At 40.7% G+C, this 57,671-nt stretch carries 52 protein-coding genes, 2 tRNA genes and 1 pseudogene (2 of these 55 running past the window's edge); 28 read left to right on the top strand and 27 right to left on the bottom strand.

What is annotated here, in order from left to right:
- A protein-coding gene (locus U3A58_RS00740; RefSeq protein ID WP_323821455.1) for a DUF4382 domain-containing protein crosses the window boundary here: on the bottom strand, positions 1-396 show its 5' portion. It extends 429 nt beyond the left edge of the window; only the first 396 of its 825 coding nucleotides appear in the window; its start codon is at positions 394-396; its stop codon lies beyond the left edge, outside the window.
- A gap of 112 nt (positions 397-508) precedes the next feature.
- Between U3A58_RS00740 and dgt the strand changes: the two genes are divergently transcribed.
- On the top strand, positions 509-1,855 hold the full coding sequence (gene dgt, locus U3A58_RS00735) for a dGTP triphosphohydrolase (RefSeq protein ID WP_323821638.1): 1,347 nt from the start codon (positions 509-511) through the stop codon (positions 1,853-1,855).
- On the opposite strand, the gene U3A58_RS00730 is transcribed toward dgt, so the two are convergent.
- Positions 1,852-2,052, bottom strand: coding sequence for a hypothetical protein (locus tag U3A58_RS00730; protein WP_323821454.1), 201 nt, complete (start codon positions 2,050-2,052; stop codon positions 1,852-1,854). The genes dgt and U3A58_RS00730 overlap by 4 nt on opposite strands.
- Before the next feature lie 529 nt (positions 2,053-2,581).
- Here U3A58_RS00730 and U3A58_RS00725 point away from each other — a divergent pair.
- Positions 2,582-5,602 carry an AsmA-like C-terminal region-containing protein gene (locus U3A58_RS00725; protein ID WP_323821453.1) on the top strand — a complete coding sequence of 1,007 codons (3,021 nt, stop codon included), beginning with the start codon at positions 2,582-2,584 and terminating at the stop codon, positions 5,600-5,602.
- A gap of 369 nt (positions 5,603-5,971) precedes the next feature.
- Here U3A58_RS00725 and U3A58_RS00720 read toward each other — a convergent pair whose 3' ends face one another.
- From U3A58_RS00720 to U3A58_RS00640, 17 genes are all read right to left on the bottom strand, one after another.
- Complete coding sequence (locus U3A58_RS00720) at positions 5,972-6,427, bottom strand: GyrI-like domain-containing protein (RefSeq protein WP_323821452.1); 456 nt, start codon at positions 6,425-6,427, stop codon at positions 5,972-5,974.
- Between the two features lie 288 nt (positions 6,428-6,715).
- On the bottom strand, positions 6,716-8,509 hold the full coding sequence (locus U3A58_RS00715) for an acyl-CoA dehydrogenase family protein (RefSeq protein WP_323821451.1): 1,794 nt from the start codon (positions 8,507-8,509) through the stop codon (positions 6,716-6,718).
- 52 nt (positions 8,510-8,561) lie between these two features.
- Positions 8,562-8,699 carry a four helix bundle protein gene (locus tag U3A58_RS00710; protein WP_323821637.1) on the bottom strand — a complete coding sequence of 46 codons (138 nt, stop codon included), beginning with the start codon at positions 8,697-8,699 and terminating at the stop codon, positions 8,562-8,564.
- A 20-nt stretch (positions 8,700-8,719) separates the two neighbouring features.
- Positions 8,720-8,923 carry a four helix bundle protein gene (locus U3A58_RS00705; RefSeq protein ID WP_323821450.1) on the bottom strand — a complete coding sequence of 68 codons (204 nt, stop codon included), beginning with the start codon at positions 8,921-8,923 and terminating at the stop codon, positions 8,720-8,722.
- A gap of 86 nt (positions 8,924-9,009) precedes the next feature.
- Positions 9,010-10,185: a thiolase family protein gene (locus U3A58_RS00700; protein WP_323821449.1), complete on the bottom strand. Its 1,176-nt coding sequence runs from the start codon at positions 10,183-10,185 to the stop codon at positions 9,010-9,012.
- 61 nt (positions 10,186-10,246) lie between these two features.
- Positions 10,247-10,606 (bottom strand): four helix bundle protein, encoded by a 360-nt coding sequence (locus tag U3A58_RS00695; RefSeq protein ID WP_323821448.1) that lies wholly within the window; start codon positions 10,604-10,606, stop codon positions 10,247-10,249.
- Between the two features lie 108 nt (positions 10,607-10,714).
- Positions 10,715-13,120: a 3-hydroxyacyl-CoA dehydrogenase/enoyl-CoA hydratase family protein gene (locus U3A58_RS00690; RefSeq protein ID WP_323821447.1), complete on the bottom strand. Its 2,406-nt coding sequence runs from the start codon at positions 13,118-13,120 to the stop codon at positions 10,715-10,717.
- Positions 13,121-13,165: 45 nt separating this feature from the next.
- A complete protein-coding gene (locus tag U3A58_RS00685) occupies positions 13,166-13,636 on the bottom strand; it encodes a MarR family winged helix-turn-helix transcriptional regulator (RefSeq protein WP_323821446.1) in 471 nt (156 codons plus the stop codon).
- A gap of 245 nt (positions 13,637-13,881) precedes the next feature.
- Positions 13,882-15,630 (bottom strand): AMP-dependent synthetase/ligase, encoded by a 1,749-nt coding sequence (locus tag U3A58_RS00680; protein ID WP_323821445.1) that lies wholly within the window; start codon positions 15,628-15,630, stop codon positions 13,882-13,884.
- A 461-nt stretch (positions 15,631-16,091) separates the two neighbouring features.
- Positions 16,092-17,690, bottom strand: a complete 1,599-nt coding sequence (locus tag U3A58_RS00675) for an Ig-like domain-containing domain (RefSeq protein ID WP_323821444.1) — start codon at positions 17,688-17,690, stop codon at positions 16,092-16,094.
- A gap of 71 nt (positions 17,691-17,761) precedes the next feature.
- Entirely contained in the window at positions 17,762-18,673 is a 912-nt protein-coding gene (locus tag U3A58_RS00670) for a class I SAM-dependent methyltransferase (RefSeq protein ID WP_323821443.1), read from the bottom strand.
- Positions 18,663-20,528, bottom strand: a complete 1,866-nt coding sequence (gene mnmG / locus U3A58_RS00665; RefSeq protein WP_323821442.1) for a tRNA uridine-5-carboxymethylaminomethyl(34) synthesis enzyme MnmG — start codon at positions 20,526-20,528, stop codon at positions 18,663-18,665. Before mnmG ends, U3A58_RS00670 begins: the two co-directional genes overlap by 11 nt.
- A gap of 75 nt (positions 20,529-20,603) precedes the next feature.
- On the bottom strand, positions 20,604-21,029 hold the full coding sequence (gene ybeY / locus U3A58_RS00660) for an rRNA maturation RNase YbeY (protein WP_323821441.1): 426 nt from the start codon (positions 21,027-21,029) through the stop codon (positions 20,604-20,606).
- Positions 21,030-21,032: 3 nt separating this feature from the next.
- Positions 21,033-21,434, bottom strand: coding sequence for an ATP-binding protein (locus U3A58_RS00655; protein ID WP_323821636.1), 402 nt, complete (start codon positions 21,432-21,434; stop codon positions 21,033-21,035).
- A gap of 34 nt (positions 21,435-21,468) precedes the next feature.
- A complete protein-coding gene (locus tag U3A58_RS00650; protein ID WP_323821440.1) occupies positions 21,469-22,230 on the bottom strand; it encodes an exodeoxyribonuclease III in 762 nt (253 codons plus the stop codon).
- 3 nt (positions 22,231-22,233) lie between these two features.
- The gene (locus tag U3A58_RS00645) at positions 22,234-22,596 is read right to left on the bottom strand and encodes a hypothetical protein (RefSeq protein WP_323821439.1); all 363 of its coding nucleotides are present in this window, start codon (positions 22,594-22,596) and stop codon (positions 22,234-22,236) included.
- 6 nt (positions 22,597-22,602) lie between these two features.
- Entirely contained in the window at positions 22,603-22,944 is a 342-nt protein-coding gene (locus U3A58_RS00640; protein ID WP_323821438.1) for a carboxymuconolactone decarboxylase family protein, read from the bottom strand.
- Between the two features lie 81 nt (positions 22,945-23,025).
- Here U3A58_RS00640 and U3A58_RS00635 point away from each other — a divergent pair, with 81 nt between their 5' ends.
- The 6 genes from U3A58_RS00635 (at position 23,026) to U3A58_RS00610 (ending at position 26,597) form a co-directional block, all read left to right on the top strand.
- A complete protein-coding gene (locus U3A58_RS00635; protein ID WP_323821437.1) occupies positions 23,026-23,718 on the top strand; it encodes a ComF family protein in 693 nt (230 codons plus the stop codon).
- 5 nt (positions 23,719-23,723) lie between these two features.
- On the top strand, positions 23,724-24,257 hold the full coding sequence (locus U3A58_RS00630) for a YfiT family bacillithiol transferase (RefSeq protein ID WP_323821436.1): 534 nt from the start codon (positions 23,724-23,726) through the stop codon (positions 24,255-24,257).
- 63 nt (positions 24,258-24,320) lie between these two features.
- A complete protein-coding gene (locus U3A58_RS00625) occupies positions 24,321-25,079 on the top strand; it encodes an SDR family NAD(P)-dependent oxidoreductase (RefSeq protein WP_323821435.1) in 759 nt (252 codons plus the stop codon).
- Positions 25,080-25,108: 29 nt separating this feature from the next.
- Positions 25,109-25,702 carry a hypothetical protein gene (locus U3A58_RS00620; protein WP_323821434.1) on the top strand — a complete coding sequence of 198 codons (594 nt, stop codon included), beginning with the start codon at positions 25,109-25,111 and terminating at the stop codon, positions 25,700-25,702.
- Positions 25,689-26,162, top strand: coding sequence for a PaaI family thioesterase (locus U3A58_RS00615; RefSeq protein WP_323821433.1), 474 nt, complete (start codon positions 25,689-25,691; stop codon positions 26,160-26,162). The genes U3A58_RS00620 and U3A58_RS00615 overlap by 14 nt, the downstream gene beginning before the upstream one ends.
- A 27-nt stretch (positions 26,163-26,189) precedes the next feature.
- Entirely contained in the window at positions 26,190-26,597 is a 408-nt protein-coding gene (locus U3A58_RS00610; RefSeq protein WP_323821432.1) for a hypothetical protein, read from the top strand.
- Here U3A58_RS00610 and U3A58_RS00605 read toward each other — a convergent pair.
- Positions 26,587-27,126, bottom strand: coding sequence for an RNA methyltransferase (locus U3A58_RS00605; protein ID WP_323821431.1), 540 nt, complete (start codon positions 27,124-27,126; stop codon positions 26,587-26,589). The two genes, U3A58_RS00610 and U3A58_RS00605, sit on opposite strands and share 11 nt — an antisense overlap.
- Positions 27,127-27,215: 89 nt before the next feature.
- On the opposite strand from U3A58_RS00605, the gene mutS reads away from it, so the two are divergent.
- The 6 genes from mutS to U3A58_RS00575 all read left to right on the top strand — a co-directional run bounded on the left by mutS (position 27,216) and on the right by U3A58_RS00575 (position 34,360).
- A complete protein-coding gene (gene mutS / locus U3A58_RS00600) occupies positions 27,216-29,822 on the top strand; it encodes a DNA mismatch repair protein MutS (protein WP_323821430.1) in 2,607 nt (868 codons plus the stop codon).
- Positions 29,823-29,873: 51 nt separating this feature from the next.
- Positions 29,874-30,671 (top strand): LuxR C-terminal-related transcriptional regulator, encoded by a 798-nt coding sequence (locus U3A58_RS00595; protein WP_323821429.1) that lies wholly within the window; start codon positions 29,874-29,876, stop codon positions 30,669-30,671.
- Between the two features lie 139 nt (positions 30,672-30,810).
- Positions 30,811-30,883 (top strand) — tRNA-Gly (locus tag U3A58_RS00590).
- A gap of 141 nt (positions 30,884-31,024) precedes the next feature.
- A tRNA-Leu gene (locus U3A58_RS00585) sits at positions 31,025-31,108 on the top strand.
- Between the two features lie 253 nt (positions 31,109-31,361).
- Positions 31,362-32,813 (top strand): betaine-aldehyde dehydrogenase, encoded by a 1,452-nt coding sequence (gene betB, locus U3A58_RS00580; protein ID WP_323821428.1) that lies wholly within the window; start codon positions 31,362-31,364, stop codon positions 32,811-32,813.
- A gap of 53 nt (positions 32,814-32,866) precedes the next feature.
- Positions 32,867-34,360, top strand: coding sequence for a GMC family oxidoreductase (locus U3A58_RS00575; RefSeq protein WP_323821427.1), 1,494 nt, complete (start codon positions 32,867-32,869; stop codon positions 34,358-34,360).
- Between the two features lie 53 nt (positions 34,361-34,413).
- Here U3A58_RS00575 and U3A58_RS00570 read toward each other — a convergent pair whose 3' ends face one another.
- On the bottom strand, positions 34,414-36,006 hold the full coding sequence (locus U3A58_RS00570) for a high affinity choline transporter 1 (RefSeq protein ID WP_323821426.1): 1,593 nt from the start codon (positions 36,004-36,006) through the stop codon (positions 34,414-34,416).
- A 259-nt stretch (positions 36,007-36,265) separates the two neighbouring features.
- Here U3A58_RS00570 and U3A58_RS00565 point away from each other — a divergent pair, with 259 nt between their 5' ends.
- Positions 36,266-37,132: a mechanosensitive ion channel family protein gene (locus U3A58_RS00565; RefSeq protein ID WP_323821425.1), complete on the top strand. Its 867-nt coding sequence runs from the start codon at positions 36,266-36,268 to the stop codon at positions 37,130-37,132.
- On the opposite strand, the gene U3A58_RS00560 is transcribed toward U3A58_RS00565, so the two are convergent.
- Both U3A58_RS00560 and U3A58_RS00555 read right to left on the bottom strand, forming a co-directional pair.
- Positions 37,127-37,594: a nucleoside triphosphate pyrophosphohydrolase family protein gene (locus tag U3A58_RS00560; RefSeq protein ID WP_323821424.1), complete on the bottom strand. Its 468-nt coding sequence runs from the start codon at positions 37,592-37,594 to the stop codon at positions 37,127-37,129. The two genes, U3A58_RS00565 and U3A58_RS00560, sit on opposite strands and share 6 nt — an antisense overlap.
- A gap of 81 nt (positions 37,595-37,675) precedes the next feature.
- On the bottom strand, positions 37,676-38,443 hold the full coding sequence (locus tag U3A58_RS00555) for a hypothetical protein (protein WP_323821423.1): 768 nt from the start codon (positions 38,441-38,443) through the stop codon (positions 37,676-37,678).
- A gap of 603 nt (positions 38,444-39,046) precedes the next feature.
- Here U3A58_RS00555 and dapF point away from each other — a divergent pair.
- The 7 genes from dapF to U3A58_RS00520 all read left to right on the top strand — a co-directional run bounded on the left by dapF (position 39,047) and on the right by U3A58_RS00520 (position 48,468).
- Entirely contained in the window at positions 39,047-39,820 is a 774-nt protein-coding gene (gene dapF / locus U3A58_RS00550; RefSeq protein ID WP_323821422.1) for a diaminopimelate epimerase, read from the top strand.
- 99 nt (positions 39,821-39,919) lie between these two features.
- Complete coding sequence (gene secA, locus U3A58_RS00545; protein WP_323821421.1) at positions 39,920-43,300, top strand: preprotein translocase subunit SecA; 3,381 nt, start codon at positions 39,920-39,922, stop codon at positions 43,298-43,300.
- A gap of 7 nt (positions 43,301-43,307) precedes the next feature.
- Positions 43,308-43,853, top strand: a complete 546-nt coding sequence (locus U3A58_RS00540; RefSeq protein WP_323821420.1) for a hypothetical protein — start codon at positions 43,308-43,310, stop codon at positions 43,851-43,853.
- A complete protein-coding gene (locus tag U3A58_RS00535) occupies positions 43,834-45,024 on the top strand; it encodes a M20 metallopeptidase family protein (protein WP_323821635.1) in 1,191 nt (396 codons plus the stop codon). Before U3A58_RS00540 ends, U3A58_RS00535 begins: the two co-directional genes overlap by 20 nt.
- Positions 45,025-45,087: 63 nt before the next feature.
- Positions 45,088-45,855, top strand: a complete 768-nt coding sequence (locus tag U3A58_RS00530; protein ID WP_323821419.1) for a S1/P1 nuclease — start codon at positions 45,088-45,090, stop codon at positions 45,853-45,855.
- A gap of 161 nt (positions 45,856-46,016) precedes the next feature.
- Complete coding sequence (locus U3A58_RS00525) at positions 46,017-47,795, top strand: tetratricopeptide repeat-containing sensor histidine kinase (protein ID WP_323821418.1); 1,779 nt, start codon at positions 46,017-46,019, stop codon at positions 47,793-47,795.
- Between the two features lie 22 nt (positions 47,796-47,817).
- Complete coding sequence (locus U3A58_RS00520) at positions 47,818-48,468, top strand: response regulator transcription factor (protein WP_323821417.1); 651 nt, start codon at positions 47,818-47,820, stop codon at positions 48,466-48,468.
- 54 nt (positions 48,469-48,522) lie between these two features.
- Here U3A58_RS00520 and U3A58_RS00515 read toward each other — a convergent pair whose 3' ends face one another.
- The 3 genes and pseudogenes from U3A58_RS00515 to ruvB form a co-directional block, all read right to left on the bottom strand.
- On the bottom strand, positions 48,523-48,813 hold the full coding sequence (locus U3A58_RS00515; protein ID WP_323821416.1) for a helix-turn-helix domain-containing protein: 291 nt from the start codon (positions 48,811-48,813) through the stop codon (positions 48,523-48,525).
- A gap of 2 nt (positions 48,814-48,815) precedes the next feature.
- Positions 48,816-49,079 (bottom strand): annotated as a pseudogene (locus U3A58_RS00510) (type II toxin-antitoxin system RelE/ParE family toxin); the annotation flags it as partial.
- Between the two features lie 120 nt (positions 49,080-49,199).
- A complete protein-coding gene (ruvB, locus tag U3A58_RS00505) occupies positions 49,200-50,234 on the bottom strand; it encodes a Holliday junction branch migration DNA helicase RuvB (protein ID WP_323821415.1) in 1,035 nt (344 codons plus the stop codon).
- A gap of 122 nt (positions 50,235-50,356) precedes the next feature.
- Here ruvB and U3A58_RS00500 point away from each other — a divergent pair, with 122 nt between their 5' ends.
- The 5 genes from U3A58_RS00500 to acs all read left to right on the top strand — a co-directional run bounded on the left by U3A58_RS00500 (position 50,357) and on the right by acs (position 56,371).
- On the top strand, positions 50,357-51,427 hold the full coding sequence (locus tag U3A58_RS00500) for an FAD:protein FMN transferase (RefSeq protein WP_323821414.1): 1,071 nt from the start codon (positions 50,357-50,359) through the stop codon (positions 51,425-51,427).
- Positions 51,428-51,517: 90 nt separating this feature from the next.
- Positions 51,518-52,273: a ZIP family metal transporter gene (locus U3A58_RS00495; RefSeq protein WP_323821413.1), complete on the top strand. Its 756-nt coding sequence runs from the start codon at positions 51,518-51,520 to the stop codon at positions 52,271-52,273.
- A 188-nt stretch (positions 52,274-52,461) separates the two neighbouring features.
- Positions 52,462-52,725 (top strand): DUF4212 domain-containing protein, encoded by a 264-nt coding sequence (locus U3A58_RS00490; RefSeq protein ID WP_323821412.1) that lies wholly within the window; start codon positions 52,462-52,464, stop codon positions 52,723-52,725.
- Positions 52,726-52,744: 19 nt separating this feature from the next.
- Positions 52,745-54,430: a sodium:solute symporter family protein gene (locus U3A58_RS00485; RefSeq protein ID WP_323821411.1), complete on the top strand. Its 1,686-nt coding sequence runs from the start codon at positions 52,745-52,747 to the stop codon at positions 54,428-54,430.
- A gap of 48 nt (positions 54,431-54,478) precedes the next feature.
- Entirely contained in the window at positions 54,479-56,371 is a 1,893-nt protein-coding gene (gene acs / locus U3A58_RS00480) for an acetate--CoA ligase (RefSeq protein WP_323821410.1), read from the top strand.
- 58 nt (positions 56,372-56,429) lie between these two features.
- Here acs and U3A58_RS00475 read toward each other — a convergent pair whose 3' ends face one another.
- Entirely contained in the window at positions 56,430-56,600 is a 171-nt protein-coding gene (locus tag U3A58_RS00475) for a hypothetical protein (protein WP_323821409.1), read from the bottom strand.
- A gap of 310 nt (positions 56,601-56,910) precedes the next feature.
- Here U3A58_RS00475 and U3A58_RS00470 point away from each other — a divergent pair, with 310 nt between their 5' ends.
- Positions 56,911-57,671, top strand: partial view of a hypothetical protein gene (locus U3A58_RS00470; RefSeq protein ID WP_323821408.1) — the 5' portion only. Its footprint extends 484 nt past the window's final position; only the first 761 of its 1,245 coding nucleotides appear in the window; its start codon is at positions 56,911-56,913; its stop codon lies off the right edge, out of view.

Here is a 57,671-nt window from a genome sequence, read left to right as displayed (position 1 = left end):
ATCAAAACGTTCACCGTTTTTGATCACATAATTATTTTCTCCAAGAATCAATCTGATCTGATCAATTTCCCCTTCAGGAAAATCCTCCGTTCCCAGAAGCTCGCTATTTCCTCCTGTCAGTGCTAATAAATTGATAGGCTGGCTTTCGTCATAAGTGATTTCTACCCAGGACGATTCATCCTCATCGTCATTCATCTGATCATCTATCCCATCTTCATCCACTTTGACCCGTACAGCCAGCACCTCAATCCAAACTTCATCATAGGATGCAGGCGCATCCACAAGATAAAAATTAACCCGCGCCGAACCGCCACTTGGATTGTCATCATCGGAGGAGCATGCCATAGCAAAGAAAGCAAGGCCTGCCGTCAGGAGGTAAGAAAATAAATTTTTCATGTTAATTAATATTGGTTTAGAATTTAGGATAGCCAATGACCATGCCAAGTCAAAAATAACAAATTATTGTAAAGTCAAGTAAAGTCTAAAGAGCTTCTTATTTTTGGGGATGATGAAATGGGAACGCCTTCTATCCCGAGGCAGATTTGGTGACAGTCCGGGATTTATACCTACACAAGTGGCTCGAAGTGAGTTTGAAGTAGATTATGATCGAATTATATTTTCCTCGCCTTTTCGAAATCTTCAAGATAAAACTCAAGTTTTTCCCCTGCCTGAACAGGCATTCGTTCATACAAGGCTGACGCACAGCTTAGAAGTGTCCAGCGTGGGTAGATCTCTAGGCAAGGCAGCTGGAGAAATGCTATTGGAAAAGTATCCACTTTTGAATAAAACAGAAATTACACCTTTTGAAATCGGTGCTATTGTGGCTGCTGCTTCTTTGACGCATGATATTGGAAATCCTCCTTTTGGTCATGCAGGGGAGGAAGCTATCTCAGATTTTTTCAAATTTCATCCGGCAGGAAAATGCTGGGAATCTCATGTCCGTACAGAGCAATTAGCTGATCTGTGCAATTTTGAGGGAAATGCTCAAGGTTTCAGAATGCTTGTTTCAAAGCAATTTGGGCTAAAACTCACGTATGCGACCTTGGCTGCATTCTCAAAATATCCCCGGCCAAGCATGATTGCACAGCGGGATATAGCTCGAAGAAGTCAGAAAAAATATGGCTTTTTCATCAATCAATTGGTTGATTTTGAGCAAATGGGAACTGTATTGGGAATGGAGAAATCTAGTTCAGAATGCTGGTATCGCCATCCATTAGCTTTTTTGGTGGAAGCTGCAGATGATATTTGCTATAGCATCATCGATCTGGAAGATGGCTGCACGCTAGGCTTGGTAAGTTTTGAAGAAACGGTGGCACTTCTTGCGCCGATTTTGAAAGATAAATTTGACCCAAACAAACTCAAGGAGCCTAGGTCTATAGCACAAAATCTTGGCGCACTGCGTGCCTTGGCAATTGGGGAGTTAATCAGCGAATGTGTAGAGGTATTTGCCAACTATGAGGAAGGTATGTGCAAGGGAAATTTTGATAAAGCATTAACTGATATCATACCTTCTGCCAAAGCACTTCAGAAAATCACAGAGGTTTCAGTTCAAAAAATCTATAGATCACAGGTAGTTTTAGAAAAAGAAGCTGCAGGATTTCAAGTTTTAGAAGGTCTGCTGGAAGTTTTTTCCAAAGCGCTTTACCATCAGTTTTATGATCCGGATAAATTCTCGGGTCAGGATAAAAGTATCCTAAGGCTACTACCAGAAGATTTCCCACTGAAAGGATGGGGAGCTGAAGTCAATCCTTATCCCTTGCTTAGATGTTTGGTCGATTTCATTTCTGGAATGACAGACAAATATGCCCTGAATCTCTACCGCAGAGTGAAGGGTATTTCTTTCCCGGGCTCTTAACGCACAGCCATGTTCTTCTCTGCCTTTCCGAGAGAATATTTGATTCTCACACTTCGTCCATGAGGTAGGCCTGAAACTTCCAAAACTATCTCAGAACCAAACTCCCATGCAAGCTCAAAAGCTGCACACGCATCGTGCACATACACCACAAGTCCAGCGTTCTTAGCTTCATTATCGGCAATGAGTTTAGTTACCAATAGGGTGGTATTTAACCCGCATTATGCATTAGCAAATCTACTACGGCTTCAAACCGCTTCAAAATCAGTCGCTATGCTTCACTTTTCGCTCTCACCGTAGCGGTGCTACGACTCGATCTCCAAAGTGACTGATTTTCTTGCAGTTTGAACCCTCGTTACGAATCCTAATGCATAGTCCGGGTTTAAGAACTTGATTTCCAAAATCATAATACTGAATTAGTGATGCTCGATTTCATCTGATTATAATTGATTTTTTATGGTCAGATAGCCTGTCCCGTCCGCCGCGGCGGATCGGGAGAATCTCGCATGGTAGATAAACATCCCAGTGTGTGACGCCTGCGACATGCTCGATTTCATTGCTGCTTTCGCTGTTATAGCAAATAATATCCCTTTTTCATATTAAAAAAATAACCCCGCGGCTCAAATCTTGTTCTTATTTGAAAGCTTAATTCAAATAAATTCGTATCTAACGCAGGCTGTAATCTATACATTTTACCAAAATCACCAATTGGCTTATTAAAACTCATATATGAAAAAGACACTCATCATCATTTTAGGTGTATTTCTGTTTTTGATAGCAGCTGCAGCTGCTGTTCCTTTTCTATTCAAAGATAAAATTGCTGCCCGGATTGACCGGGAAATTGCCCAATCTGTGAATGCTAAAGTCATTTATGACCTTGACAAAGTGAGTTTAAGCCTTTTTAGAAATTTCCCGAATGTATCTGCCAGTATCAAGGATATCAATGTGGTGGGAAATGCACCATTTCAAACCGATACCCTGATTTCTCTGCGTGAACTAGCTGTTGATTTCAATCTTAAATCTGTACTCTTTGATGATTACCCAACCTTAACTGGCGTGCATTTTAACGGAGGGAATGTTTACATCAAAGTCCTGGACGATGGTACCGCAAATTATGACATCACATTTCCATCGGAAGAAGTAAGCGAAGAACCCACAGCAAGCAATTTTCAAATCGGTATCGATAGGGTGGAAGTGAGCAATGTGAATCTAGTTTACGACGACAGACAGCTCAATTATTTTATGGCTTTGGGAGCAATAAACGCCAAAGGATCCGGTGAGTTCACTGCAAATGTCTATGATTTGCCACTCGAAATGGAAGCACTAATAGCAGACATTACTTATGAGGACATCAGCTACCTTTCCAATAAAACCTTCAAAGGGGAAACCCTACTGAATATTGATTTGGAGAATATGAAATTCACACTGGATGAAAGCAAACTTCAGTTGAATGATTTCCTTTTTGGATTGAATGGCTTTCTCGCGATGCCTGGTGATGATATTGAAGTGGATGTAGCCATTGAAGGCATCGACAATGAGTTCAAAAGTATTTTATCCCTAGTTCCAGGCATTTATTCAGATAGTTTCTCCAGTTTGACAACTTCTGGAACGATGGATTTCAACGGAAAAATCAATGGAATTTATAATGAGGAGAAATTTCCGTCTTTCGATATTTCGCTGAAAGTTGCCGACGGCATGTTTCAATATCCAGACTTGCCAAGGCCGGTGAAAAATGTGAATCTCGACCTCCAAGTCAAAAACGAAACCGACAACATCGATAATACTTCTATTTCTATTCCTGCATTCAATCTGGACTTTGGAAGTAATCCGATTTCCGGGAAATTGTATTTATCCGATTTGGTGAGCTACACCATTGATGCTGCGCTGAAAGGCAAACTTAACCTCGAAGAGCTGACTTCCATTTTCCCGATTGAAGGCATTGCTTTGAAGGGAAATCTGGATGTGGATGCTACCGCAAAAGGAAAGTATGACTCAGCGGCAGGCATTATACCTGCGATCAACGCCAAGCTGCTCTTGGCAAACGGGTATGTGAAAAGTGCGGATTATCCTGCACCGATCGAGAAACTGAACGTAAACGCATCTGTCCAAAATCCTAGTGGGAGTATGACGGATTTCCTGGTTGATCTGAGTCGATTCGGTTTTGAGCTAGAAGGTGAAGCAATCAATGGAAAGATGAAAATCCGTGATTTCGACCAGCTGATCTGGGATGGAGAGATCAAGGGAGGAGTAGATTTAAAGAAGATTTTGGCCATTTTTCCGATGGAAGATATGATTATGGAAGGCCGAATTCAGGCGGATATCAATACAAAAGGTTCTTATGCAGCCGTAAAAGCTGAAAAATACAATCAGTTGGAAACTCGTGGCTCTATGGATATCAGCAATTTCAGCTATTCATCAGTTGATGTTCCTCAGGGAGTTCAAATCGCTAAGGCAAAAGCAGAATTCACTCCAGAACGCATTAACCTGACCGAACTCGATTCTAAAATTGGTGAAAGTCCCCTTCAAGCAACAGGTTCACTTTCCAATTACATGAACTATTTCTTGGGAGAAAACGGCACGCTAAAAGGACAACTAGCTATGAACAGTAGCAGATTTAATGTGAATGAATGGATGAGTGAAGATGCCTCCACCGACACTACAAGTGCCAAACTTTCAGTCATCGAGCTACCAGCAAATATTGATTTCAACATGACTGTGACGGCTAATGAAGTACTCTATGACAACTTGAGCCTCAAAGATGTGAAAGGAAATTTATCCCTAAAGGATGGCGTTTTGACCTTCTCAGATGCTACGATGAAAACTATGGGGGGCACTATAAGTTTGGCAGGTAATTACGATCCAAGGGATCTCACCGCTCCTGCATTTAATTTCAACCTCAATATCGCAGAGCTTAGCATTGCTCAGGCATTCAAGTCCTTCAATACCATAAAGGCTTTTGCTCCAATTGCTCAAAACTTGACTGGAAAATTCAACTCAAATCTTAATTTCTCAGGAAAGCTCGGGCAGGACATGATGCCATTACTGTCTAGTCTGGATGGACAGGGATTGCTAAAAGTGGCCGAAACAGCCTTGAAAGACAGTAAAATTCTGGAAGGAATCACCAGTCTCACCAAACTTAAAGATGTCAATACCCTTCAAATGAAAAACATTGCCATTCCTATCTCTATCGAAAATGGGGTGATGGATGTGAAGCCATTTGATGTGAAACTTTGGGATTACGAAGCCAAGGTGCAGGGAACTGCTGGTTTTGATGGCTCCATTAATTATTTGATCAATCTACAAATTCCGGCAGGGAAGTTTGGTGCACAGGCAAACTCGCTACTTGCCACTATTTCTGGTACTTCGATGGATGAAAACAGCACAATTCCAGTGGCTTTGAACCTATCTGGAACCTACAATTCACCTAAAATTACCCTAGCTGGCGGAAATAGCATAGAGTCTTTGCTCGCCAATGCATTGAAAGCAAGAGTTAGCGGAGAGGCCAAAGGCTTACAAACACAGGCTACGGAACAATTCAATGCAGCTCAAGACAGCATGAAGCAAGTGCTCAAAGCGAAATCAGCAGTAGCTCAGGATAGTGCCAAAAAGGAACTTGAAAAACAAGTGGACGTAGCTAAGGACAAAGCGGTGGACGAAGCGGTGGACGAAGCGAAGAAGTTGTTGAAAGGTTTCTTCCCTAAAAGTACTCCTACTGCAAAACCTGATACGACTATAGTAAAGAAGGATTGATTTGATAGTGGTCAGTTGCCTCCAATGCCTACTGCAACTGTAAACTAAAGCCAGCTGAGGACTGTGGGTAAGTTTATGGCCACTTGGCTAGTAAGATGGTAGAGATAAATCAAAAAAAACAGGAGCTTGTGGCTCCTGCTAATTGCTTAATTGTTTTTCTTACTTTCCTTTTTCGCGGCTTTATCAGCCCGCTTTTCTTTCAGAGTTTTGGTAGCCGCAGATTTATCGTTCTTAGGTTTACCTTCTGGTTGCTTAGCCATAGTTTCAAATGTGAAATGATGTAACTGAATGCTGTTAAGTTAGGTGGAATTCTGCAACTCTCCATCTGGCTTGACTATTATTTTTACGTAGCTCACTTGGCTCTAGTTCCTATTTCAAGGCAATAAAAATATCAACCTCTGAATTTTCACCTTGCTGAGATTTGGTACCATAAACTTCAAAATCCGCTGTATATTTTCTGTCCAACTCTGCATCTTTCGCCCAGATTTCATTCCAGGTATTTACAACTGCTTCGGGCATATTTCCCTTAGCTACAAACTTGGTATGCTTGCCCCCATCAAATTCTCTTGCAACTAGGCTATCAGCTATATTTTCTAGATTATCCACCTGATAACCAATCACACAGGTGTATTCTCCTGTGTAATCAGACTCATAATCTGTGTAGATAGAATAAATATCCTCACTTACTTTTCCGGCTATTTTTGTACCTATCTGCTCTTCAAAGAATCTTCCCCAAAGATTGCCTAAATCCTCAGCTGCTTTGCCAGACACATTAGAAGTTCTTGTAGCTATTCCAACAATTTTAAACGGATCAATAATATTCATTTGGTGCTTAATTTTTGATAAAGGCTTCATGCTTTACAAATCTCAGTTTAAGGAACAAAGCCCCCTAAAAGTAATTGGAATGCTATATGGAATCAATTTTAAAACTCAATGAGTTGAACAAACGCAACTTTTTTAAGCTTTGTTTCTAGGGGACTTTCAGCTCTGTTTTGACTTAACGATTTATTAATTGTGCCCTTTGTGCAAACCTCTGTGTCCACTGGGGTTAAAACCAAAAAGCCCACGAACTCTTTCATTTCGAAGGGCTTTGGTACTTAATTTATCGCATCCTTAAAAAGGGTATTTGCCTTGATCAATCATATAATCGGCAATCTGTCTTCTCAGATCTTTCGTATTGTAAAGCTCCGATTTGGTGAATCTCTTCAATCCCATCAGTATCACTTTCTGCTCATCACCTTTGGTAAAGCTCCCAATCGCTTCTTTGGCCGCTACATAGATTTTGTCAACAGCCTCAGAAAGATAGATCTGCGCCATCGCGATTTGATTCTTGCAAGCATCTTCACCTTTCATAGAAACGAGCTTTTCCGTACGCAAAATAGCTGACTCACTCGCGTAGATTTCTATCATCACATCAGCTAGGTTCATCATGATCTCCTGCTCATCCTCGATCTTGTCTTGAAGGGTCATAGCGGCTTTTCCACCCACCATCAGGAATACTTTCTTCAGCTTTTTCAGCACTTCTTTCTCCGCTGCGAAAAGCTCAGATGTATCGATAGTATCAAAGGAAGGTACAGAAGTAAGTTCCTTGGAAACTGCCATCGCAGGGTCGAAAAAATTAATTTCCCCTTTCATTGCCCGCTTCAGAAGCATTCCCACCATCAGCATACGGTTGATTTCGTTCGTGCCTTCATAGATTCTGGATATCCTTGCATCTCGATAAGCTCGTTCCATCGGTGCATCGGCTGAGTAACCCATGCCACCGTAAATCTGAACTCCTTGATCCACCACATAATCCAGTACTTCAGAACATTGCACTTTTGCGATAGCGCACTCAATCGCAAACGCTTCCACCCCTTTCAATTTCGCCTCCGAAGGATCCATTCCCTCTGCTTCCAGTGCATTGATTTTATTCTCAATATCTTGTCCAGCTCGATAGCAAAGGGCCTCTGATACATAAGATTGGGTAGCCATCTCAGCAAGTTTAGATTTGATAGCTCCGAAAGTATTGATGCTTACACCGAATTGCTTACGCTCCGTCGAGTACTTAATGGCATTGGTGGTCACGGTCCGGACGCCTCCTAACACACCCGCGCCCAGTTTTACCCTACCGATGTTTAGGATATTCACAGCGATTTTGAAACCATTCTGACGATCAGAAAGCATATTCTCAACCGGGACCGGACAATCGTTAAAGAACACCTGACGAGTAGAAGAGCCTTTGATTCCCATCTTTTTCTCTTCCTCATTCATAGTGATTCCACCAAAAGACTTCTCAACGATGAAAGCTGTTAGGTTTTTATCATTTTCAATTTTGGCAAAAACGATGAATAGATCTGCGAAACCTGCATTTGAGATCCACATTTTCTGACCGTTTAGAAGGTAGGTTTTACCATCTTCAGAAAGAGTCGCTTTAGTTTTACCACTATTGGCATCCGATCCTGCATCTGGTTCGGTGAGGCAATAACATGCCGCCCATTCGCCCGTGGCAAGCTTTGGTAAGTATTTCTTCTTCTGTTCCTCCGTACCATAGTACAAGATCGGCAGCGTACCTATACCCGTGTGAGCCCCATATGTAGTAGAAAAGGAGCCTGCCGAGCCAATGATGTCTGCGATTAGCATGGAAGTATTGAAACTCATACCCATTCCCCCGTATTCCTCAGGAACAGTGATTCCCAAAAGGCCAAGATCTCCGGCTTTTTTGAAAATCCTAGGGACTAGATCAGGATCTTTCATACTATCAATCTCCTGCACATGTGGGGTGATCTCTGTATCGATAAAATCCTGACAGGCCTGAGCCATCATGCGTTGTTCTTCGGTAAATTCTGCTGGGATAAAGATGTCTTGCGCATCTGTTTCCTTGATGAGGAATTCTCCTCCCTGGGTTGATTTTGTTACTGTGGCCATTAATTTAGACGTAAGATTATAGACGTAAGACTTTAGACGTAAGACACTAGACTTAGCTGGATTTCGTATCGAACTTTAGTATCAAAGCATAAAGCATTTTTTGTATTTCAGTAATTTCGTGGGTGACATATTCTATTTTACCCAAATCAGTAAATTCTAATTCTACACTTACAAAGAGTTGTGTTTCCAGTTCGCAAATGGAACCATGAGCTATTCAAAGAAAATGCAGAAATTCCTTATCTGTTCATCTTCCTCCTCCCTCAGCAATATTGGAAGGACAGAGACAGAAGCTCTTCTCATTTGGGAAATCAAGCCAAACCTTTCCTCATTAGGGAAATTTGCAGAAAGCTTATAAATATGAGCACATAGTTTAATTGCTCTTTTCCAGACAAATAGTTCCTTGTAATTGTGCATGACTGATTTGGATAAAATTTAACAATCTTATTAATAGACTAATGCTAGATCTATTGTCTAAAGGCTAGCGTCTTGTGTCTAAATACTTATTTCAACAATTCATAAACCCCGGCAACACCCTGACCACCACCTACACAAGCAGTGACGAGTCCGTACTTTTTATTTTGGCGACGAAGCTCATTGAACATCTGAACGGAAAGTTTAGCACCGGTACATCCTAAAGGGTGACCTAGTGCCACTGCACCACCATTTACGTTTACGATATCTGGATTTAAATCCAATGCTTTAATTACTGTCAAACTTTGTGATGCAAAAGCCTCGTTCAGTTCTATCAAATCAATATCATTCAGACTTAAACCCGCCTGCTTCAATGCCTTTGGTACGGCTAGTTTTGGGCCTATTCCCATGATGCGTGGATCTACTCCAGCTGCAGTATAAGACATCAATCTAGCAATAGGATCAATATTCAGAGATTTCATCAAACGCTCCGACATCACCACCACGAAAGCTGCTCCATCCGAAGTTTGCGAAGAGTTTCCAGCAGTCACCTGTCCATTGTTTTTGAAAGCTGGCTTCAATCCCGCCAACACTTCCATCGTAGTCCCTGGTCTTGGCCCTTCGTCTGTATCAACTACATATTTTCGGGTTTTCTTTTTGCCTTTTTCATCCAGATAAGTCTCTTCTACTTCTACCGGAACTATCTCATCTTTGAATATTCCGGCGGCTATGGCTGCAATGGCTTTTTCATGAGATTTCACAGAAAATGCATCTGAATCTTCGCGTGTGATGCTGTATTCAGAAGCAAGTTCTTCTGCTGTCAAGCCCATGCTGATATAATAGGAAGGATGCTCGGTTGCTATTTTGTAATTCAAAACTGTTTTATAGCCCATCATAGGTACCAATGACATGGATTCTGTCCCACCGGCAATGATACAATCTGCCATTCCAGCCTTCACTTTCCCTACCGCCAAGGCAATAGCTTCAATTCCCGAACCACAATAGCGATTCACAATAAATCCTGGGTTTTCTACTCCTAAAGCAAGGAGAGAAATCATTCGTCCCATTTGCATTCCTTGTTCCGCCTCTGGGACGGCATTTCCCACGATCAGATCATCTACCATTTTGGTTTCCAATCCCGGTGTGTTTGCTACCAAGTGTTTGATCACATCTGCAGCGAGATCATCTGGACGGTAAAATCTAAATCCACCTTTTTTGGCCTTCCCGACTGCCGATCTATATCCATTTACTATATATGCTTCCATGTTATTTTCGAGTTATTTGAGTGTTTAGGTAAATGAAGTATCTAGTATCAAGTATTTAGTATCAAGACTTCGCTTCAATCGAAGTTTTAAGACCCATGATCATACGCTGGACCTCCATAAGATCCTTTTCCATATCTCTCGCTGTATTAGAATCAAGAACCCCAACACGCTCTGATATTATCATTTGAGTCTCCAGTTCGAAACTTTCACCTAGACTTATTTCTAATGAGTTTACGAACGATTTACCTGAAGTTTTTGCACAACCTTCTGCGATATTTGATGGAATAGAAACTCCAGCTCTTCTCTTTTGAGAAATCAAACCAAACTTTTCGTCATTTGGAAAGGACTTAGTGATGGAATAGATTTTCACAGCAAAATCAACTGCTTTCTGCCAAACTTTGAGTTCTTTGAAATTGTGCATAGTTCTAAAAGCTAAATCTTAATACTAACTACTGTCTGTAATTTATTTGATACTTATCTCTTGTCTCTTGATTCTAAAATCTTGCTACTTATATCTTGCTACTTGATACTAATTCCTTAATGGTTTTCCCTTGAATAAAATACTGTGAATTCTCTCCAGTGTTTTCTTCTCACCGGTTAGGCTCAAGAATGCTTCGCGCTCCAAGTCCAATAGGTATCTCTCGGAAACTTCAGTGGGCGTAGATAAATCTCCGCCAGACATCACGTAAGCTAGTTTTTTGGCAATCAAAGCATCATGTTCTGAAATGTATGCCCCGTACCTCATGCCTGTAATTCCTGCTTCAAATAGTGCCAATGATTCTTTTCCAAGAACTCGAATAGCTGTTTGCTCAATGGGCTGAGTATATCCTGCTTCATGCATAGAAAGAACCTTCATTTTGGCTTCAGCCAGCTGACGCTTTCTATTCAGCGTGATTCCATCATCTTTTCTCAAATAGCCCAAGTTTCGCGCTTCCTCAGCTGAGGTAGAAACTTTTGCCATAGCAATATTCATAAATGCATCTTGCAAACGATTCAATTCTACATCGCCGGATTGTACTGCATTTGCAAATCTCAACGTCATTTCTTTGGTGCCACCACCTGCTGGAATTAATCCTACTCCAACTTCCACCAACCCCATATATAACTCCGCATGGGCCTGAATGTGATCTGCATGAAGCGAAAGCTCACAACCACCACCCAATGCCATGTTATGCGGAGCAGAGACTACTGGAACCGACGAGTACCTCGCTCGCATCATCGTATTTTGGAATTGAGCTATCATGAGATTGATCTCGTCAAAATCCTGATCACCGGCAAACATAAACAGCATAGCCAAGTTTGCTCCTGCAGAGAAATTAGCTCCTTCGTTTCCAACGACGAGGCCTTTGTGCGACTTTTCTGCCATTCCTATTGCTGTATTGATCCCTTCGATCACTTCAGCACCCATAGAATTCATCTTCGTGTGGAATTCCAATCCTATCACATCATCACCTATGTCATATACTGAAGAACCAGCGTTATTCCAAATGACTTTTCCGGCAGATTTCAGTGTATCTAAAATGATAAAATCATCCATACCTGGCACTTCCTTGTAAGATTTGCTCGGGATATCATAATAATGCTTCTTGCCATTCTCAACTTTGTAAAAAGATTCATTTCCTGCTTCCAGCATTTCATAAACCCATGAAGCTGGCTTTTCCCCAGCAGCTTCCATTTTCTCAACGGTCTCTTTTACACCGAGTAAATCCCAGTTTTCGAATGGACCAATTTCCCATCCAAATCCAGCACAAACTGCCTGATCTATCCTGAATAACTCGTCAGCGATTTCGGGAATTCTATTAGAACAATATTTAAATAAATCGTAAAAGGTAGCCCGATAGAATTCACCGGCTTTACCATCAAAATTTACCAAATGCTTGATTCGCTTTTTCAGGTCTTCAAACTCCTTGGCTGATTCCAAAGCTTTAAATTTTGGCTTTTCAACATCTTTGTACTCGAATGTGTCGAAGTCTATTTCTTTCAGCTCTTTGGTACCATCTTCATGACGGATCATTTTGAAATAACCCTGGCCTGTCTTATCCCCGAACCATTTATTGTTATACAGAACTTCTACAATGTTCGGCAGTTTGAATTTCTCTCTTGACTCATCATGAGTAAGTGCCTTGTAGAGATTGTTGGCCACATTCACCGTAGTATCCAAGCCAACTACGTCCATTGTTCTGAAAGTGGCTGATTTTGCATGGCCGATGATTGTACCCGTTAATTTATCGACTTCAGATACACCTAGACCCATTTTTTCTATGGTATGCATGGCAGAAATAATCGCGTAAACACCTATTCTGTTGGCAATAAATGCTGGAGTATCTTTACAAAGGACGGTTTCTTTACCCAGGAATTTGTTTCCATATTCCATAAGGAAATCTATATTCTCCTGCTTGGATTTTGGCCCTGGAATGATCTCTAATAAACGTAAATACCTAGGTGGGTTGAAAAAGTGTGTTCCTGCAAAATTCTCCTGAAAGTCGTCCGATCTTCCATCGCACATCAATTTCATGGGAATTCCAGAAGTATTGGAAGTAATTAGCGTTGCTGGCTTTCTATATTTTTCTACTTTTTCAAACAGGGACTGCTTGATATCCAGTCTTTCTACGATCACTTCCATTACCCAGTCGTAATCCTTGATCTTTGGCAGATCATCATCAAAATTTCCAGTGGTAATTATGGAGGCAATAGCCTTATCATAAATTGCTGAAGGATTAGCCTTCAAGGTGCTTTGTAATGCCTCAGTAACTATTCGATTTCTGACTGTAGGATCTTCCTTGGTCAGTCCCTTTTTCTGTTCTTGCTCGGTAAGTTCAAAAGGTACTATGTCCAGTAAAAGCACCTGCACGCCAATATTGGCGAAATGACAGGCAATTCTGGATCCCATAACACCCGAACCTAAAATGGCAACTTTCTTAATGGTTCTGTTCATAATTTTGGTCTTTTGGTAGATTCTACCTTGTGGTCGTTATCCGGTTTATAGTTCAAATATTGGTTTATTGATGGCTATACCTTTTGTAGTCTGCACTTGATCGATCAACAACTGGATTTTTTCAAATACATTGAAAAATGACCGTAGCTCCTCTTCACTTACGATTTCTCGTACTTGTTCGTTAAATTCCTTAATCGTGTTGACAGATATCTCCTTTTTCCTTATTCCCTCATCTGTGAGAAAAATACGCACTAATCGCTTATCAATGAGGTCTCCCTTTTTATAAATTAATCCTTTTTCTTCCATTGTTTTCAGCATTCTGGTAAGACTTCGAGTCTCCAGACCAAGCTTAGGAGCTATTTTCGTAGCTGGGGTTCCATCTTTGGAATTGATGTTTATCAGCACAAAACCAATAGCCGTCGTAAATCCCTCTTCAACTGCTTGCTGATTGTACATTCTGGAGATCGCATGCCAGGCACTTTTTATATGGTAATCAACTGTCTCTTCTCTCTTCATCTCTATAGAATTCTTCAAATATTGAGGAAATTCAATTTACTAAAAATAATGTATGCATGCATACTAAAATTAAAAAAGTTATGCATGCATCACAAATTATTTTCGTTAGAGTTCAAATAATGCGATATAATCGTGCAATAAAAGATGAATATTTAAGTCAAAACAGCCTATTTATCACGAAAAGTAACATTTGCTAAAATGCTGTGCTAATGTTAAAAAATAGTATCATCATCAAATCTATCCCTCTATTCTTTATAAATACGCTCAATCTCATCACCGTATTTCTGCATAATCACCTTGCGCTTCAACTTCATTGTAGGAGTCAATTCTCCTGTTTCGACACCCCATGGTACTGCTAGAAGTTTGAAACGTTTGATTTGCTCCCATTTGCCAAAGTATTTGTTCAAGGGTTCTAACTCTCGATCGATCTTTTCGATAATTTCCGCTTTCTTAATCATCTCCTCATCTGTCGAGTAAGGAATCCCTTTATGCTTGCAATAGTCTTTTAAGCCATCAAAACTTGGGACTATGAGTGCACTAGGGTAATTTTTATTTTCCCCAACTACCATCAATTGATCGATCAACGTAGATTCTTTGAATTTATTCTCCATAAGCTGTGGAGCAATGTATTTTCCACCAGAAGTCTTGAACATTTCCTTTTTACGATCTGTAATCTTCAAGAATTCTCCGTCCAGTTCTCCAATGTCACCTGTATGAAACCAGCCATTTTTAAGTACCTCTGCAGTCATTTCAGGCTGTCGGTAGTATCCTTGCATGACATTGGGACCTTGGACTAGGATTTCGCCGTCTTCTGCAATTTTAACTTTCACATCTTGTACTAGTTTTCCTACCCACCCAATTCTGATCTCCTCAGGAGAACAAACAGAAGCTGAAACTACCGGTGAAGTCTCTGTCAAGCCATATCCTTCACATACTTTGATCCCTGCAGCCCAAAAAACTCTAGCCAATCTAGGCTGCAAAGCTGAGGCACCAGAATTAATCTGAAGTACCTCTCCACCCAAAGCCTCTCTCCATTTACTAAAAATAAGCTTATTGGCCATTTTCAGCTGAAAATCATACCAAGCTCCCATCTTCTGGCCAGGATCATAATCTAATCCTAGGTTTAATGCCCAGAAGAAAAGTCCTTTCTTAATTCCAGAAAGCTCATATCCCTTGGCTACAATTTTATCATAAACTTTCTCCAAAAGACGCGGAACAGTATTGAAAGCATGGGGTTTGATTTCCTTCATATTTTCGCCCAAGGTTTCTAAGCTTTCTGCATAGTAAATAGAGAAACCCAAATACATAAAACAGAATGAACCTGTGCGCTCATAAATGTGACAGAGAGGAAGAAAACTCAGCACTCTAGATGTGCCTTTTTCAGGTGTCATGATAGTAGCAATAGATATTACATTCGAAAGTACATTCGTATGTGAGAGCATGACACCTTTTGGCCTACCCGTAGTGCCAGATGTATAAATAATCGTAAACAAATCATCTGGCTTGACTTCCGCTTTTAGAAGCTCCAGCTCTGACATACTTTCATTGACGCCAATCGCCAAGAAATCCTCCCAGTAAATAGCTCCATCTATAGGTGAAAAACTGTAAATCAAGCGTTCACCGGAGACCTCTTTCGCTTTGTCAAAAATGCTCTGATCGCCTGCAAACATCATTTTGACATCTGCATGATCAAAGATGTATTCAAAATCAGATGAGGTAATGGTAGGATAGACTGGAACAGAAATAGCACCGATCTGCTGAAGCGCAAAATCAATAAAATTCCATTCTGGACAATTTTCTGAGATTATTGCAACCTTCTCTCCCTTTTTCAATCCAATCTTTAAAAAGGCTAGGCTAAGATTGTCAACTATTTCTTTGAGATCTCTTGATGAAAAAGATTTCCACTGTCCTTTTTCTTTTTTAGAAAGTGCTATTTCTTTATCATAGGTAGCAATCTGATAAGGGATCAAATCAAAAAGTCTAGAAGGCTTCATAGTTCATTAATTTTGGATCTTTATAATATTACCAAAATATACGGCGATTACAAAGAGTTATCCACGCGCTCTTTTTATAGTAGTTGTAAAATAGATTTATAAAAAATTCCTTTACTAGGGTTATTAGGTCTGTGGATTGGTGGAAAAGTATGTGGGATATGCTTCTCCACGTTTCGTATATGGTATTTTATAGCTTACCCACGTGTTATCCTCTCTTTATCCACATGTAACTCCTTGTAAATGTTTGAAGTGATGAAAAGAGATAATTAATGTGGATTGTACCCTAGTTTTCATTGTTGGAAAAGTGACTGTGGATAGAATGCATTGTTCTGGTGGATAACTGTTGGCTTTTCCCCAAAAATACAACTGGGAGGATAAGCTTGTTATGATCTGTGTATAAGTACTCGATTATACTAGGCAACCCTACTTTTATCCACAGCGGAAATAGCACTTATCCACTGTTAATTTGGGATGGTTTTTAAGCCGGTTTTTGGGGTGGCTCTGATCACAAGATCTTCTAAAGTCCATCCACCTCTGATAGATACATTCATATTTCCTGTCTCTGGGTCTATGTAGTAAAATGTGCGTTCTGCGTATCTTTTTTCTTGGAAATTTGCTGGATCCCAACGCTTGTTACCGTTAGTATCTTCAATTATTCGTATTTGATAGTTTGCTGCTTCTATTAGCTGGAAGGAAAATTTGTTTCCACTTTCGAAATACGTTTCTCTTTTTAGTTCTCCTTTGGTGTCTAGGAGCTGTACAATAAATGGGCCTGATGCTCCATCTATTGTTCCAGTGATTTCATCTGCTAGGCTTTCTCTTTTGAGCTTTTTGTAGTTTGCTGTAAGCGCAACTTCATTGTATTGATTTTCTATATCAAGAAAGGTGGAATCCGCTGCTTTAATCGAGAAAATTTCAAAGGGTAGGGAATCAGGCACACTTAGGCTAATTTTAAGTATATTTCTTTGTAGTGTATCCTTATAGCTAAGCATGTCTGGCGTGATAGGAATTACGGAGGCTGTGTCATAAGCCAGATAGAGTGAATCGTAGTTGATATTTTTAATTGGTTTATTGAAGGTTAATTCGATTGGAAGGTTTTGATAAAAGCTTTTACCTGAATTAGCAGTGATGCTTAATTTTTCAGGTTTTCTATCTGACACTTCAAATTTTGCCCAGATTAGTGAATCAACTTCATAGCCCACGGAATCTCTCAAATTGATATTGAATGCTATGCTATCAGGTATGGGTTTATCAGAGTAGAGGTTAATTCTTTTATCCCCGAGGGTATAGAATATCTCCTTGCCTAGTTTCTGGTTTTCTAGGTTAATTTCTAATGGAGTTTTATTTAAAACAAGCGTATAAAAAGAACCTGTAGGTGAAGATCTAAGTAATCTAATTGGATTTTGATCTCCTTTTGAGAGATTGAATTGTATGTCACTGATGTTTTGGTTGATGTGGATGGTGTCTTTGATGAAATCGAATGATTCTGATTTGTATTCAGCTTTTAAGCTGTTGTTATTGTCTTGCCAAGCATAGGCGAAGTACTTTCCTGCTTTGATATTGGTTATAGTGAAATTTCCAGCAGTATCGACTTGTGACAAATAGTATGGTGGAGCTATGAATACGTTTGTGGTATCATCAATAGGATATAATCCGACGATGGCATTTTCGATTTTATCAGTTCTTCCAGGGAAATAAGTATTTACTGCACCTGTGAATTTTAAACTATCAATGCTTTCACCGGTAGAAAATACAAGCTTTAGATTTTCAACCGGATTTCCTTCTGAAAGATCTGTAATTGATTTTTGGAAGTTGAAAACGTAAGTAGTGCTGTCTTCGAGGTCCTGATTTAGTTCTATTACCAATGTATTCTTTATGGCAGTGAATATTACTTCATCCTTGTTTATTCTAGGTGTGATGAGGATGTTTTTATTGGCGTTATCTAATTTGATATATTCGTCAAAAACAATTGAAATTTCCTTGGGTTTGATGTTCAAGCTCTGATCCTTTGGAGTCATTATCATTATTTTTGGAGGATCTTCATCTCTTGGTCCACCCATAGGTGTACTTTGTTTTGCACATGAAAAAGCGAGTAGGCTTATAACTAAAAGAATGATTAGGTTGTTATATTTCACTTCTTTTTGAAAACGAATAAATTACTTGAATGATTTCCTTTAGCCTTTTTAGCTGCTTCTTTATTTGACTTTTTACCAGTTACGATTGCCTTCCAATATTTTTGAATTATTGTTTTCTTTGGATTTGTATATCCTTCGGAAAGCAGAGAAACGTAGTAACTGTCAAAGTTCATTGGCATCTTGTTTACTAACTGAAGATCAAAGATCTCTCCGAAGCTTTCAATTGCTTGATGGTTGAAATGATAAAGATGTCTAGGAACATCCCAGCCTGCCCAACTTGTACCATATTTTTTAGCATCATAACTTTCTGGGTTTGGAACGGCGATAAGGATATAACCACCTGATTCTAAGTGTTTTAATAGCTGTTTGGTTGTTTTTCTCAAAGAATGAATATGCTCTAAAACATGATAGAGTGTAATGATATCAAAAGAGCCTTTTGGTAGGTCGTTTATAGATTTATATACTTTCTCATCCAATTTTGAATTTGCCAATTTTCTTGCATTTTCATTGGGTTCTATTCCTGTCACGTTCCAGCCTTCCTTTTTTGCTTTGGTAAGTAACTCAGCTGTGCCACAGCCGTAATCAAGATAGTTTCCTTTGAGTGGCAATAGCTGATTTAGGTATTTTACCTTTTGTGAGACTGTATATTTCCGTACTTTTTGATAGACAAATTGAGTTAGATTTTTTGCTTTGTCATCATGGGAGAAGTATTCTGGGAAATCATAATAGGGTACAATCGCTGCTTCTGATGGTCTAGGATTAGTGAACTTCAGCCCGCAAGTGGTACAATTGCAAATGATGAAAGTTTGTTGGCTTACTGCATAATCTATTAACTCTTGTGAATTAAGAAAGCGCCCACTCTTGCAGAGCGGACATTTAGTAAGTCTTTCTAGCATTTTATCTTCCAAGGTAAACGGTGATTATGGATAAGTCTGCTGGTGTGACTCCAGATATTCTTGAAGCTTGACCCATTGTCTCTGGTCTTATTTTACTAAGTTTTTGTTTTCCTTCGGCAGATAGTGCAGGAATAGCTATGTAGTCAAATTTTAATGGAATTTTGAAGTTCTCCATATTGCTTAACTTCTCTACCATCTGTTGTTCTTTTTCAATATAACTATCGTATTTAATTTGTATTTCTGCTTGTTCTAGAACATCTGTAGGGTATTTGGAAAGATATGTGTCAATTTCAGCATTAAATGTTTTCAAATTCTGAAGACCGATTTGTGGCCTTTTCAATAGTTTTTCAGCAGTTATTTTTTCTTTAATTGTAGAAGATCCTGCTTTAATCAATCCATCATTTACACTTTCTGGAGAAAATTTTTTTTGCTTAAGATCATTGATAAGTTTGGCTGTTGCCTCTTTTTTAGCATTCATTTTCACTAAGCGTTCATCAGAAGCTAGTCCTATATCATATCCTTTCTGAGTTAATCGAAGATCTGCATTATCCTGGCGGAGTAAAAGTCGGAACTCTGCCCTTGAAGTAAACATTCTGTATGGTTCTTCTGTACCCTTATTTATCAAGTCATCAATGAGTACACCTATATATGCGTCCGATCTTTTTAATAGGAAAGGATCTTTTTCTTGTGCTTTTAGACTAGCATTTATTCCGGCAATTAATCCTTGACATGCAGCTTCTTCATAGCCGGTAGTTCCATTGATTTGTCCTGCAAAATATAGGTTTTCTATCAATTGCGTCTCTAATGTTAGCTTTAATTGAGTTGGTGGAAAAAAGTCATATTCGATTGCATAGCCAGGACGGAACATCTTTGCGTTCTCAAATCCAGCTATTTTTCGTAGTGCTTTATACTGTACATCTTCGGGGAGTGAAGTAGAAAAACCATTGATGTACATTTCTACAGTATTCCATCCTTCGGGTTCTACAAAGATTTGGTGTCTATCTCTTTCGGCAAATCGGTTGATTTTATCTTCAATAGAAGGACAATATCTTGGACCAAGGCCTTGTATTCTTCCGTTGAACATAGGAGACCTATCAAACCCTTCTTCTAAACTGGTGTGGACGTCTTTATTTGTGTAGGTAATCCAACAAGTTCTTTGGTGTTTGAGAGTACTAGTAGATTCAGAATAGCTAAATTTTTCTGGTTTTTCGTCACCAAACTGAACCTCCATTTTAGAATAGTCTAGGCTTCTCCCATCTACTCTTGGAGGCGTTCCTGTTTTCATTCTCCCTGATTCGAAGCCTAGTTGTACCAGTTGCTCGGTAATTCCTCTAGCAGCTGCTTCCCCTGTTCGTCCTCCTCCAAACTGCTTTTCCCCTATATGTATTATGCCATTTAAGAATGTTCCATTGGTTAAAACAACACTTTTAGCTTGAATTTCCAGGCCAATACTTGTTCTTATTCCTCTTAATTCACCCTTTTTCACGACAAGTCCGGTGATCATTTCTTGCCAAAAATCGACATTGGGAGTTTTCTCCAGTGCTAGTCGCCATTCCTCTGCGAACTTCATTCGATCATTCTGGGACCTTGGAGACCACATTGCAGGCCCTTTTGACCTATTTAACATCCTAAACTGAATCATCGATTTGTCAGAAACTATTCCTGACATTCCACCTAGCGCGTCTATTTCACGGACTATCTGCCCTTTAGCCACACCTCCCATCGCTGGATTGCATGACATTTGAGCGATGGTATTCATGTTCATTGTGCAGAGTAGCACTTTAGAGCCCATACTTGCAGCAGCTTGTGCCGCTTCACACCCTGCATGCCCTGCACCTACTACTATGACATCATATATTGGAAACATTGTATTCTGTTTTTTACTGTTTCACGTGAAACACATGTTTTTTTACTTACTGATGAACTGTTTCACGTGGAACGTTTAAATGTTCTCGAATAAAGTAATCGCATTTTCCTCTTTGTTTCTCATCAATTTTGCCTCAGTTTTTGATTTATCCTTGTATCCTAGTAAGTGAAATAGACCATGGCTGATTACTCTACTAAGTTCCTTTTCCTCATCAACTTTTAAGGTATTTGAGTTGTCTTTTACTCGTTCTATACTTATGAAGATGTCCCCTTCTATAATTCCCTTTTGTTCCGAATTATCAAATGTGATGATGTCTGTATAAGTATCATGATCTAAGTATTCTACATTGATGCTGAGAAGGTATTCATCCGAGCAAAAGACATAATTAAGTTCTGAAATCTTATGGTTTTCATTTTCTGCAATTTGCTTCAGCCAAATTTTTCTTTTTCGCTTTTCTTGCAGCGTAAAAGAAAATTCTTCAGTAAAGAAATTAATAGGCATAACTTAATTCATGTAAAATGATAAAACCGCCCTTGTGCCATTCTCTTCAAATTTTACATCGTCAGAAAGATGCTTTATCAGAAAGATTCCTCTCCCGCCTGTTTTTTCTATGTTTTCTGGAGCCGTTGGATCTTTGAGCTCATTGTAGTCAAACCCATCTCCTTCATCCTGAATAGTGAATAAAAGCAACTCTTCTTCAAGTGCTAATTCCAAATGAACAAGTTTATTCTTATCACTATGATTTCCATGTATAATTGCGTTGCTAATACATTCGGTAACAGATATCATAATATTACCATAGATATCATCATTGATCTCAAAATTTTCACGAGCGTTGTCGATGAAACTTTCAATTATTTTTATGTTCTCAATGAGAGAAGGAATAGATATTTTTATGCTTTTCATCATAATTGTTGTCAATGAGTAATATCTGCCTGTTTTATTCTACTTCGATTAATATGGGACAATGATCTGAGTGCTTAGCTTCTGCTAGTATAACTGAGCTTTTTAGCCGGTCTTCCATGGGTTTTGTTGCCATGTGATAGTCGATTCTCCATCCTAGATTTTTTGCCCTAGAATTGGCTCTATAGCTCCACCATGTGTAATTGTCTGGCTGATCATTGAATTTCCTGAAACTATCCACAAATCCTGAGTTGGTGAATTTGTCCATCCATGCCCGCTCTTCTGGTAGAAACCCAGAGGTATTCTTGTTTGATTTTGGATTATGAATATCTATAGCTTTATGGCAAATATTATAATCCCCACTCAATATGAAATTAGGGGTGGTTTGCTGTAAATCTTGGACGTATCCGTAAATATCGTCTAAGAAATCGTATTTGAAAGCCTGACGAATGTCTCCTGTGGTACCAGAGGGAAAATATGCTGTCAGAAAAGAGAAATCTTCAAAATCCACTTGTAACAATCTACCTTCTTCATCATATTTTGAATAATCCATACCATACTTGACCGATTTTGGCTTTATTTTAGTCAATATCGCTACTCCGCTGTAACCTTTTTTGAAAGCTGGGTACCAGTATATTTCGTAACCTAAATCTCGAAAAACTGTAGTATCAATTTGATCTAAATTTGCCTTAACCTCCTGTAAACCAATTATATCTGGATCTACCATCTTAAGCCAATCTATAAACCCCTTGTTCATTGCAGCACGAATGCCATTCACGTTATACGATACTATTTTCACATGCTATTCAATTACTATTTCGTATTCCTTTTCAAAATATTCCAATACCTGAATCTTTAAAAGCTTCTCTTGATCTAGTAGATCAAAATGTGGAAGCTCCTTAATTAATTTCCAATGAGGCCAACCTTCCTGATCTACATGGTCAAGTTCATAAAATCCATCAAAGCTCAATACCTTACAAACAGCGATGTGCATTAAGTCCTGCTTCTGCTCTTTGCTGAATATTTTATTCCCTTGACCAAGTTCTTGAACACCAATAAGAAAGAGTACGCCATTTAAGTCCGCAGGTTTTTTTCCTATGGTTTCCTTAAGGCCTTCAAGTAATTTTGACCAACGTTTTTCTAAGTCTAAATCCCGTTTGAACATTGTAAGTTATTGGTTTTCAAGTATTTCCCAGTATTCTGTGGCTCTTCTCAAATGTGGGATTACTATTGTCCCTCCTATCAAAGTGGCAATTGAGAATACTTCAAATATTTGCTCTTTCCGCAAGCCCGCCTCGTGACATTTTCCTAAATGATACTTGATGCAGTCGTCACATCTTAATACCATCGAACAAGCTAGTCCAATCATCTCTTTGGACTTTGTATCTATTGCCCCTGCAGCAAATGCATTGGTATCAAGATTAAATATACGCTTGATTACTTTATTGTCTTCAGCCAAAATCTTATCGTTCATTTGGCTACGGTACTCGTTGAATTCCTCTATGAGATTCATTAACTTAACTGTTTAGGAAAGAATTAAGTAGCAAATATACCACTATTTGCCCTCGGCAGATAAGAATAAGCCTTTTTCACTATGCGTTTATTTTTTGTAAAAGATTTTTTGGATTTGGTTTTTCCGCGAAATTGTCTTCTCTGCGGAACTTCTCTCTATGACCATGAAAAAAGTTTGTGTATAATTTGTAAAGGTACTCTTCCGGTTACTAGCTATCATTTAAGACCAATTGAGAATGATCTATGCGATAAGGTGAAAGGACTAAGCTCCGTCGGCAGGGTGATGGCTTATTTGAAATTTACTAAGGGAGGTAATAGTCAAAAACTACTCCATCAACTGAAATATAGAAATAAACCACAATTAGCTCAGGAATTGGGCTCCTTATATGGTAAAATTCTTAATGAAAATGGGTTTGAAAAATGTTGGGATATCATTGTTCCTGTTCCTCTTCATCCAATGAAGCAGAGCCGAAGAGGCTACAATCAGAGCGAGCAATTCGGAATTGGGCTCAGTGAAGGGTTGTGCGTGAAGTTGGAAAATGGGTTAGCACGTCGAAAGTTTACAGAAACACAAACCCAAAAATCCCGACTGGAACGAATGCATAATATGGACGATGTATTTGAAGTTTCTCCACACAGTGCGATTACCAATAAGTCAATTCTCCTCGTGGATGATGTGATGACGACTGGGGCTACTTTGTGTGCCTGTGCCAATGTGCTTTTGGCAAACGGCGCAAAAAATGTAGATTTGGTTACTATCGCAGCTGGAGGATAAACATTATGATTGATATAGAATTATTGAAATACCCAATTGGTAAATTTCTGAAGCCTGAGAATATTTCTGACCAAAATCTTCAGGAGGCTAGCAGTTATCTGCGTTCATATCCAGCGTATTTGGAAGAAACCGTTAAGGAATTATCCAAAGACCAGTTAGACACTCCTTATCGGCCTGGAGGATGGACTGTAAAGCAAGTACTTCATCATCTATCCGATAGCCATATGAATGCGTTAATACGCTTCAAATTGGCTCTCACAGAGGATAATCCTACGATTAAGCCCTATGAGGAAGCTGCTTGGGCAAAAATGTCTGATTATTCATTACCTATTGAAGCATCTCTCAACTTGATTGATGGAATACATTTTAAATGGGCTGTTATCCTAGAAAGCATGACGCCATCAGATTTTGAAAAGACCTATTTCCATCCGGAATCGCAGTTATCTGTTCCTTTGTCTGAAGTTACCCTTATGTATCATTGGCATTCAATGCATCATTTGGCACATATTCAGCATCTGATCATTCGTGAAAAATGGTAAGTGGATTTTTACATTCCGATAGAAATTCTGAGGAATTATTGACTTTAGCCAGTATTTTCAAGCATGAATATTTCCCTCAATAATCAACGTATACTTGTTACAGGCGCTTCCCGAGGAATAGGTAGAGCTATCGCAAAGCAGCTTTCAGAATCTGGAGCAGAAGTGATTATCCATTTCAACAGCAATGCTGCCGAGGCAGAAAAGCTCAAAAGTGAGCTATCAAACCCCGCTTTCATTGAATCCTGTGATTTATCTGAAGTAAATCAAGTTGTTGGCTTCATACCAAAACTAGTAGAGAAATATGGACCGATTTCCGGATTAGTAAATAATGCAGGAATTTCCAGGTCAGCTCCCGATACTTTATCCACGCATGAATGGGTCAAGATCTGGCAAGAAACTATTCAGGTAAATACTACAGCTCTTGGTATTCTATGTAAGGAGTTTGTAGATCACGCATTGGGTAACCAAAATGGCAGAATTGTGAATATCTCCTCAAGGGCCGCTTTTCGTGGTGATACCACAGACTACATAGCCTATGCGGCTTCTAAAGGCGCAGTTGTCAGCTTGACAAGATCCATAGCGCGACACTACGGTAAGCAAGGAATAAAGGCTTTTCTAATCGCGCCTGGTTTTACACGCACAGATATGGCTGATGAGATCTTGTCTGAATATGGAGAAGACTTCGCGCTAAATGATATTGCCTTGAAAGAGTTAACAAAGCCTGAGGATATTGCGCCAATGGTGACCTTGCTATGCTCTGGACTTGCTGATCATGCTACTGGAGCTAGTATCGATATTAATGCTGGTTCTTATGTTCATTGAGCTTAATTTAAATCTTTAAGTAAAGTCCTGTGTCTGAAAGGCAAAAATCAAACGATACCCTTTCTCCAGAATTGATCAAAATCCTGAAGATTTTTGTCTTGATATCTTTGGGTTTGGTTATTCTTCTTTCCTTTTTCAATACTAAGCGAGCAAATAACTCTGGAGATGATATGACTTTCCGAATGAGCTCTTCATCTCGCCTTTATTTTTTGAATATCAAGGCGATCAAATATGATAGAGAAAGTAGATCAGATGCTGGAATGGCTCTTTTTCGTCACGGGAAAAGAGAGGTCTCTGAGAATATCCCTTTGCTAGATTTGGTGATTATTCTTAATAGCCAAAAAGATGAGGCCTACCTTTATTTAGAACCAGGAAATATTGATTGGCCTTTGGAAATTCGCGCTTCTCAAGGAGGAAAGGAACAGATATTTCATTTTCAAAACACAAATAATTCGGAGTTTTTAGACTACGTTAGAAAGCTTCAACCTTGGATAATCGCCGATGCCAATTTTGAAATTAAGAAGGACTCAGCCTGGAGTCCTATTTGGTCTAAGCCAAAAGAAAAAGAGGCCTTAAAAAGTATAGTTGAAGACTATTTTAGATTGATTGATGAAAGAAGATAATTCTATGGAAAACCCGAATCCCCAATTAGAGCAATTCAAAGAATTAATTGGTAAAAAGCTACACAAAACCCCATCCATGGCTGGAAATTGGCTTGAAGGAACACTTCTGGAAATTGAAATAGGTTTTATAAAAGTATCTTATATAATCACTCCAGCCATGTGTAATCCTGCCAAAATACTTCATGGGGGTGTAGCCTCGCTTATGATGGACGATGTGATCGGAATAGCAAACTTTGCTACAGGTTCTGAGTATCTGATGACCAGCATCAACTTGAATGTGGATTTTTTGTCAACCGCACAGATTGGAGAGAAAGTAGAAGTTTCTGCAAAATTAGTTCGCTCAGGAGCAAACCTAAATCATTGGGAAGCCGTAATCATTAAAGATTCAGGTAAGCTTGTAGCAAAAGCCAGCTCTAACATGATTAAAACTCATGTAAAGGTAAGTGAACTTGGCTTTTAACCTTTTGCGCAACTTAATTTCACACAAATGAAAAAAACTCTACTTCTTGCCATTCTAGGTCTATTTTCAATGACCGTTTTTTCACAAACCACGATTACTTTTCATCAAAGTAACTTACCTTTTATTGGAGTTAATTATCAATTTGGCGAGCGATTTATCCCTGAATTTAGAGTTGGTACAGATACTTACTTCGAGGATTTTTCAGCGGAACTTGCCGCCAATTATATTTTCAAAAAGACAGATCGATATGAGTTCTATGCAGGAGTAGGAGGAAGGGTGGGAACATTTTCAGGCGTAGTTGTTCCAATTGGTTTGAATATTTATCCTTTTGAGGAAAAGGATTTTGGATTTCATATAGAAGGAGCAGGAATTGTTGGTGAATTGAGTCTATTCCGAGGCTCATTTGGTCTTCGATACAGATTTGCTAAAAATTAAACTGCTTCATCTTCACCATAAAATCCCAAACCGCTATTCCTAGCGATACAGAAATATTTAAAGAGTGCTTGGTGCCTAATTGAGGGATTTCCAAAACCGCATCACAGGCATTAAGCACTTCTTCTTCTACCCCAAAAACTTCATTTCCGAATACTAGCGCATATTTTTTCCCTTTTTCAGGGATGAAATCATTCAGCATTACAGAGCGATCCACTTGCTCCAATCCACAGAGTTGATAGCCTTCAGCTTTCAATTTTTCTATGGCTATCATGGTATTCAAGGAATACTCCCATGTCACAGATTCAGTAGCGCCTAGGGCAGTTTTTTGAATATCGCGATGAGGAGGAGTTCCTGTAATCCCACAGAGGTAAATTTTTTCTATACCAAAAGCATCACCAGTACGGAAAGCAGAACCGACGTTATTCAGACTTCGAATATTGTCCAGAACCAGCACGATCGGGGATTTATCCATTTCCTTAAATTCTTCCACAGATACTCTTTCGAGCTCTTCCATGCTTAATTTTTTCATCACCTTTTGTTCTGCTTTATGAATGGCTTATTTTCGACTTTATTCTCCTAGTGAGTTTTCGAACTTAAGTATAAAAGTAAGCATACCCCATGAGTAAGTCTAAAGACGGCAAAGAAACGCCCTTAATGAAGCAGTATAATGCGATAAAAGCCAAGCATCCAGGTGCCTTGTTGCTTTTTCGTGTGGGGGACTTTTACGAGACATTCGGAGAAGACGCAGTTCGTGCAAGTAAAATTCTGGATATCGTTTTGACGAAAAGAGCCAATGGATCAGCTTCCCATATCGAACTTGCGGGCTTTCCTCACCATTCTTTGGATATCTATTTGCCCAAATTAGTGCGTGCTGGGAATCGCGTGGCCATTTGTGATCAGTTGGAAGACCCTAAGTCTGTCAAAGGTATCGTCAAGCGTGGAGTAACGGAATTAGTGACTCCAGGTCTTTCCTTTAATGATCAGGTTCTTGACACTAAGAAAAACAATTATTTAGCTTCGATTTCTTTTGGAAAGGATAAGCATGGAATAGCTTTCCTAGACCTTTCCACGGGTGAATTTATGTGTGCCGAAGGGACTTCATCTTATCTCGAAAAGCTGATACAAAGCTTTGCACCTTCAGAAATTATTTTTTCTAAATCAGCTAAAAAGCTTGCTGCTGAAATGCTGAAGAATGATTTCATCACTTTTCATTGTGAGGATTGGGTTTACCAATATGACTTTACTTACGAAAAGCTCAAAACGCATTTTGCCACAGCCAATCTGAAAGGATTTGGGATTGAAGATATTGAAACAGGAATCATAGCAGCTGGTGCGATTTTGTATTATCTGGAAGAAACTGAGCATAAAGAAATTCAGCATATCTCTTCCATTTCAAGAATTGCTGAGGAGAAATATGTGTGGTTGGATAAATTCACCATCCGAAATTTAGAATTGGTATTTCCACAGCACGAAGGCGGTGTTCCTTTAATCAATATCCTAGATCAGACAGTGACGCCGATGGGCTCGCGTATGATGAAAAAGTGGATGGTGTTGCCGCTGAAGGAGAAGTCAACTATAGAGGAGCGCTTGAATGTTGTCGACTTTTTCTATCAGAATTCAGTATTGATTGAGGAAATGGTCGATCCGTTGAAGCATATCGGTGATCTGGAGCGATTGATTTCCAAAGTGGTGGTCGGTCGTGCTAATCCGCGTGAGATAAATCAAATCAAACGTGCGCTAGTAAACATTCTACCCATAAAAGAACTTCTCAAAAATCAGAAGAATCCTACGCTGCAGCGACTTTCTGATCAGTTACATCCATGTGAATTTCTAAGAGAAAAAATAGACAAGGAGCTCAAAGAGGATGCACCTATGCTGACGCATCAGGGTGGGATAATCAACGATGGCGTAGATGCAGAGCTGGATGAATACCGTGGTTTGGCGAATACCGGAAAGGATTTTCTGGTGTCTATTCAGCAGCGTGAAGTGCAGAAAACAGGAATTTCCTCTCTTAAAATTGCTTTCAATAGGGTTTTCGGCTACTATTTGGAAGTGACACATTTACATAAAGACAAAGTGCCTGTGGAGTGGATTCGAAAGCAGACCCTCGTAAATGCAGAACGATACATCACGCCAGAGCTGAAAGAGTACGAGGACAAAATCTTGAATGCTGAGGATAAAATGATTGCGATAGAGCAGCGATTTTTTCTAGCATTAGTACAGGAGACTGCTCAGTTTGTCACACAAATCCAGCAAAATGCCAGAGTTCTAGGTACGTTGGATGTCTTACTTTCTTTTGCGCAGGTGGCGCTCTCCAACGGCTATTGCAGACCAAAAATCTCAGATACAGAAACCCTTGAAATCAAAGACGGCCGTCATCCTGTGATCGAGAAGCAATTGCCTCCAGGAGAGAATTACGTACCGAATGATATTTACTTGGATCACGATTCACAGCAGATCATGATCATCACTGGTCCCAATATGGCCGGTAAGTCCGCCCTGCTGCGTCAAACCGCCTTGACAGTCCTAATGGCTCAGATGGGAAGCTTTGTGCCGGCATCCTTTGCGAGAATAGGCATTATCGATAAGGTATTTACCCGTGTGGGCGCTTCGGATAATCTTTCCAAAGGGGAATCCACCTTCATGGTGGAGATGACCGAGACAGCAAGTATCCTCAATAATTTGTCAGATCGTAGCCTGGTGTTGATGGACGAAATTGGCCGGGGAACGTCCACTTACGATGGGATTTCCATTGCCTGGTCTATTGTGGAATACTTGCACAACCATCCGACATTTAGAGCTAAAACACTTTTCGCAACGCATTACCACGAATTGAATCAACTTGCCGCTGATTTTCCTAAAATCAAGAATTTTAATGTTTCGGTGAAGGAAGTTGGAAACAAAGTGATTTTTATGCGAAAGCTAAAGCCTGGAGGAAGTGAGCACAGCTTTGGTATTCATGTGGCTCAGATGGCAGGTATGCCTAATCCAATTGTATTAAGGGCGGCTGAAATTATGTCTCATTTGGAAAAAGATAAGGATGTAGCCGAGCAAAAAGAAAAAGTGAAAAACATACCTAAGAATAATTATCAGCTTAGTATGTTTGAGCTGGATCCTAAGTTCCAAGAGGCAAAAGAACTGCTTGAAGGAATTGATATCAATGCTATTTCGCCGATAGAGGCACTTTTAAAACTGCATGAAATCAAAAAGAAAATTGAATCATAAGAATTTCGGTTTCGTGTAGTAACTTACGTTTTAAGACAAAGAGATTTTTTTATGGATAAGGTATTGTTGAAAGATCTGCGGAAGCAAAATAAATACACGCAATTTTTCCAAGAATGGAAGGAGCAGGAATTTCAAGCACATCCTGAGGAGCAAAAGAAAATGGATCAACTTGAGCAGCTCAGCCAGAATATCGGTATGCGGGAAGGAATGACAATTGCTTGCTTTGACTATAGAAATTTGAGTTTGGCGTTTTTTACTGGAAATGTGGAAGAATTAACAGGATATCCCGAGTCCATGTTTCGAGCCAAAGGAATGGAAACATCTTTTGCATTGATACATCCAGAGGATAGGCCAGAGCTCTTTCGGTTTCAAAAAATCGTTTTCGACAGTTTCCATCAACTCACTATGGAAGAGAAGCATACCTTTGAATTTTCATATACTACACGATGGGTTCATCGTAAAACAAACGTGATCATTTGGATGCTTGGAAAAGTGAGACCATACTTGATAGATGCAGCGGGTAATTTTGCTATGGATTTGCATATCATCATGCAACTGCATACGCCACCCCAAACAACCGGCTACGATTGGAATTATTCCTACCAGAAAGAGAATGGGACACGAATATTTGTGAGCAAGAATTCACCCAACAGCCGGGTAGTTTCTTTGACTAAAAAAGAAAAAGAGATTGTAAAGTTGATCTTGGAGGGAAAGGAGTCCAAGGAAATTGCGGAGAACTTGAATATTTCTATCAATACTGTTGGAACACATCGTAAGAACATCCTAAAAAAGCTCAAGGCAAGGAATGTGGGAGAAATGGTGAAAATATTATCAATGTATCATTTTTGATATTTCCTTGAAAATCAATGATAAGTGTGGTTAATGAACGGAATCTCTAAAAAAATAACAAAGTATTGCTTGTGATTTTATTTCTGACGCTTACCTTTGCATCCACAATTCAACTGGATCACGTTCCGGTTAATATAACGCGAGAGTAGCTCAGCTGGTAGAGCACGACCTTGCCAAGGTCGGGGTCGCGAGTTCGAATCTCGTCTCCCGCTCAAAAAGCCCTTGATTCAAGGGCTTTCTTGTTTCACGGAATTGGTAGCTTGGGAATGTCCAAGTGAAGCCTTGATTGTTTGACCCAGATCTTATCGGGAAAGACACTAAAGAGAAAATCTATATTTTAGGGTATAGATTAAGCCGGGATGGTGGAATAGGTAGACACGCAAGACTTAAAATCTTGTGACCGTAAGGTCGTGCGGGTTCGATTCCCGCTCCTGGTACATAAGCCTCGTAGAAATACGGGGCTTTTTGTGTTTAAACACTTTACTCCAACTAGGCTTAAACCATCCTCCCCAAAAACTCCCTTAAGCACTCCATTTAACAAACGTAAAGGAACTTGCATGCCTTGTTTAGAGCTTATTCTATAGAATAAAATTATATTTGGGGCGGAGGCGATTTCTTCGGTAGTGAAACCCTTGATGTGCATTTGGGTTATTTGTTCGCTCCTCCTTTTCATTCCAATAAACATTATTGATGCAAAACATTCCATTATATATTGGCAATAAGCCATTTCCAGGATCAGGTAAGAAGTTTAATAATTACAATCCAGGGACTGGGGACTTGTTAAATGAAGTGAGTAGTGCTTCTACAGCCGATTTTGAGGTAGCGATAGAATCTGCTAAACAAGGATTTAAGGTTTGGTCTGCCATGTCACCTACGGAGCGGGGTAGAATTTTACATAAGGCATCTCGACTTTTGCGCGAAAAGAACGATGAATTGGCGCTATTGGAATCTCAGGATGCGGGTAAACCTATTCGCGAAGCATTAGAGGTGGACGTGGTTTCTGGAGCAGATTGCCTGGAATATTATGCAGGTATAGCTGCTTCCATGCATGGAGATCATATTGATTTGGGCGGTGATTTTGCCTATACCCGACGAGAGCCTCTTGGGATTTGTGCAGGCATAGGAGCTTGGAATTACCCACTTCAGATTGCTTGCTGGAAATCTGCCCCTGCATTGGCTTGTGGCAATGTGATGATTTTCAAACCTGCGGAGCTCACACCGGTTACGGCCTACAAACTGGCTGAAGTTTATAAGGAGGCGGGCATGCCAGAGGGAGTTTTCAATGTAGTGCAAGGAGATGCTGAGGTAGGTCAAATGATGACTTCACATCCGGATATAGCCAAGGTGTCCATTACTGGAGAAGTAGGAACAGGGAAGAAAGTAATGGCAGCTGCGGCAGCTACCTTGAAGCATGTGACCTTGGAGCTTGGCGGGAAGTCTCCAATTATAGTTTTTGAAGATGCAGACCTAGAGGAAGCGGTGAATGGAGTTCTATTGGGTAATTTTTATACTCAAGGGGAAATCTGTAGCAATGGGACACGGGTATTTGTGCATGCTTCTATTCGTGAGAAATTCCTAGATATACTCGTAGAGCGAACCAAAAAACTGAAGGTAGGCGACCCTGCTGATCCGACTTCGCATATTGGTGCCTTGATTAATAAAAATCATTTCGATAAAGTGATGGGCTACATCGCTTTGGGTAAAGAACAAGGTGCAGAATTGATCTTTGGGGGCAACCAGGTAAATGTACCAGGATGTGAAGGCGGCTATTATGTAGAGCCAACTATTTTCGCCAGTGCTCAAGACGAGGTACGAATTGTAGAGGAGGAAATCTTCGGTCCTGTGATGTCAATACTGACTTTTTCAGAGGAAGAAGATGTTTTGCAGCGGGCGAACAATACTCCTTTTGGACTTGCGGCTGGCGTTTATACTAATGACTTAAGAAGGGCTCACCGCATGGTGGCCAGGTTGCAAGCAGGAATATGCTGGGTCAATACCTTCAATATCACCCCTGTGGAGATTCCTTTTGGCGGATACAAGCAGTCTGGTATTGGACGTGAAAACGGCTTGGCTGCGATCGAGCATTACTCCCAGCTGAAAACAGTTTATATCGCCATGAAAGACCTGGGAAACCCTTTCTAAAATTACGTTCTCTGACAAAAAAAATTGTCTAAGCGCCAAAACAAACAGTATTTATGAAATATGATTTTATAGTAGTCGGTGGTGGTTCTGCCGGGGTAATCACTGCTTATCGCCTTGCTGAAAAGAAGGCGGGAAATGTACTACTCATAGAGGCTGGAATCTCCGACGAAAAGCGTGAAGATGTACTTCAGCTGGATCAATGGCAATCGCTAATGGAAGGTGAGTTGGATTATGATTTTACGATTTCCCCACAAGCACATGGTAATTCCAATATGCGACATAGCCGTGCCAAGGTAATGGGTGGCTGCAGTTCACACAATTCCGCTATTGCTTTTAAGGCTCCAGATTATGATTTTGAGGTTTGGACTAAATTGGGATTAGAAGGCTGGAAGCCTGAAGATGTAAGGCCCTTTTACGATAAGGTTTTCGAAAAAGTCAATCTAGAATTATCCGATTCAGGTAATGCTTGTGGCCAGGCCATGATACAAGCCAGTGAAGAATACGGGATTCCTAAGCAAGATTTTATTAATGGGGAATACAAAGAAGCAGCTGGGTGGTTTTCTCTGAACAAAAAGGGGAATACCAGACATTCAAGTTCTGTAGCGTATTTGCATCCATACGATCAAATGGCCGAAAACCTTACCATTCTTACTGAAACTTTTGCGTATCGCTTACTCTTGGATTCAGACAAAAATGTGACAGGAGTAGAAACTAGCAAAGGTGTATTCTTTGCAGATAAGGAAGTTATTTTATCAGGTGGAGCATTTCAGACGCCACAGCTTTTAATGCTATCTGGCATTGGTCCGGCTAAGCATTTGAAGGAAATGGACATTCCATTGGTGGTAGATTTGCCAGGAGTGGGAAGTCATTTACTAGATCATCCTGAGGGAGTGATTATGTGGGAGGCTGCCAAGCCTGTACCTACGGAAACTGCGCAGAAGTATGAAATAGGTATTTTTAGCAAAACTGATCCTAGTTTGCCGATAGCTAACGTGATGTTCCATTTGGGTACTGAAGCTTTTGATATGCATACGGTGCCTGCAGGATTTCCTACCGCAGCGGAGGCATTTTCACTTACCCCAAACGTGATGCAGGCGAAAAGTGAAGGGATAGTCAGATTACAATCCACAAATCCAGAAGCATCGCCATTGATAGATCCTAAATACTTTACTGATCCTGAGGGTTACGATATTAAGGTGATGGTGGAAAGCATAAAAATAGCCCGTGAGATAGCCAATCAGCCGGCTCTAAAGCCTTGGATTAAGCGAGAACTTGCACCTGGACCAGCTATTCAGACTGACGAAAAAATCATAGAATACATTTACAAAACTCACAACACGGTCTATCATCCAGCAGGAACTTGCAAAATGGGAAGCGATCATGATATCAATCGGGTTACCAACAGTCGACTTCAAGTGAAAGGCATTGGTAAGCTTCGCATCGCTGATGCATCGGTTTTTCCTACCATCACCAGTGTCAATCCTAATATGACTGTTATGATGATTGGAGAGCGTTGCGCTGACTTCATCATTCAGGACTATTCTTAAATGAACTTTCCACCTTTAGCGAATCTCTTTTGGCTAAAGGTGGAAAATTTAAGTTATCCCATTTTTTGGAGCGCTAGTGGAGGACAGCTTTTCTGCGTTAACCTAGATACAACTAAGATGCTGATTAGACCACAAGCCATTGCTAAAGTTCTGAATGGAAAAAGAACCGCTCCATCAGCTTGAGTCATTGGATAAGGGAGAATAGCCTCTAATCCAAAGGCAGGTTCTCCAGCTCCAAAGCGTAAAAAAGCCGAAACAACTAATCCTGCTATGGCTCCATAGCGATTTGCTTTCTTATCGAAGAGTGCGCAAACCAACGGCGGGAAAAGAAGACAATACACTAAATCACTGCATAAAAACCAGAGCGCATAGACACTTTGCACTTGTAAGGCAATGAGTGTAGCTGCAATACCAATAATCCAGATTACTTTTTTGATGACCTTGGCTAAGGATTTTGAATCAATTTTCGGCTTATAAAGCTTGCGATATAGATTCCAAGAGGCCATAGATGAAGCCGATAGAATGGAGGAATCCACAGAAGACATGACTGCCGCCGCAATTGCGCCAAGACCAATAGTGGCTACTATAGGATTGGTGAGGTATCGTACCACGTAAGGCAATGTAAGAGCTGCATCTTCAGGTGGTGCAATGCCAAGCGCATTCCAGTCCACCACATTGCCTATCACACCGATCATAATTGCTGGAATAGCAGCGATCAAGCATACGAATCCTGCTATAATAGAAAGACGCATAGCGACTTTCTCATTTTTGGAGGCTAATACTCTCTGGAAATACACCTGCCATGGAATCCCTCCGAAGATCAGTAGTAGCGCAGAATCCCACCAGTTCCAATAATAATCTCCCCAGAGCTCATTTTTCCAACCATCTAGTGGAGGGAATAGATTGGCATAAATGCCTTTATTCTCTTGATAGGTAGCCCAAGCGTAGTCCCATCCTCCTACTTTGTCTAAGGCAAATGGAACGACTAGAATTAGTCCGAAAAACAATAAAATCATCTGGATGACATCGGTAAATGCTACCGCCCATAGTCCACCGAGCGCAGTATAGGCAATAGCGATGGCAGCTGAAAGAATAATGGAAGGGACAAAGTCCATGCCTAGCACTGTTCCGAAAGTGGTACCCAAGGCTGTAAGAATAGCTGAAGTCCAAAACAACTCGCCAGTGATCGCGGGAAGACTTAGAGCAGCTGCGACATTTTTGCCAAATCGCTGCTCCAATGGATCAATCATGGTTTTGAACTCATACCGTCTCATTTTCCGGGCAAAAAATAAACCTCCAAAGATGAGGCTTAGTGCATATCCCCATGGTGCTTGCACCCAGGCGAGTCCAGAGGAACTGGTATATTCTGCCGTACCATTGATGTAGCCTCCTCCTACCCAGGTAGCACTCATGGTGAATATAGCAACACCTAATGGAAGAGAACGCCCAGCCAGCATGACACTATCCTCGGTGTCCTGTCCTTTCATATTTGCTGCATAAGTTCCTATGTAGAAAATAGCCGCATAGAAAAACATCATTGCAATAAAACCTGGCCAATAGACAGGTCTGCCCATCCAATGCATAATGGCACCGGCGAGCAATAACACAAGCATAATAATTAATGAGGGAAGTAACTTTTTAAGCATTGGGTGGTGTGCTTTTCAAAAATGAATATTGACATGCCGATTGGAGTTGGATTTTCACAAGAGATTGAATCCAACAGAAAATATATTCGGCAAAGTGTGATTAGAGAGCTGCAAGCTACTATTTTTAATGGGAAGGATAGTCCGTTTTCCCAGTTTTACTAGGATTGCGGCCTATTGAAAGCCAAATCGAAGGTTGTTTTAACTTTAGAGTGAGATAATATTTTTATCCTCCGTATTATTTTTTTGTATTTTGAGACCTATGGAAGAATTAGAATTTTTATCAACAGACTGGCCTACAGTAAAGCATTGGCTAATTATTGGAGGCATCTCACTTGTCACTTTTTTGATTTTTCTTTTTCTAGCCAGAAAATCACGGACGCTTTTAAGTAGAAGATTAATAAAGAGAATGGATGACGATCTGCTTGCTAACTTTCTAGCTGGGATTTTTGGATCTATAGTAATTCTGATCGGCTTGTTGGTAGTTTTCCGTATCATAGGTTTGACGGGAGTTATCTCCGGCATGCTGGCAGGAGCCGGGATATCGGCCTTTATCATAGGTTTTGCACTGAAGGATATTGGGGAAAATTTCCTTGCGGGAATCATCTTGGCGTTCAAGCGTCCTTTCCGTGTCGGAGATATAGTTGATATTAATGGGATGCGCGGCCAAGTGCTTATGCTAAATCTCCGTGATACGCAGATCAAAACAGCAGATGGAAAAGATGTATTTATCCCCAATGGGATTATCCTCAAAAATCCTCTGGTCAATTTTACGATAGATGGATTTCTACGTTATGATTTTATAGTGGGCCTGGACTATGGTTCAGATTACCAAGCCGCTATTGAGGTGATTAAGTCAATAATAGTTCAGGTGCCTGGAGTCTTGGATAGCGCCAAACTGCCAGAAGTATGGGTGACTGAGATGGCCGAAAGCACGCTGAATATTCAGGTGTCTTTTTGGGTTAATACGTTTGAACGTGAGATCTCCGACGCTGTGGTGAAAAGTTCTGCGATTTTAATGGTGCTAACGGCATTAGAAAAAGGCGGCTTTAATATGCCAGCCCGTATCTTAGAATTGAAGAATTATCAGGGGAAAGAATTAAAAACCTCCGCTGCTGATTCTTTATGATTTGATGATTGCTTCTAAATCTGCCGGTGAATAGGCTACTGATTTCAGTGTTTTTCTATCTCCTTCTCTGAAAACTAAGAACAAATCTCCTTCTTTTTCATAGAAACATTCGGTGCCTTTTGCATTGTAATGCGCTACGGTTGCTTTGGCCTCGTCCTCGGTTTTACAGGCTTTGCTCATATTGGAGCGTTGCACTTCGTCAAAGAGTGTTTTGAATTTTTCTCCCAATCCAAACTCCAAAATTGCTCCTGAAAGTACGTACTGCAAGTCGCATAATGCGTCAGCTACCTCCACCAAATCATTATTTGAGATAGCTTCTTCGAGTTCTTTAAGCTCCTCCGCCAAAAGTGAAACACGTAGGTCACATCTTACTTTCTCAGGGATAGTTGGAGAAGGCAATACGGGATGTTTGAAAGTTTCGTGAAATAAAGCGACAGAAGTAAGTGACTTAGGATCTTGCATGATTTTAGAATAAATGAAAGTCTGAAATAACTAAAAAAGACCGGGATTTACCGGTCTTTTTGAAGAATATTAAAGTCTGACTTATCGTTTTCTCAGCACGACTGAGTTTTCTATGTTAGCTTCTATCTTGGCTAAAATTTCAGTGTTACCATCTGGGCTGTTCGGACGAATTTCAATTTTGCCATCATTATTAACATCTGTGGCACTGCTAAAATCAACTCCAGCGAAAAGCTTATCCATTTCAAAAGAGAGTAATAATTCAGTATTGTTTTCTACTTCAATTCCTGAATCAGATTCTGCAGCAGCTTCTATTACCTTTTCGGTTTCAGTCCAAAACTGAGTTGACTTGCCATTGATTTCTCCGGTGATCAGCAAAGATTTCTGGTACATAGGATCACCACTACTTTGAGTCTTATAAAGTGAAAAAGATACTTCTTTATAACTACCTGCTGGAGTATTCCCTTCACCTACCAAAGAAACCTTAGTTTCTCCATTTGATATCAATTTAAGGGATTTTTGCTCTGAGGACGATCTTTGTAAATCTGCGTTTAAAGCCGTCGTAAGCTGTATTCCTCCTAAATCAATTCCAGCTATTAAATCTGCGGCAGCATAGTACTTCATTTCTACATCTCGAGTTCCTACTGTAAATTCTTTCACAGTGAATCCGCTAATTGTAAACCTACCATTTTCAGAGGTGCTTGAAGTAGGCTGTGTAGTTGTGGCTTTCAATGAAGCCTGAGTTTCAGATTCAGAAATTGGCTTTTCATCTTCTGATTGGCAAGAAAATAATCCCAAACCTGCTGGTAATACTATTGCAGCAAAGGCTATTTTTCCAATATTCAATTTCATAAGTTTTAAAATTTTGATTCCTGTTGCCTTTTCAACACAAATGCCATTTCGAAACTTTTCTGCTTAGCTAGCTAGTTTCAGCTGGATGGGGATAGGCATTTTTGTAAAATTTGAAATGTCTCAGCTTATCTCTTAGGCATAAAAAAAGAACAAATGGAACTCTTTTAGCTTGGAATAAGTGCTTGATAAAAAGGAAAGTAGATCAAGTAGTGAAATTAGATTCCACTTTTTAATTCTTTTGATGTGACTAGATTAATCTTACCTGATCGTGTTTTTTACAATAATCAAAAGAATGATTTTTCAATTGTATTGAGATTATTTAGATCTGGGATTCGTAAACAAATCTTTGTAGAATTTATTAACAAGTTGTTGCACTAAAGGGCAAAATTGAGATGTATTTGAAGGAAGGGAGCCGTTTTTTAAGAATGAGCTCATTGAACTATTCGGTTTAAATTTGGCTGGGGGTTTTGCTAAATCATAATTATCTGACGGATTTTAAATTGAGAATCAGACAATAAGTCTGTTTTTGTGACAAGATGTTTAAGTTTGTGTTTAAACATTGGCTTGGATGGGTTTTTGTCCCAATGTCTACAACAATTTTCCATGGAAATTTCATTTTACAAATATCAGGGAACTGGCAATGACTTCGTCATGATCGATGATCGTGCGCAGAAGTTTGATGATTCGGATTTGAAGTTAGTCAGTAAGCTATGCGACCGAAAGTTTGGTGTAGGTGCTGATGGGTTGATTTTGATCCGTAATCATGTAGCGTATGATTTTGAGATGATCTATTTCAATGCAGACGGAAGTCAGAGTATGTGCGGTAACGGCGCGAGATGCGCAGTTGCCTTTTCGGCGTTTCTGGGGATTTTGCAAGAGAAGACAAGTTTCCTAGCGATTGACGGACCACATGAAGCCATTCTGAAGGATGGATTGGTGCAACTTCTGATGGGAGATGTAGCTGGAATAGATGAAAAAGAGGATGATTTCTTTGTCAATACCGGCTCGCCACATCACATTCGTTTTGTCCAAGAGGTGGAGAATTACCCGGTTTTTGAAGAAGGCAAAAAGGTCAGGTATGACCAAATGTATGCTCCTGCTGGCACAAATGTCAATTTCGTGGAAAAAGTAAGTGCAGATGAAATCTTCGTTCGTACCTATGAAAGAGGCGTGGAGGATGAGACGCTCTCCTGTGGTACTGGAGTGACGGCGGCAGCAATAGCCTTCGGTAAAGGGCAGCCTACTGCAACGATTAACATCAAGACCCTCGGAGGCCAATTAGCTGTAAAATTTAAATCCTCCAGAAACGGAGCATTTAAAGAAGTATGGCTGATAGGACCTGCGGAGCAGGTTTTTGCCGGAAAAATAAGTGTTTAGCCAATCATTAGAGTTCTTCTCCGATGATCTGGTTTTATTATCAATTATAACAAAAAGGGCTTAATTTTGAAGCCCCAAGAAGAATTACAATAAGCTAGCATGTTAGATATAATAGCAAAAGGACTTGCAAAAGTATTTGGAACCAAGTCCGACAGAGATATCAAAGAACTTCTTCCGATCGTTACTCAGATCAATGAAGTTTTTTCTGGATTAAAGAGCCTCAGTGATGATCAATTGCGAGCTAAAACCGAAGAAATCAAAGCCGAAATCGATGCTTATCTGAAGGAATTCGATGATAAGATCATTACTATTAGAGCTAAGGTCGACGAGTTGCCAATAAAAGCAATTCATGAAAAAGACCAGCTTTTCAATCAGATAGATCAGATCGAAAAAGAACGAAATGAAGCGTTGGAAGTGGTTTTAGAGAAGGTTTTGCCAAAAGCTTTCGCAGTGGTGAAAGAGACCGCAAGACGCTTTAAAGAAAATGGAAAGCTAGTTGTGAAGGCATCTGACCGTGATCGGGAATTCTCGGCAAATAAGCCTCATGTGGAGATCCAGGGCGAAGATGCAATCTGGCATGGCAAGTGGATGGCCGCAGGTACTGAAGTTGTTTGGGACATGATTCATTACGATGTGCAGCTGATCGGCGGTATGGTGCTTCACAAAGGGAAAATAGCCGAAATGGCGACTGGTGAAGGTAAAACGTTGGTTTCCACTCTTCCAGCTTACCTCAATGCTCTGGCTGGACGTGGTGTTCACATCGTCACAGTGAATGATTACCTGGCTAAGCGTGACTCCGAATGGAATGCGCCACTTTTTGAATTCCACGGATTGAGTGTGGATTGTATAGATAAATTTTCACCTAACTCAGCAGGGCGTAAGAAAGCCTACAGATCTGATATCGTCTATGGTACCAATAATGAGTTTGGCTTCGATTACCTAAGAGACAACATGGCTCGTGAAGCGGGCGATTTAGTTCAAGGAAAGCATCACTTTGCAATGATAGATGAGGTCGATTCCGTGTTGATTGATGATGCGAGAACGCCATTGATTATTTCTGGCCCCGTGCCAAAAGGGGATGTACATGAGTTTGATGACATGAAGCCTAGGGTTTCTACCCTAGTAGATGAGCAGCGTAAGTTGGTTCAGGGCTTCCTGAGCTCTGCCAAGAAAATGATTGCTGATGGTAAGGATAAAGAAGGTGGTTTGGCTTTGTTCCGTGCTTTTCGTGGAATACCGAAATATAAGCCATTGATCAAATACCTCTCTGAACCCGGCATGCGAGTGATTCTTCAGAAGACGGAGAATCATTATTTGCAGGATAATAAGCGTCAAATGCCTGAAGCAGATGAGCCGCTTTTTTTTACAATAGATGAAAAAACAAACGTAGTCGATTTGACGGATCGAGGTATAGAGACGATGACTACTAAGAATGAAAATGCAGAGTTTTTCATCCTTCCGGATATTGGGATTTTAATCGCCGATTTGGAAAAAGCAGAAGGAGTCTCAGATACTGAGAAACTTGTTCGTAAGGAGGAAGCAATCAAAGATTATAGCATCAAAGCACAACGTATTCATACCGTAAATCAATTGCTGAAGGCATATTGCATGTTTGAGCGGGACACAGAATATATTTTGGTGGATGGTAAAGTGAAGATCGTCGATGAGCAGACAGGACGTGTGATGGAAGGGCGTAGGTATTCTGACGGACTGCATCAGGCGATCGAGGCAAAGGAAAATGTGAAGGTGGAAGATGCTACCCAAACCTACGCGACGATTACGCTTCAAAACTACTTCAGAATGTATCACAAACTGGCTGGAATGACCGGTACAGCCGAGACCGAAGCTGGTGAGTTTTGGGAAATATACAAACTGGATGTAGTAGTAATTCCTACAAATAGACCGATAATCCGAGATGACCGGGACGATAAAGTTTATAAAACCGTTCGTGAGAAATTTAATGCAGTTGGCGATGAGATCAATGAGTTAGTCGCTGCTGGAAGGCCTGTATTGGTGGGTACCACTTCGGTAGAAATTTCTGAGGTACTTAGTAGAATGCTGACCTTAAAGAAAATTCCCCATCAAGTATTGAATGCGAAGCAGCATGCTAGAGAAGCTGACGTAGTGGCAATTGCTGGTCAAGCCGGTACAGTAACTATTGCAACCAACATGGCTGGTCGTGGTACAGATATTAAATTATCACCCGAGGCAAAAAAAGCAGGAGGTTTGGCAATTATCGGTACAGAACGCCATGAATCCCGTCGTGTAGATAGACAGCTTCGAGGTAGATCTGGTCGTCAGGGTGATGTGGGATCTTCGCAGTTTTTTGTGTCTTTGGAAGATAGCTTGATGCGTCTTTTCGGTTCGGAGCGTATCGCAAAATTGATGGATAGAATGGGCCTTGAAGAAGGTGAAGTAATACAGCATAGCATGATTTCTAAGTCTATCGAACGTGCACAGCGTAAGGTGGAGGAAAATAACTTTGGCACCAGAAAGAGACTACTTGAATACGATGACGTGATGAACTCACAGCGTGAAGTAGTGTATAAGAGAAGGAGAAATGCGCTGGAAGGGGATCGACTAGAGCTGGATATTTTGAATATTCTTTATGATGTCTGCGAAGGTCTTGTGGATATGGGCAAGCTTAATGCAGATCCTGAGGATTTCAGAATGAACGTATTCACTACCTTAGGTGTGGATCAAAATGTAACTGAAAATGAGCTTAAAGAAAAAGATGCTGGTCAATTGACTCAGGAGTTATATACCCTAGCTTTTGAAACGTATCAAAAGAAAAGCGAAGGGATGATGAGCACCGCCCTTCCGATTTTCAAGCGAGTGCAGGATGAAAGAGGAGCCACAGTAAAGGATATCATGGTGCCGATTTCTGATGGCATCAAGCAAATCGGTGTAGTAGCAAATCTTGAAGCCACTGTGAATTCGGAAGGAAGAGAATTAGTGAGAGCGATCGAGAAAAACGTATCGCTTGCCATCATTGATCAAAACTGGAAAGAGCATCTAAGAGACATGGATGACTTGAAGCAGTCGGTACAAAATGCCGTTTATGAGCAAAAAGATCCTCTTTTGATCTATAAGTTTGAGGCATTTGAAATGTTTAAGCGCTTTATCGGCAAGCTGAATGAAGATATGACTACTTTCTTAACTAGAGCGGATTTGCCTAAGCAAGATCCAAATCAAGTACATGCTGCAGCTCCACAGCAAAAAGCCGAGGCGCAAATACAAGCGTCCAAAGCTGATGCTGGAAGCAGCTTAAACCCGGGTGCCAACCGTGCTGCTGCAGCCGCTTCCCATGCGGGGAGACCTGCTCCTCAAGTGGTGGCTCCGAGGAAATCGGATAAAGCGTTCGGAAGAAATGATAAAGTTTCTGTTCAGTACACGAACGGAACCACCAAAAATGATGTGAAATACAAAAGTGTGGAACAAGATGTGCAGGAAGGGAAATGTGTGGTCATTGATAATTAAACAACGCATGAAGATATACTGGATTATTGGGTTAGTATTGATATTGGCAAGTTGCAAGACGAGTCGCAAATCATCAAATTCTGCAACAAGCTATGCGAATTACCAGGAAAATTTGAATCCTTCCCTCCCAGTCTATCCAGATTATCGTGCACAGATGAATGCAAAATCATCGCTAGTCTCAGCAGAACCTACAGAAGCGATTGATCGTCAATTGGATCAGGTACAGGCAAGTTTGATCAGTAAGAATAAGTCTGAGCCCTACTTTAATGGATATTCTGTCTTGGTCTATTCGGGAATTGATCGCAACCAGGCATTCAAAACCCGAGATGATTTAGCCATGAATTTCCCTGATCTTCTTCCCGAAATGCAATATGAGCAGCCAAGGTATTTCGTGAAAGTTGGAAAATTTGCCCACAAAATAGAAGCTCAAAAGAGCTTTTCAGAAGTAAAAATGCAATTCCCCACAGCTAGGATTATTCAAGATCGCTTTCAGCGTGAAGAATTCAAAACGCTAAATGAACTCAACCAAGAAAATGCTGAAGGACAAAATTAAATCTCTGGCGAAGGCCTACAAAGAAGAAGTAATTGCAAACCGTCGCCACCTTCATGCGAACCCTGAGCTTTCCTTTCAAGAATACAATACCTCAAAGTTTGTAAAGGAAAAACTTCAAGAAATAGGAATTACAACGATTGAATCGAAGGCAGACACGGGTTGGGCTGCTTTAATAGAAGGAAAAAACCCTAGTAGGCGAGTCATAGCGCTTCGTGCAGATATGGATGCCTTGCCGATTATCGAGGCAAATGATGTCCCGTATAAATCTCAAAACCCGGGTGTGATGCATGCCTGTGGCCATGATGTGCATACTGCTTCATTATTAGGAGCAGCCAAAATTCTAAATGAAGTCAAAAATGACTTCGAAGGAACGATCAAGTTGATTTTTCAACCGGGTGAGGAAGTGGCTCCAGGAGGGGCTTCCTTGATGATCGCGGATAAAGTACTTGAAAATCCCCGACCAAATGGAATTATTGGTCAGCACGTGATGCCTTTTATAGAAGTGGGCAAAGTCGGATTCCGACCTGGAATTTACATGGCCAGTGCTGATGAACTCTACGTGACAGTAAAGGGCAAAGGTGGTCATGCTGCCATGCCTGAGACCTTGATAGATCCTATTTTGATCGCTTCTCATATGATAGTTGCTTTGCAGCAAGTAGTCAGTAGAGCCGCTAGTCCAAAGATCCCTTCAGTTCTTTCCTTTGGAAGAGTGGAGGCATTAGGTGCTACCAATGTGATTCCTAATGAAGTGAAGATTCAAGGAACTTTCCGGACGCTTGATGAAGACTGGAGAGCAAAAGCTCACGAGAAAATGCGCTCTATTGCCAAGGGCATTGTAGAGGGAATGGGTGGTGAAGTAGACTTTGACATCAAGAAAGGGTATCCATTTTTGAAAAATGATCCAGAACTGACCTACAGGTCACATCAGGCAGCTGTAGACTATCTCGGTGAAGAGAATGTACTCGATTTGGATATTTGGATGGCTGCTGAGGATTTTGCTTTCTATTCTCAGGAAGTTGAAGGTTGTTTCTACCGATTAGGTACACGAAATGAAGCCAAAGGAATAACCTCTGGGGTTCATACACCTACTTTTGATATTGATGAAGATGCTTTGGAAGTTGGTGTAGGATTGATGGCATTCTTGGCTGTTTCTGAGCTCGCAAAAGGGTAAACTTCCGGTAACTTTCCTTCTGCTTTTTAGCTTTATCTTTCCGCTTTCTCCCCAACTTCCAAAATGAAAAAACTCCTGACAACTTCAATTTTTGTTTTTCTTTTAGCTACCCAAACCTTTGCTTGGGGACAATTAGGCCACTACTTGATCGGCTATATGGCAGAGAAGCAAATGAAGCGCTCTGTCCGTAAAAAAGTCGAAAAAGTACTTTATCCTATGTCTGTAGGCAGAAGCGGAACGTGGATGGATGAGATCAGATCGGATCATGCTTTTGATTATGCCTCTTCCTGGCATTATATGACAAGCATAAGCGGAGAATATGACGAATCGATTCAGGAAAAAGGCGGAAATATTTATGCTGAGATCAATCGCATCAAAAACGAGTTGAAAGCAGGAAATCTTGAGTCTGGGAAGGAAGCAGAATTGCTTAAAATACTCATTCACATGGTAGAGGATATCCATCAACCATTGCACGTGGGTACCGGTGAAGATAGGGGCGGCAATGATGTGAAGCTTGAATATTTTGGGAGGGATACCAATCTACATGCGGTATGGGATAGCGGAATCATTGACGGCAAATCGATGAGCTATACTGAAATTGGAGATGAGCTTTCCAAAAGAGTAAATAAGGAAGTGATCACGAGATATCGTGCAGGGAGCATGCAGGATTGGCTGACAGAAGCTGTGGCCGCAAGACCAACAGTTTATAATCTACCTGAGAATAAGAAAATCTCCTACGTATATGGCTATGAAAGCACGCAGCTGTTAGAAGAAAGATTAATTGCTGCCAGCGTGAGATTAGCCCAGATTTTGGAAGAAATATATGGATAGGGAAAAAATATTCGTTTAAATGCCGGTGGACTATTGATGACCGACGGCATTTTTTATATTTTACTAGTCGTAAATGCTAATAAATGCGGAGACTTCTCACCCTTAGTCTAATTTTTTTTCTTATTGGTTCCAGTTCTTTTTCTCAAGATCTCAGGAAAAGATTGGGGAGAACTAATATCAATGCTGACTCAGCAGCTATTATTTTCGAGCTCGAGAAGGAGAATCTGCATACCGCCAATGATAGTGGGCTTTATTACTTTTTTAAGGCGGAGAAATATAATCGGGACTTTGAAAATGTGATCGCGCACGAAACCTTCTTAAAAAGCGCTTCACTGCTGGATGCTAAGCAAAGCAATGACCTGATCAGTCTATGTTATATCCGACTGAACCGATTGGAGGCTAATTCAGGCAATTGGGATAAGGCGTTGCTTTACTCTCAAAAAGGCTTGGAAAATGCTACCGCTGGACTGGATAGCAACTATATGGGTTATGCTCTTTTGGATATTTCTGTGGTTTATCATGACATGGAAGATTATGCGAGGGGCGTCGTATATGGTAAGAAAGCACATGAATTACTCACACATTTTAACAAAGCAAACCCAACATTTATCGCCTATTCGTTGAATGCAATTGCAATCAATTTTGATGATTGGGACAAGCCGGATTCAGCACTATTTTACCATTACAAAATCTTCGATAATATCAATAAACTGGATAGTTCTCGAATCTCTTTCACCTTCAATAATATTGGCAATACGCTCCTAAAGCAAAAAAAATATGGTGAAGCAGAATCATGGATTCAGACGGCTGTCAAATTGAACATGAAGGATCAGGATGAGTATAGTTTGGCGGCAAACTATACCAATCTTGCTTCCATTGGATACAAGCTGCGGGACTTTCCGAAAGCTGAAATTTTGATGGATTCTGCCTACAAATATGTGGAGCAAAGTCAATCCACAGAGAAAATGAGAGATTACCTAGAGGAGCAATATCGCTTTCATAAAGCCAAAGGCGAGCTTACCTCAGCGATGGATTACCTGGAGCAATATTCCACGCTGAAGGATTCTATCTTCAAAGAAGATCGTGTCAAAATGCTAGGAGAATTGGAAGCGAAGTATCAGGTTCAAACCAAGGAGCGGGAATTGGCCGAATCCCGAGCGGCACTTGTGGAGCATGAGTTACTGGCTGAAAACCGCAATAATCAGCTATTGCTTTTGGTAGTGTTTGTGCTTATCATTTTGGGACTGGGCTTTTTCGTTTATTATAGACAGAAGACCAAAAACAGACACTTGGAGCAGGAAGCGAAATTTCAGCAAATCTATGCGGAGCAGGATACGCAAAAGCAGCTTCATGAGCAGCGAAATAGGATATCCTCCGACCTTCATGATAATATTGGAGCGCAATTGACTTTCATTGTTTCTTCATTGGATAATTTGAAATTTTATGAGTTAAGCAAGGAAAAAATGGCGAGCAAAATTGATCAGATTTCAGCGTTCACAGTAGAGACGGTGAATGAACTTCGTGATACAATCTGGGCGCTGAACAAGGACAATATCAGCTTAGGTGATTTGCAGAGCCGATTGGCGGGATTAATTGCCAAAGCCAAAGTTGCGTGTCCACAGATTGATTTTGAGCTAGAAATAGCAGCTGACTTGAAAAAGGATTTGTTGCTCAATTCGATGGAAGGAGTAAATTATTACCGGGTAGCTCAGGAAGCACTGAATAATGCAATCAAGCATGCAGAAGCAGATCGGGTGAAGATCGTTTTTACATGGCAGAATGGTCACATTCGGGTTTGTATAGAAGATAATGGCAAAGGCCTAACGCAGAAAGGTATAGGAAATGGATTGGGTAATATGAGGAACAGGGCTGAGCGGATCGGAAGGGAATTGAAAATCGATTCGGCTATTGGCAAAGGCACTCAAGTTTGTATATTTTAGGTGCTTGTAAACCCTTAATTCTATGTCTATTAAGATAGCAATTGCCGAAGACAACAGTTTTTTACTCAAAGCAATTATTGAAAAGCTTTCATTTTTTGAAAAAATAGAGGTGAAATATGCAGCTTATAATGGTCTGGAGCTCTTGGAAAAATTGGAGAAGGATTCGAATGTTCATCTGATCTTGATGGATATCGAGATGCCCAAAATGAATGGGATTGATACCGTCGCTCAGGTTTCTCAAAAGTATCCGCAGATTAAAACGATTATGCTCACGGTATTTGATGACGATGAATATATTTTCAAGGCAATTCAAGCAGGAGCCAGCGGCTATTTTCTCAAAGAGGTAGATCCAAAAACACTGCATCAAGGTATATTAGATACCATAGAGGGTGGTGCTGCGATGACTCCGTCAGTTGCTATGAAAGCACTGAAACTACTTCGAAACCCACCTGATTTCTCCGAACCTGTGGAAAATATAAAATTAACAGCAAGGGAAAACGAGGTCTTGGAACAGATCTCAAAAGGGCTGAATTACAATCAGATCGGAGAAAACTTATTTGTTTCTCCCAAAACTGTCCGAAAACACATCGAAAACATCTACCGAAAATTACAGGTTCACAGTAAGCTGGAAGCCGTGCAGAAGGCTGTGAAAAACCGGATTATTGGAGGATAAAGTAGATAAGCTGATCAATGATGACCCTTATTCAAAGCAAAACGGGAATGGATTCTAAAGTTCAATTGAAATTTTGACTTTGCCACCAAGTCCTTTTTCCACAATATCAAATAGGGTTTTCAAAGTCAAATTGCTTCCATTATTTTCAATTCTTGAAATATATTCACGCTTTCTATCCACGAGTTCTGCAAGTTCAGATTGAGTTAATTTTCTTTCTTCACGAGCTTTTCTCAGAAGTAAACCAATCTGGAAACTTTCAAAATCTCTATCCAATTGATCGCGACGCTCAGTTCCTTTTGAGCCATAAACGTCATTTTTAATATCTTTCCAGGTTTTAGTTTCCATGTCTATCTTGTTTTTTGCTCGTAATATTCAGCCATTAGTTTTAACGCTTTTTCAATTTCACGTTTTGGCGTTTTTTTAGGTTTTTTCTGAAATTCATTTAACAGAATTACTAATATTCCATGATCGAAGAAGCAGAAAACACGCCAGATATTAGAACCTAATTGAATTCTGGCTTCATACAATCCATCAGTGCCGACAAGGAATTTGAGATAGTTTTGAGGAACTCGCTCTAAAGTTTCTATGGCTTCAATTATTTTGAATATTTTACCCTGAACCTTTTAAGGTTGAGAGACTAGGAAATCTTCAAAATAACTTTTAAAAGCTATTACCTCTCTAACTTTCATCCCCAAAGGGAACTTATAAGTTACAAATACGCTACTATTTCCTCATATCCCTTCAAATAACCCTCCCAATCCCTGAGCTGGCTTTATTTTCAAATGCGTATAGGCCAGTTCTGTTGCCATACGACCCCGAGCGGTTCTCTTTAGGTAGCCTTCTTGTATTAAAAATGGTTCGTAAACTTCCTCGATAGTCTCGGCTTCTTCCCCGCAAGCCGTGGCAATCGTGCTCAGACCTACTGGTCCTCCTTTGAACTTCTCTATAATGGTCAGCAGGATCCGATTATCCATTTCATCCAACCCATTCACATCCACATCAAGTGCATCAAGTGCGATCTTGGAGATTTCTAGCGTGATAGTTCCATCTCCTTTTACTTCAGCGAAGTCACGGGTTCTTCGGAGCAGCATATTGGCAATTCTTGGTGTGCCTCTGCTCCTTCTTGCTATTTCATAAGCGGCGACTTCATCGATTGGAGTCTTCAAAATACCTGCAGAGCGCGTAACAATATCTGTCAATAATTTGGCATCGTAGTATTCCAATCTGGAATTGATACCAAATCTCGCCCGAAGAGGAGAGGTCAATAAACCTGAGCGAGTGGTAGCACCAATCAAGGTAAATGGACTCAGTGAAATCTGAACTGATCGGGCATTGGGGCCTGAATCCAGCATAATATCAATCCTGAAATCCTCCATAGCCGAATACAAGTATTCCTCCACAATGGGATTTAATCTATGAATCTCATCGATAAAAAGCACATCACCTTCTTCCAGATTTGTGAGCAAGCCAGCCAGATCAGAGGGCTTATCTAGTACAGGACCCGAGGTGATTTTGATACCGGCATGCAGTTCATTTGCAATAATGTAACTCAGTGTGGTTTTGCCCAAGCCGGGAGGCCCATGTAGAAGTACATGATCCAATGGCTCATTTCTATTCTTTGCCGCCAGTACAAACACGCGTAAATTATCCACGATTTTGAACTGTCCAGTAAAATCCTCAAAGCTTAAGGGCCGTAAAGCCTTTTCGAAATCCTTGTCCTTTGGGCTTAGACTTTCATCTTCCCCGCTTAAATAATCTTCTCTCATAGTTAATCCGTACGCTCACAAATATAGAAAAATACGAATGCCTTCACTCGCATTTTTGAATACTCGGCATTCCTGCGAAACTGAAAAATAAGCCTTAAATTCGCTTTCAAATCCCCAAAATTATGCGCCAAAACGCCCGAAAAAACATTATATATTCTATTGTACTCCTTACCGCCATTATGCTTGTTTACTCATGGCGTAATCGTGATAAGACAGAGATGGCTTTGAAGGAAACTACCGTTGCTGTTGCTGGTAAAATGACGATTTCGGGTAAAACCATGGGCACGACTTATAACATTACGTACATGGATCAGGAGAGTAGGGACTTGCAATCATCCATTGATTCACTTTTGGTTGTTTTTAATCAAAGCCTTTCCACCTACATTCCTAATTCAGAACTTAGTCAATTCAATCAAGGTGACACTCTGGAGTTCAAATTACCCTATTTATTGCCTGTGCTAGAAGCTTCCAAAAAAGTCTTTGAAAATACTAATGGAGCGTTTGATCCAACTGTAGGACCGCTTGTAAATATTTGGGGTTTTGGCCCGGGAGGTCCAGAACTAAAGGACAGTGTGGATATTAAAAATCTGCTCGCGACAGTTGGCTTTTCAAAAATTGAATTTGACCAGAAGCAGCTTCGCAAAAAAGTAGCTGGGATTTATTTGGATTTTTCAGCTATCGCAAAAGGCTATGGATCGGATGTGGTCGCTGATTATTTGATAACCAAAGGAATAGTAAATTACTTGGTAGAAATAGGCGGCGAGCTAGTTGCTAATGGGGTGAATGATAAAGGCGAGCTTTGGAAGGTGGGAGTAAATCGTCCGGAGGTATCTGCAAATGCATCTGACCTGATCAGCATCATTGCATTGCAAAACCGAGGAATGGCTACGTCTGGGAACTATCGCAATTTTTATGTGCGGGACTCCGTAAAAATCTCTCATACTATAAACCCAGCGACGGGATATCCTGTAAATCATTCTTTGCTCAGCGCTACGGTCTTGGCGGATAATTGTATGATGGCAGATGCTTATGCCACGGCCATGATGGTGTTGGGAAAAGATGAGGCTATTAAATTGGATGAAAGATTGGAAGAAATTGAAGTGTTCTTAATCTACGATGATGGAATGGGAGGATTTAAGACTTTTGCGAGCGAAAGCTTAAAGCCATTCTTGTCTTTTCCTCAGGAGAATTAATTTTAAATGCAACATTATTGAATTTTATTACCTTTGCCAGAGTTATTACTTTTTCCTTTTCAATAGAAAAAAGGAAAGGAATGTAGGCCAATGGAATTCAAATTTTTGCTTCTTTTTATTACTGCCATGAGCGCAGGTTCATTGGTTTATTTTGCTCCTGATTTTCGAGAGAAGTACTTTCGTTTGGTGCTGGTTTTTGCAGGCTCTTACCTGTTTTCTATTACTATTCTACACATTTTACCAGAATTATTTGACGGCGGATTCGATAGCAAAAGAATGGGATTATACATCCTGATTGGTTTTTTGCTTCAGCAACTTTTGGAATTCTGGTCTAGCGGTATTGAGCACGGCCATATTCATGCACATGAGCATCAGGGGAGTAGAGCCATGACCACCGTTATGCTTGGCTTGTTCATTCATGCATTTCTAGAAGGCACACTTCTTTCACATGGAGAATTGATGGATCAGGGGGAGCAGGTTCTTGGTCATGTGCATAATAGCAAAACGGTACTTCTCGGCATTATCCTGCACAAAGGACCCGCAGCATTTGCCTTGGCGGCAGTATTATCAAGCTCTTTAAGCAAAAAAACCACACTGATGTTATTGACACTTTTTGCACTGGCATCCCCCCTAGGTATGATATCCAGTTCATTTTTATTTGAAAGTGGCATGTTAGAAAAACAAGGAATCGGCATTCTATATGGCTTGGTTGCTGGTGGATTTTTGCATATTTCTACTACTATATTTTTTGAGAGCAGTCCCCATCACAAGTTCCAGCTCAACAAGTTATTGGTAAGCTTTTTAGCCGCAGGCTTAGCGATTCTTTCTGAGTTTTTAATCAAATAAAAGCGCAAGAAAGTGGGCACTGAGAATAAGTTTTCCCATGTAAGATCATTTTTGACCCGAAGAATATCAGGATGATTTTGGGGCTTGCGATAAAATTTCGATTAATTCTTGGAAAACAGCTTGCATTCCTATGGATGCAATTGCTAGCTTGAAGGCAAGTTTTATTTTCTTAGCCTAAACCCCAGCGTATGCCTACACACAAGGAAAAAATGAAAGCCTATTGGAGGAAAAACCTCCAAACGCTATTTATTCTATTAATAGTCTGGTTTGTAGTCTCTTTCGGCTGTGGAATTCTTTTCGTAGATGAGCTAAATGAAATCCGGCTCGGTGGATATAAACTAGGGTTCTGGTTTGCGCAGCAAGGATCTATTTTCGCTTTTGTGATTTTGATTTTCATCTATGTGGTGCGCATGAACTTATTGGATAGGGAATTTGATGTGGACGAAGAATAATTTTTTAAGCTAAAAAACTATGGAAATTTTAACCTGGACCTACATTCTAGTAGGCTTTTCATTTGCACTTTATATAGGAATAGCTATCTGGTCTCGTGCCGGATCTACTCAGGAATTCTACATCGCCGGCGGAGGAGTATCTCCTTTAGCCAATGGCATGGCGACTGCGGCAGATTGGATGTCCGCAGCCTCCTTTATCTCGATGGCGGGAATTATATCATTCGCGGGTTACGACGGCTCAGTTTATTTGATGGGATGGACTGGAGGCTACGTTTTGCTTGCCCTCTTGCTAGCTCCTTACCTTAGGAAATTCGGCAAATTCACCGTTCCGGATTTTGTGGGTGATCGGTATTATTCCAATACGGCTAAAGTTGTAGCAGTGATCTGTGCCTTATTCATCTCCTTTACCTACGTTGCCGGACAAATGCGTGGAGTGGGAATAGTGTTCTCAAGGTACCTGGAAGTCCCCATAGAATGGGGCGTTGTCATCGGGATGTGTATTGTGTTTTTCTACGCGGTACTTGGGGGCATGAAAGGTATCACTTATACCCAAGTAGCGCAGTATTGCGTGTTGATCTTCGCATATATGGTTCCTGCTATTTTCATTTCTATGCAGTTGACAGGAAATCCTATTCCACAACTCGGGCTGGGCGGATCAATTGCAGATGGAACGCCCCTGCTGGATAAACTGGATGGAGTACTCACTGAATTGGGTTTTGCTGCATATACTTCTGGGAGAAAAAGCATCACAGATATGTTTATGATTACGCTGGCTTTGATGGTAGGAACGGCTGGATTGCCACATGTGATTGTGCGTTTTTTTACCGTTCCAAGAGTAAAAGACGCGAGACTTTCGGCGGGTTACGCATTAGTTTTTATTGCCATACTCTACACTACAGCTCCGGCGATTGCTGCGTTTGGGATTTACAATGCCATAGAGACTACTTCAGAAAAGAATATTACGGATCTGCCTGAATGGATTTCTACTTGGGAAAAAACCGACCTGATTAAGGTAGATGATAAAAATGGCGATGGCAAAGTCCAATATGTGGCAGATCCAGCTGTAAATGAATTGACGATCGACAGAGACATCATGGTGTTGGCAAGTCCAGAGATCGCTCAGCTGCCAAATTGGGTAGTTGGCTTGGTAGCAGCCGGGGCGATGGCAGCTGCACTTTCTACGGCTGCCGGCTTACTTCTGGTGATTTCCACTTCAGTATCACGAGATTTATTCAAGACATTCAGACCGGATATTTCGGATAAAAAGGAGTTGCGAATTGCTCGTATCGCTGCAGCTGGAGCGGTTCTTCTTGCTGGATATTTTGGTATAAACCCACCAGGCTTTGTGGCCCAAGTAGTGGCTTTTGCCTTCGGATTGGCAGCAGCATCCTTTTTCCCAGTGATTATCATGGGCATTTTCTCCACGAGAATTAATAAAGAAGGGGCTATATCGGGAATGATCACCGGTCTGGTATTTACAATTGGCTATATTGTCTATTTCAAATTTGTCAGTCCGGAAACTAGCAGTGCAGAGAATTGGTGGTTTGGAGTTTCACCTGAAGGCATAGGTTCCATAGGAATGATTCTTAATTTTATCGTATGTGTGACTGTCTCCAAATTCACTCCAGCTCCTCCGCAAGCGGTGCAGGATATGGTGCAGGAAATAAGAATCCCACGTGGTGCAGGTAAGGCTCAGGATCATTAAATTAGAGCATATTTAACCCAGAATTGAATACAATAAACCAAAATTATCATGAGTGACAGAATTCATACCCTCAGCGGGTACCTCTACGAATACCAAAAAAGCGTAACCCAGCCCGAAGAGTTTTGGGCAAGAATTGCGGATTCATTTCACTGGAGAAAGCGCTGGTCAAAGGTATTGAAATGGAATTTTGACGAACCAGATGTGAAGTGGTTTGTTGATGCAAAGCTTAACATCACCGAAAATATTTTTGAACGCCATCTTTATACCATCGGCGAACGCCCGGCTATTATCTGGGAGGCAAACGATCCGAATGAAGAAGGAAGAACACTGACTTATAGAGCGCTTTTTCACGAAGTAAATCGCTTCTCAAATGCGCTCAAAAGTAAAGGAATCGGGAAAGGAGATAAGGTGATTATCTACATGCCAATGGTTCCTGAGGCAGCAATCGCTATGCTTGCCTGTGCAAGAATTGGGGCTATTCACTCAGTTGTGTTTGCAGGATTCTCCAGCTCTGCATTGGCAGATAGAGTAATTGATTGTGAAGCAAAAGCAATCTTGACCTCAGACGGAAATTATAGAGGAACCAAAAAGATCGCTGTGAAAGCTGTGGTCGATGAAGCATTGGAGAAATCAAGTGTTGAGACAGTGATTGTCTATGAGCGCACCAAGCAAGAAGTGAGCATGAAAGAAGGGCGAGACTACTGGTGGCACGATGTCATCGCAGCTGAATCTGAGCAATGTATAGCCGAGGAGATGGATAGTGAGGATATGCTTTTCATTCTCTATACTTCTGGATCTACGGGCAAGCCAAAGGGTGTAGTCCACACCACAGGCGGCTATATGGTTTATTCCCAGTATTCATTTGACAATGTCTTCCAATATTCTGAAGGGGATGTATTTTGGTGTACAGCTGATGTAGGCTGGATTACCGGCCACTCCTATATAGTTTACGGGCCACTTTTGGCTGGAGCGACCACCCTTATGTTTGAAGGCGTCCCGACTTTCCCTGATGCTGGGCGATTCTGGGCAGTGATAGAAAAATATAAAGTCAATGTATTCTACACCGCACCTACAGCCATCAGAGCGTTGCAAGCCTTTGGCACTGAGCCAATAGAGAAATATGATTTAAGCTCATTGAAAGTGTTGGGTTCTGTAGGCGAACCGATAAATGAAGAGGCCTGGCACTGGTATCATACGCATATTGGGAAAAATAAATGTCCTATCGTAGATACCTGGTGGCAGACAGAAACTGGTGGTATTATGGTTTCTCCGATTGCCGGTATCACTCCTACTAAACCGGCTTATGCCACTTTGCCCCTTCCCGGTGTACAGCTTTGTATCGTAGATCCGGAAGGAAATGAATTGACGGGAAACTCAGTGGAAGGAAATCTCTGCATCAAATTCCCCTGGCCTGCTATGATTCGCACTACGTATGGAGATCATGAGCGCTGCAAGCAAACGTATTTCTCTACGTATAAGGGAATGTATTTCACAGGGGATGGCGTGAAGCGTGATCACGATGGCTACTATAGAATCCTTGGGCGTGTCGATGATGTGATGAATGTATCCGGTCATAGAATGGGTACTGCAGAAGTGGAAAATGCAATCAACGAGCATCCTAAGGTAATTGAATCTGCCGTGGTGGGTTATCCTCATGAGGTCAAAGGGCAAGGTATCTATGCCTACGTTATTGCAGATTTGACTAATCGAACAGAGGATAATCTGATCAACGAGATTAAGGAGATGGTTTCCAAAATTATTGGTCCGATCGCCAAGCCGGATAAAATTCAACTTGTTCCGGGGCTACCGAAAACCAGATCAGGAAAGATCATGCGTAGAATATTGCGAAAAGTAGCAGAGGGATCCTTCGAAAACATGGGGGATACCAGCACCTTGCTTGATCCGGATGTAGTGACGAAAATTATTGAAGGTAAAAAATAGGAACAAAATACAGAGCCAAGCAATTATTTTCTTGGCTCTGATTTTTTAGCTTTGGCTATTAATCTTTTGGAGATGCATCTTCCTCCTCCTCGTCCATTTGTATCGAAGAGACAATAGAATCAGCCGAATCCATTTCCTGTTTATAGAAATTGTGAACTCCCACCATGAATGCCACGATCAAAGACCAAGTTAAACGTCTTAGGAAACGGATAATTGGAAAGTGCTTCATAAAAACCAAGCTACAAAACGCATTCCCAATATTCTTGTTGACACATTGTCAGAAAATTGCTTTCATCGGCAGAGTTTTGGCGACATCAATGCTGACGGCCTAATCAGGCTACTTTTTATGGAAGATGGAGTAGTGTATATTCTCATCTCAGCATTCACAGTTTTGAATTACTACTGAAATATTACATACTAATTTATTTCACATATTTGGTGTTTTTTGCAAAATATACATGATGTAACTAGCTTATGAACAGTTAATTAAAGGTAAATTTAAATCGTATTTTTATACACATTTAAAAACTTTTAATACTATGGCAAAACTAATAATTGACCCAAAACTGGTTCTGAAAAAGGAGCTGAATTTGGAATTGCTCAAAGAGCTCAATGTTTTACCTGCGCACCCAATTACTCAAAAGTACTGGGCGCTGGGAGGAGCTAGCGGTTGGCTCGGCACGCATACCACGCCGATTAAGACCTGCCCGGATGGAATAGGCCGGTTTCAACATTATGTAAATGGATCCATCTATTACCATCCCTCTATCGGCGCCTATGAGGTTCATGGACTTATCCGTGCCCGGTGGCAATCCATGGGATGGGAAAGAAGCCTGCTTGGCTATCCTCGCACAGATGAATCCGCCTGTCCCGACGGTATTGGGCGGTACAATCACTTTCAGGGAGGAAGCATCTATTGGAGTCCTTCTTCAGGAGCTTGGGAGGTTCATGGGGCTATTAGAGGCAAATATTCCAGTCTCGGGTGGGAGCGAAGTTTTCTTCGATATCCACTGACCAATGAAAATACTTGCCCCGATGGTGTAGGTCGCTTTAACCACTTCCAAGGAGGAAGCATCTACTGGTTCCCAAGCACAGGAGCTCATGAAGTCCATGGCGCTATTCGATCTCACTGGGCCTCTTTAGGCTGGGAAAAAAGTGCGTTGGGATATCCTACCTCAGATGAGCTGGTAGTGTTTGGTGGTGCAGCACGGATTTCTCATTTCCAGCGTGGAAGCATCTATTGGTCTCCTACAGCAGGGGTGAGGGTGTTGAAAGAACGTGTACGAGTGCATGTGAAAAT

The sequence above is a fragment of the Algoriphagus persicinus genome, from assembly GCF_035156415.1.
GTDB lineage: Bacteria > Bacteroidota > Bacteroidia > Cytophagales > Cyclobacteriaceae > Algoriphagus > Algoriphagus persicinus.
This window is presented reverse-complemented; position numbering and strand designations above follow the sequence as displayed.

Excerpts from the sequence above, each read along its gene's own strand:
- U3A58_RS00705 (WP_323821450.1), bottom strand. The coding sequence starts at position 8,923 with ATGCACAATTACAAGGAACTATTTGTCTGGAAAAGAGCAATTAAACTA.
- U3A58_RS00655 (WP_323821636.1), bottom strand. The coding sequence starts at position 21,434 with ATGAAAAGCATAAAAATATCTATTCCTTCTCTCATTGAGAACATAAAA.
- betB (WP_323821428.1), top strand. The coding sequence starts at position 31,362 with ATGCAAAACATTCCATTATATATTGGCAATAAGCCATTTCCAGGATCA.
- U3A58_RS00515 (WP_323821416.1), bottom strand. The coding sequence starts at position 48,813 with ATGGAAACTAAAACCTGGAAAGATATTAAAAATGACGTTTATGGCTCA.
- U3A58_RS00520 (WP_323821417.1), top strand. The coding sequence starts at position 47,818 with ATGTCTATTAAGATAGCAATTGCCGAAGACAACAGTTTTTTACTCAAA.
- ybeY (WP_323821441.1), bottom strand. The coding sequence starts at position 21,029 with ATGCCTATTAATTTCTTTACTGAAGAATTTTCTTTTACGCTGCAAGAA.
- U3A58_RS00535 (WP_323821635.1), top strand. The coding sequence starts at position 43,834 with ATGCTGAAGGACAAAATTAAATCTCTGGCGAAGGCCTACAAAGAAGAA.
- U3A58_RS00725 (WP_323821453.1), top strand. The coding sequence starts at position 2,582 with ATGAAAAAGACACTCATCATCATTTTAGGTGTATTTCTGTTTTTGATA.
- U3A58_RS00540 (WP_323821420.1), top strand. The coding sequence starts at position 43,308 with ATGAAGATATACTGGATTATTGGGTTAGTATTGATATTGGCAAGTTGC.
- U3A58_RS00605 (WP_323821431.1), bottom strand. The coding sequence starts at position 27,126 with ATGAAAAAATTAAGCATGGAAGAGCTCGAAAGAGTATCTGTGGAAGAA.
- U3A58_RS00675 (WP_323821444.1), bottom strand. The coding sequence starts at position 17,690 with ATGGGTGGACCAAGAGATGAAGATCCTCCAAAAATAATGATAATGACT.
- U3A58_RS00555 (WP_323821423.1), bottom strand. The coding sequence starts at position 38,443 with ATGAAATTGAATATTGGAAAAATAGCCTTTGCTGCAATAGTATTACCA.
- U3A58_RS00490 (WP_323821412.1), top strand. The coding sequence starts at position 52,462 with ATGCCTACACACAAGGAAAAAATGAAAGCCTATTGGAGGAAAAACCTC.
- U3A58_RS00715 (WP_323821451.1), bottom strand. The coding sequence starts at position 8,509 with ATGGCCACAGTAACAAAATCAACCCAGGGAGGAGAATTCCTCATCAAG.
- U3A58_RS00575 (WP_323821427.1), top strand. The coding sequence starts at position 32,867 with ATGAAATATGATTTTATAGTAGTCGGTGGTGGTTCTGCCGGGGTAATC.
- U3A58_RS00500 (WP_323821414.1), top strand. The coding sequence starts at position 50,357 with ATGCGCCAAAACGCCCGAAAAAACATTATATATTCTATTGTACTCCTT.
- U3A58_RS00685 (WP_323821446.1), bottom strand. The coding sequence starts at position 13,636 with ATGAAGAGAGAAGAGACAGTTGATTACCATATAAAAAGTGCCTGGCAT.
- mnmG (WP_323821442.1), bottom strand. The coding sequence starts at position 20,528 with ATGTTTCCAATATATGATGTCATAGTAGTAGGTGCAGGGCATGCAGGG.
- U3A58_RS00565 (WP_323821425.1), top strand. The coding sequence starts at position 36,266 with ATGGAAGAATTAGAATTTTTATCAACAGACTGGCCTACAGTAAAGCAT.
- U3A58_RS00570 (WP_323821426.1), bottom strand. The coding sequence starts at position 36,006 with ATGCTTAAAAAGTTACTTCCCTCATTAATTATTATGCTTGTGTTATTG.
- U3A58_RS00595 (WP_323821429.1), top strand. The coding sequence starts at position 29,874 with ATGGATAAGGTATTGTTGAAAGATCTGCGGAAGCAAAATAAATACACG.
- U3A58_RS00690 (WP_323821447.1), bottom strand. The coding sequence starts at position 13,120 with ATGAACAGAACCATTAAGAAAGTTGCCATTTTAGGTTCGGGTGTTATG.
- U3A58_RS00645 (WP_323821439.1), bottom strand. The coding sequence starts at position 22,596 with ATGTTCAAACGGGATTTAGACTTAGAAAAACGTTGGTCAAAATTACTT.
- U3A58_RS00560 (WP_323821424.1), bottom strand. The coding sequence starts at position 37,594 with ATGCAAGATCCTAAGTCACTTACTTCTGTCGCTTTATTTCACGAAACT.
- U3A58_RS00635 (WP_323821437.1), top strand. The coding sequence starts at position 23,026 with ATGCGTTTATTTTTTGTAAAAGATTTTTTGGATTTGGTTTTTCCGCGA.
- acs (WP_323821410.1), top strand. The coding sequence starts at position 54,479 with ATGAGTGACAGAATTCATACCCTCAGCGGGTACCTCTACGAATACCAA.
- U3A58_RS00610 (WP_323821432.1), top strand. The coding sequence starts at position 26,190 with ATGAAAAAAACTCTACTTCTTGCCATTCTAGGTCTATTTTCAATGACC.
- mutS (WP_323821430.1), top strand. The coding sequence starts at position 27,216 with ATGAGTAAGTCTAAAGACGGCAAAGAAACGCCCTTAATGAAGCAGTAT.
- secA (WP_323821421.1), top strand. The coding sequence starts at position 39,920 with ATGTTAGATATAATAGCAAAAGGACTTGCAAAAGTATTTGGAACCAAG.
- ruvB (WP_323821415.1), bottom strand. The coding sequence starts at position 50,234 with ATGAGAGAAGATTATTTAAGCGGGGAAGATGAAAGTCTAAGCCCAAAG.
- U3A58_RS00495 (WP_323821413.1), top strand. The coding sequence starts at position 51,518 with ATGGAATTCAAATTTTTGCTTCTTTTTATTACTGCCATGAGCGCAGGT.
- U3A58_RS00630 (WP_323821436.1), top strand. The coding sequence starts at position 23,724 with ATGATTGATATAGAATTATTGAAATACCCAATTGGTAAATTTCTGAAG.
- U3A58_RS00485 (WP_323821411.1), top strand. The coding sequence starts at position 52,745 with ATGGAAATTTTAACCTGGACCTACATTCTAGTAGGCTTTTCATTTGCA.
- U3A58_RS00615 (WP_323821433.1), top strand. The coding sequence starts at position 25,689 with ATGAAAGAAGATAATTCTATGGAAAACCCGAATCCCCAATTAGAGCAA.
- U3A58_RS00475 (WP_323821409.1), bottom strand. The coding sequence starts at position 56,600 with ATGAAGCACTTTCCAATTATCCGTTTCCTAAGACGTTTAACTTGGTCT.
- dgt (WP_323821638.1), top strand. The coding sequence starts at position 509 with ATGAAATGGGAACGCCTTCTATCCCGAGGCAGATTTGGTGACAGTCCG.
- U3A58_RS00695 (WP_323821448.1), bottom strand. The coding sequence starts at position 10,606 with ATGCACAATTTCAAAGAACTCAAAGTTTGGCAGAAAGCAGTTGATTTT.
- dapF (WP_323821422.1), top strand. The coding sequence starts at position 39,047 with ATGGAAATTTCATTTTACAAATATCAGGGAACTGGCAATGACTTCGTC.
- U3A58_RS00720 (WP_323821452.1), bottom strand. The coding sequence starts at position 6,427 with ATGAATATTATTGATCCGTTTAAAATTGTTGGAATAGCTACAAGAACT.
- U3A58_RS00625 (WP_323821435.1), top strand. The coding sequence starts at position 24,321 with ATGAATATTTCCCTCAATAATCAACGTATACTTGTTACAGGCGCTTCC.
- U3A58_RS00640 (WP_323821438.1), bottom strand. The coding sequence starts at position 22,944 with ATGAATCTCATAGAGGAATTCAACGAGTACCGTAGCCAAATGAACGAT.
- U3A58_RS00700 (WP_323821449.1), bottom strand. The coding sequence starts at position 10,185 with ATGGAAGCATATATAGTAAATGGATATAGATCGGCAGTCGGGAAGGCC.
- U3A58_RS00680 (WP_323821445.1), bottom strand. The coding sequence starts at position 15,630 with ATGAAGCCTTCTAGACTTTTTGATTTGATCCCTTATCAGATTGCTACC.
- U3A58_RS00530 (WP_323821419.1), top strand. The coding sequence starts at position 45,088 with ATGAAAAAACTCCTGACAACTTCAATTTTTGTTTTTCTTTTAGCTACC.